Genomic DNA, 56,919 nt, shown 5'->3' on the forward strand with positions numbered 1-56,919 from the left:
ATCTTCTGGGAGAGGTCGCCCTGGGCGACCGCGGTCGTCACCTGGGCGATGTTGCGGACCTGAGAGGTGAGGTTGCCCGCCATGAAGTTGACGGAGTCGGTGAGGTCGCGCCACACACCGCCGACACCGGGCACCTGGGCCTGGCCGCCCAGCCTGCCCTCGCTGCCGACCTCGCGGGCGACGCGGGTGACCTCGTCGGCGAAGGCGGAGAGCTGGTCGACCATCGTGTTGACGGTCTCCTTCAGCTGCAGGATCTCACCGCGTGCCGGCACGTCGATCTTCTGTGACAGATCGCCCTTGGCCACGGCCGTCGCCACCTGGGCGATGTCACGGACCTGCGTGGTGAGGTTGCCCGCCATGGCGTTGACCGAGTCGGTCAGGTCGGCCCAGGTGCCCGAAACCCCCGGTACCTGGGCCTGACCGCCCAGCGTGCCCTCGGTGCCCACCTCGCGCGCCACGCGCGTCACTTCGGAGGTGAACACGGACAACTGGTCCACCATGCCGTTGAAGACGGTGGCGATGTCGCCGAGCAGACCCTCCCCGTCGGACGGCAGCCGTGTGCCGAAGTCACCGTCCCGTACGGCGGTCAGCCCGGCCAGAAGCTGCCGCAGCTCCCGCTCACCCGGTCCCCGCTCCACAACCTCGGTCGCCTTGCTGGTCATGCGCACCTCGTTCCGCTCCCCTAGAGTCCTCACGCCGAGGACTCGGAACCGCGCCGGGCCCCGCCCATCGCCGTATTTCCGCAGTTCACGGGTCTGCGCGATGAGAAAATCCGTCGCAGGTTAACCCAGTCGGCCCGCGGCGAACAAAGCGTCGCGGAAACATCTCGGCTCGCCGAAAAAAGGCCCGCGGGACAGGCATGTGCAAGCCGCTCGGGGGTACTCAGCGAAGTTTTCGCACCGGTGGCCGGTCCGGCGGTCGACGGCCTTGTATGTCCAGTTCGTGAATAAATCGCCCACCATGTGGAATGCCGGGCTACGGTCCAGCCCTTCCCGCCCCCTCCGTGCACCCTCGCACGGGCGGTCCCCGTCACCCGAAAGCGTCATGACTGCCACGAGCACCCGCGGCGGCGTCGTCACCCGCCCGGTCCGGGGCCTGGCCCCGAGCCGCCGGGCCCCGGCCCGCCGCGCGGGCGACCGACGCCCCCTGGTACGGGACTACCTGCGGGCGGCGGGCCAGGTCGTACAGGCGGCACGCTGAACGGCGGTGTCACCGGGCCGCGTGCCGTCCCCCCTGCCGTGCGCCCTCTCGTGCGCTGCGATGGCGCTCGCGGAGGATCGCCGGGACCATCAGTCCGGCGACCACCGCCACTCCCAGCGCGTACCCCGGCCACCATGACAGCGAGCCGGTGTCTGCGGTCCAAGCGCGGTCCGCCGTACCGGACGACGGGGCGGTGAGCGCCTTCGCGGAGGGGGGCGCGCCGACGGCGGTCAGCACGACGTCGTTGCCGTCGCCGCCCTGGTAGCTGATGCGGTAGGTGGTGTCGGCGAGTTTCACCTTCGCCCCCTCCCGCAGGCCCGTGAACGTGCCGTCGGCCTTCGTACGGCCCCCGTGGTCGATGACGGTGATCTGCCGGGCGGACTGTGAGCCGGCGTCCGACAGGTCGAGGCCACCGGCCAGCCGGATCCGGCCGGCCACCTTCAACGGGCTGTCGCGCAGGACCAGTCCCCCCTGCGCGCCCTGGGCGTAGTCACCGGTCACCGTGAGCCCGCCCGTCACCGTGCCGTCGTTCGTCACCGGCCCGCGCACCGTGCCCCGGCCGGTGAGGGTGGTCGACACCCGCAGGCCCGCCGTGCCCGGGTCGAGCCGCGCGCCCGGCGTCGTGAGCCGGATCGCCTCGCTGTGGGCGAGTGTTGCGCCGCCGCGCAGGGCCAGGGTGCCGTCTGTGACGGTGGTCGTGCCCGTGTAGGCGACCCCCGCACCGGTCAGCGTGGTCGTATCGGCGCCCGACTGCACCATCGAGCCGCTGCCGCCGATCCGGGACAGCGACACGGGCGTCGAGGTGTTGCGGACGACCAGCGTGCCGTCGTCCACGATCCGCGTCCGCCCGGTGCCGGTCATCAGTGAACCGTCCCCGCCCGGCTTCCCCGAGCCCAGCCGCAGAACCGCCCCCTTCTCGATGGTCGTCGACCCGTCGTAGTACTGGCGGGCCGCGAACGTGACGTCGTTGCCGCGTGTCCCCGCGATGACGACGTCCCCGGCACCGGGCGCGGCCAGCGTGTCGTGGTACCGGCCGCCGCCGATGGGGGCGCCGAGCGTCACCGGGCCGTTGTAGTCGAAGGTGAGCAGGGAGCGCCGGCCGCTCGCCTCGTGCAGGTTGATGTAGACGGTGTCCTTGGTGCCCGGCATGAAGATGCTGTGCGTGGTCCCGTCGCCCCACCACACGTTCGCGCCCTCGATGTTGGTGCCGCGCTTGTTCACCCGGTGCGGCACGGGCCGCCAGTTGAGGCCCGGGTCGCTGAGGGAGGGGTTCGTGTCGCCGCCGCGGTCGCTGTGGCTGTACTGGCCGGTGAGCACGACCCTGCTGCCGGGCCGTGAGTGGACGTTGACGTCGCTGCCGTACTCCCGCTGGTAGAAGTCCTGGCGCAGGGTGATCGTCTGGTTCAGCGGGGTGTCGATGATCCAGGAGCCCTGGTTGACGATCGCCCGGGCGTTCGGCAGCGCGACCGGGAACTCGGGGCGGCCGGCCGCCGTGCCGGTGCCGTTGTCGATGACGCCGGAGAAGGGGTGCGTTCCGGCCAGGTCGAGGGTGCCCCACATGTTCCGGGGCTGGGTGACCAGGCCCGAACCGCTGATGGTGCCCAGGTTGAAGGTGCGGGTCAGGGACAGGCGCAGAGTGCCGTCCACCCGGATGTTCAGCTGATTGAGCCGGTAACCAGGGGTGTTGTACGGGAAGTGGCCGATCAGTCCGCTGCCGCCGCCGGTGCCGTACTGCAGCGTCGCACCGCGCTCGACCGTGATCGCGGGCGGGTCGGGGTCCGTGACCGTGGTGTAGGGGTGGTTGCCGCCCCGGGTCGTGACGCGCTGCCGCTGCCGGGCGGCGGGCAGGGTGAAGTCGCTGTCCTTCGTGAGGATCAGCGTGCCGCCGCCGCGTACGGTGAGCGTGCCCTCGCCGTGGAACGCCCCGCCGTAGGTGGTCGTCCCGGCCGGCACGGTCACCACCGTGTCACCGGAGAGGGTGACGTCCCGGCCGGCGAGCACGTCGGCGGTGACGTCGCGCGGCCCGGCCGCGGAGGCGGGGGGAGCGGTCAGTGTGAGAGCGGCCGCGACGAGGGCGCCGACGGCCGCTGCGGTTCTTCGGGTATGGCTGCGCACGTATGGGGGACGCATGGACGGGGCTGCCGATAACAGAAAATGGCAAGCGGTTTCCGGCTCGTCGCTCCGGACCCGTTGACCTCCCGGTACCACGCCCTTACCTTTTCGGCGTTCGGAATGACAGATGCAGTACGGGATACCGAACGGCATCCAGTCGCACCGCATCCCCGTTCCCCACCCGGAGAGGCAGTCCGCATGAGCCGCGACCCCGACCTGCCCGAAGCCCCCAGCCGCAGACTGATGTTGAAGGGAGCCCTGGCCGCGGGCGCCCTGGCGGCGGTCTCCGGCGTGGCCGAGGCAGCCACATCGGCCACCTCGGTCACGACCCCGAAAGCACCCCCGTACGTGAACCCGCTCGTCAAGCAGCGCGCCGACCCCCACATCCACCGCCACACCGACGGCTTCTACTACTTCACGGCCACCGTCCCCGAGTACGACCGGATCATCCTGCGCCGCTCCCGCACGATCAACGGCCTCTCCTCTGCCGCCGAGTCCGTCATCTGGCGGGCCCACCCCACCGGCGACATGGCCGCGCACATCTGGGCACCCGAGCTGCACCGCATCGGCGGCAAGTGGTACATCTACTTCGCCTCCGCCCCCGCCGAGGACGTGTGGAAGATCCGCATCTGGGTGCTGGAGAACAGCAACGCCGACCCGTTCAAGGGCACATGGGTGGAGAAGGGGCAGATCAAGACCGCCTGGGAGACGTTCTCGCTCGACGCCACCACCTTCACCCACCGCGGCACCCGCTACCTGGCCTGGGCCCAGCACGAGCCCGGCATGGACAACAACACGGCCGTCTGGCTGTCCGAGATGGCCAACCCCTGGACGCTGACCGGCCCTCAGATCCGGCTGTCCACGCCCGAGTACGACTGGGAGTGCGTCGGCTTCAAGGTCAACGAAGGCCCCTACGCGCTCCAGCGCAACGGCCGCGTCTTCCTGACCTACTCCGCGAGCGCCACCGACTACCACTACTGCATCGGCCTGCTCACCGCCGACGCCGACAGCGACCTCATGGACCCCGCGAGCTGGTCCAAGTCCCCGACACCCGTCTTCACCAGCAACGACACCACCAAGCAGTACGGCCCGGGCCACAACTGCTTCACCGTCGCCGAGGACGGCCGCACCGACGTGCTCGTGTACCACGCCCGCCAGTACAAGGAGATCACCGGCGACCCGCTGAACGATCCCAACCGCCACACCCGGGTCCAGAAGCTCGGCTGGAAGCCGGACGGGACCCCGGACTTCGGTGTCCCGGTCGCCGACACCGCGACGACGGGAGGCGCGTGAGATGTCCGCGTTGCGGTCCTCACCGAACCAGTAGTAGTAGCCGCCGGCCTTGATGACTCCGCCGCCGTGGGCGTGCAGGGCGTTGCCCGATGTGTCGGTGAACCGGACGATCAGCGGCACCGGCGCCGCGTACAACACGCTGATCGCCCGGCACAGCGGCAGGTGCGCCGACGTGACCAGTCAGTCCCTGTGGCAGGGCGCCCAGATCAAGCAGTACGACTGCAACGGCGGCACCAACCAGAAGTTCTGCTTCAAGTCCGCCGGCAGTGGCTACTACCAGCTGATGGCACGTCACAGCTCCCTGTGCGTGCAGGAGAACGCGAACGACGTCACCCAGGAGAACTGCAACGCCTCCGCCACCGGCCAGCAGTGGTCGGTGACCACTACGGGCTCGTACGTGACCGTCAAGTCCCGGGCGACCGGCGAGTGCCTGGACGTGTCCGGCGCGTCCACCGCCAACTCCGCCGCGATCATCACCTACACCTGCAACGGAGGCACCAACCAGCAGTGGACGCACGGAACATGACCACCCGCCGGATGGCTCAGGCCAGCAGGTCGATCGCGTCGATCGCCGTGCCCGCGCTGAGATGGCCCGTCGTCCCCGAGCCGCTCATCACGTTGATCTTCAGCACGTTGTACTGGCTGGTGTCCGTGAGCCAGGCACCGGCCGGAACGCTGTGGGTGAACGTGTGGTTGTTGCCCCGGTACGAGCCCACGGTCAGCGACCGCGTGCTCGGCTGCGTGGGCGGCGAGGGGATCGACGAGGTCCAGTCGTTCACGGTGATCTGCGGCCGTCCGTTCGCGTACGCCGTCGTCACGCCGATCCGCAGGGTGTGCGCGGCGGCGGCCTGCGCCGCAGACCGACGAGTCGGCCTACCGGACGAACCTGGAGACCCTCGTCGCGGGCGTGCGCGACAAGGATGGTGAGCCGGTGCTGGTGACACCGATCGTCCGCCGCTGGTTCAATGCTGACGGTACGCTGAACAACAACACCGCGCTGCTGGTGAACGGCCTGGGCGTGGACCACCCCGCGGTGATCCGCTCGGTGGCCGCCGCCGAGCACGTCCCGCTGATCGATCTGACGGCCAGGACCAAGGCGCTGGTGGAGTCGCTGGGCGTCGAGGGCTCCAAGTCGCTCTACCTGTACAACGAGAAGCGGGACAACACGCATACGTCCGTTCACGGCGCGACTGTGTACGCGGGTCTGGTGCGCGACGAGTTGGTGGCGCAAGATCTGATACCGGAGGGTCTTTCACGTTAGGCCCCGCCCGAACGGGGAACTCGCCGACAGTCCCCGACCGAAAGCCCCTGGGGCGTCCCGACCGGAACCGGGGCGCCCCAGGCCTGTGTCTCGGGTTCGCTGCCCCCTGACGGGCGGCCCGGGGCCCAAAGGGCCGCCATGGCGCAGCCGGGCGGTCGTCCCCGTGCGCAGTACCACGTTGACCCGGGGCAGCGGTCCGCCGTATTCCCCCACGCGGCGCACGTCACACTTCGGCGGGCACCGCGGTCGACGCCGAGGGCGGCTTCAGCGGCGACCCAGAGCAGGTCGCAAAGTCGGCCCGCGAACGCACCACTCAGGCCCGACACGGCCGCCGCCCACGGGCGCGCGGGTCACCCCGTCGGGTGCGCCCGAGTCTCGGAGGCCAGATGGCGGCCGATCTCCACCCGGGAGGTGATCTTCAGCTTCCGGAACACGCTGCGCAGATGGAAGTTGACCGTGTGGACGGAGCAGTGCACCCGCGAGGCGATCTGCCGATTCGTCAGACCCGCTGCGGCCAGCCGTGCCACCTGCTGCTCCCGCCCGCTGAGGGCCTCCCAGCCCGACTCCTGCCCGCCGTCGTCCCGCTCGGGCTGCGCGGCCGGCACCACGTGCCAGCTGCCGCGGTGCCGTCCCGGCTCGCTCTGCCACACCGGGGGAGGACCGGCCCGGTCCTCCAGGCTCGCGGCGAGATCGCTCGCCGCACGTGCCCTCGCCCAGGCGTGCCGGTGCTGGGTCGCCGCCCTCGCCAGGGCCACCGGGTCGCGGTCGAGCACGCCCCGGACATGCTCGGCCGACAGAGCCGCCCGGACCGGCTGCAGGGCGCGTACGTCCTCGGTGACGGCGCCGATGTGCCGGGCCAGGCCGCGCTGACCGGCGTCCACCGCGATCCGGGCCGCCCACGCCGCCGCGCCGGGCACCGTCGCGAAGAGCCGCACCAGCGGGGCGCGCGGGTCGCGGGCCAGCCGGGTGAGCCGTTGCACGGCCCGTTTCGAGCCGCCGTCGCACTCCTCCCACAACAGTTCCGCCCACGGCACCTCGGGTGCGTGCCGGGCGTCCCACACCGCGGCGCCCCGCTCCGGCAGAAGCCGCCGGCAGGCCTCAAGCCGGGTCTGCGCGGTGGGCAGGTCGCCGGCGTACACGGCGGCGATGCTCAGCTGCGCGAGCAGCAGCGGCGCGTGCAGTCGCTCCCCCCGCTCCGGAGTCGCGGCCGCCGCGACGTCGTTGACCTGCCTGTTCAGCGGAGACCACAGCCCGCGCTGGATCAGCACCTTGGCCTGCACCCGGGCAAGGGCGGCCTCGATGCCCGGGTAGGGCGCCCGATCCCACCGCGCGCGGACCCGTTCGGCCAGCGTCTCCGCCTCCGCGTCCTCACCGGCGTCCGCCAGCCGCGCGGCCGCCTCGACCAGCAGGTGCATGCTCCAGAACGGGGAGGGCACCAGGTCGGCGTGGTGCGCCACCAGGCGTGACCAGTAGAGCGCCTTCTCCATGTCCCCGGCCCGCGCCCGGCAGTCCGCCATCACCGAGGCCGCCGCGATCGCCGCCGGATCCTGGTCGATGTCCCCCGCGACCGCCCGCAGCCGCCGGCGGGCGGAGGCCTCCGCCGAGTGCGGGTGCAGCAACGCGCCGGAGAGCACCTCGGCCACGGCCGCACTCCCGGCGACGGACGGCGCCACCGCGCCCTGCGGCAGCGCCGCCACGGTGGCCACGCTGTCGGCGGGCCGGCCCGCGATGAAGAGCAGCTCGGACAGCAGGCAGCGCAGCCAGCCGGCCGACGAACCCGACGGGGTCAGTTGCAACAGTGCTTCGGTGAGCTGCACCGCGTGCGTGACCGAGGACTCCTGGGCGATGCTGCGCAAGGTCTCGATCGGAACGTCCGCGAGGTCCTGGAGCAGCTCCACGACCCGTCCCACCACGGCCGTCGCGTCATCCCTGGTCATGACGGTCCCCATGCCGCTTTCCCCCGTCTCCCATCGGCTGTGTTTCAGCTCTGTTAGACGTGAGGAGCTTATCGTAGCGGGGGCATGACAGATCGCGATCGAGGTGGCCTGGTCACGCTTTTCGTATGCTGTTCACACAGTCTGGCCGAGATGGATTCGGCGGGCCGTCCGGATTCCCGATTCCACCGCCCCCTCGATCCAGGCAGGCCACTGCGAGCAGTGTTCACCGGCGAAATGGATACGGCCCTCGGAGCGATTGATATCGGCCGCCAGGGAGGTCTGCTGTTCCGGTTCGAACAGGGCATAAGCGCCCATTGCGTAGGGATCCTGGTACCAGGAGTGGCTGATTCCGGCCTCGAACTCGTCCCGTATTTCCGGATGGATGCGGGAGACGTCGCGCAGCGCCCGTTCCACCCGCTGGTCAGGGCTCATCGCCGACCACTGCAGGGCGTCCTGCCCCCAGGTGTAACTGGCCAGCAGCACGGTACGGGACGTGGGCGAGTCGGGGTGGGCCGGGTAAATGACGCGGCGCACCGGAAGGTCGGTCACGGTGGTGCCGCCGCGAATCCCGTCGGTCTCCTCCCAGAACGGGCGGCGCACCTGGAAGAAGATCTTCGTCGCGGCGTCGTAGTGGAGTTGCCGTACGGCCTTCTGTTTCCCGTGCGAGAACGCGGGATTCACCTCGATCCCGCGCAGTACGGAGAACGGAAGCGTGCAAATGGCCTCGTCACCGGTGAAGGAGACGCGGTCGCCGCCCACCCGGGCCCGCACCGTGACCGAAGTGCCGTCCTGTTCCAGCGCGACGACCTCCACTCCGAAGCGGATGTGGGGCGCGAGCCGTTCGTAAAAAGCCATCGGCAACCGGTCCATTCCGCCGACGACTTCCTGCACGTCGTCGTACGCCTCTCCGATCACCTCCCGGAACTCCTGCATGACGGCCGTGTTGAGGGTGGACTCGGAGAACGACATCACGGCGTGGCGTTCGATGGCGCCCTCCGACCAGCCCCGCGCCTTGAGGAAGCCACGGATCGAGTACGCGTCGTACTTGGCGGCCAGCGCCTCCAATGCCTGCTTGCCCTCACGCTGGTAGAGGTCCCGTATCTCCTCGGTGGCCTCCCGCCACATCTCCTCCCGGGTGCGGTTCGCCTCGTACGAGGCCAGCGGGAACGGCAGCAGCCGCGGTTCGGCCTCGGCCTCCTCCAGGGTGAGCCGGCGGCCCCCGACGTACGCGAGCGTCCTCGGGTTGCGCGCGGTGCCGGGCCGCAGGGCGAGGCCGAACTCCCGGCAGTAGCCCAGGGTCAGCGCGTGCACGCGCGGGATGCGCATGGCGCCGAACTCGGCGTACAGGCCCGGTGCGAGGTCCCGCACGGTGTGGATGCGACCGCCGACGCGGGCTCGGGCCTCCAGGATCAGCGGCTCGTGCCCGCGGCGCAGCAGTTCGTAGCCGGCCACAAGGCCGGCCATGCCCGCCCCGATGACCAGGACGCGCCGGCGCGGACGGGTCGCATCGGGCAGTCCGTCGGCGGGGACGGCGCCCAGAGCGGCGGGGATGCTCCGCTCGGGCAGCGGTTCGGTGGATTCCCAGGGAGTCGTGGTCCTCATGAAGGGCTGCTCTCCGGAGTCTCGCACTGCTTCTTTACGGGAAGAGGTGCCGTGGCGGGCTGCGCGCGCCGCTCGGCCAGGGTGCTGACCGCGGTCAGCACCAGGGTGAACGCCACCCCGGTGAGGATGGCGGCGCTGGGCGTGGACCGGTCGAGCATCACCGCGGCGAAGACCGCAGACAGTGAGTAGCCGATGCCCTGGACGGCGTACATCACCGAGTAGCCCGCGGTGTGGGCGCTGCTCGGCAGCGCCTCGCGCAGCGACAGGTTGCGGGTCACCATGACCACGGCCTGCAGGACGCCCGCCGCGAGGAAGCCCAGGACGATACCGGTCAGGCCCGGTACGAGCGCCACGACGGTGATGCCGGCGGCGGTGCCCACCAGACAGACCAGACTGTGCGTCCTGGCCGTGCCCGGCCAGGACCTGAGCCCGTAGACGAAGGCGCCGAGGGCCGACAGACCCGCGAACACCATCAGCAGCACACCGGCCAGGCCGACCGGCAGGTGGCGGTACTGCAACAGCGGGGTCAGGACCAGTTCGGAGACGGCCATCAGGGACATCGCCGCCGCACTGGTGACGTAGATGGGCCAGCCGGACAGCACCACGGGGGTGGGCGCGCGTTCACCGCCCTCGGCCGCGTCCGCCTCCACCGCCTTGGCGGAGCGCAGCGTGAACACCATCGCCGTGCCGAGCACGAGACACAGCGCGCACACCGCCATCGGCACGCCCGGACCGGCCTCAAGGGCGAGCAGCACCACCAGGCCGGGCGCGGCGAGCCACACCAGTTCCGTGAGGATGGAGTCCGCGCTGAACGCCCGGGCGACATCCTTGTCGTCCACCACGGAGGTCAGCAGCGTGCGCAGGGCGCCGGGGCTCGCGGCGGGCGCTCCGCCGGCCACGAACGAGGCGGCGGCGAGGAGGGGCAGCGCCGCGTCGGGCCACAGGGCGAGCGCGGTGAACGCCGCCGCTCCGACACCGAGCCCCGTCGACAGGTGCAGGCGCAGTCGGCGCGGATGCAGGAACGTGCCCAGGGCCCAGGCGCCCACCACTTCACCCGCGATGAAGAACGCGGCCAGCACGCTGCCCGTCGAGTAGCCACCGGTGGCCCCGTGGCCGAGGAAGACCATGGCCAGCGGCGCCATCGCGACGGGCAGCCGGGTCATGGACGCGGTGAAGGCCCAGGCTCCGGTCTGCCGGGTGAGGATCGTGCGGTAACTCATGGGCTGCTCTCACTTCAGGGCGTACGAGACGGGCGCGGGGGACGAGGCCGGGTGCGGAACGGGGCGCGGCAGCAACTCCTCCAGGGTTTGTGCGAGGACACCGAACCCGTCCGTGCTGAGCACCGATTCGGGGTGGAACTGGAAGGAACGCAGTCCGGGCGCGCGCAGGGCGTGCACCTCGTCCGTCGCCTCGTCCCGGCAGACGTCGACGCAGCGGTCCAGGATCCCCGGCGGCAGGGTGCCGGTGCCGGCGCGGGCGGCGAAGGTGTTGTAGAAGCCCACCCGAACCCGCCGGCCGAACAGGTCGATCTCCCGCCGCAGCCCCTGGTTCGGGCGCTCGCGCCGGACCAGTTCCAGCCCCAGGAGCCCGCTGAGCACCTGGTGCCCGAGGCAGACGGCGAGCAACGGCCGTCGTAGGGCCAGCACGTCGCGCAGGATCGCACGCAGCGCCGCGATCTTCGGATGGGCGAGGTCACGGGGATCACCGGGACCGGGGCCGGCCAGCACCAGGTCGTAGGCGGCCGGATCGACGGCCTCGTCGTACCGGCGTAACGTCACCTCCGGTCCCAGCGTACGGATCTGGTGCGCCAGCATGGCGGTGAAGCTGTCCTCCGCGTCGATCACCAGGATCCGGTGGCGGGGGAGGGCGGCCGGAGGGCCGTCCTCGCCCTGTCCGGCCAGCCAGAACCGTGCCAGCCCCGTGTTGCGGTCCGCCAGCGCCCGGCGAACCGCGGGCTCGTCCGCCAGCGGCCGGCGGCCGGTCCCGCGCGAAGCGGCCCCGGGCGGCGGGCCCTGCAGCGCGCGCAGCAGGCCGGCCGCCTTCGCCCGGGTCTCCGCCGCCTCCGCGGCCGGGTCGGAGTGTCGTACGACGGTGGCGCCGACGCCGAGGCTCAGACCGCCCCGACGGTCGATGTGCGCGGTACGGATGAGGATCGCGGAATCCAGCTCCGGCAGGCCCCGCGGGTCGGTGCCGATCAGGGCCAGCGCGCCACTGTAATAGCCGCGGCCCTGCGGCTCGTAGCGGGCGATGGCCCGGCAGGCGCTCTCCAGCGGGGAGCCGGTGACGGTCGGGGCGAACAGCGTGCGCCGCAGCACCTCGTGCACGGGCAGCGTGGAGCGGCCCTCGATGAAGTACTCGGTGTGCGCGAGATGGGCCATCTCCTTCAGCCGAGGGCCGACGACCCGGCCGCCGCCCTCGCACACCGAGGCCATCATCTTCAGTTCCTCGTCGACCACCATGTACAGCTCGTCCGACTCCTTGGTGTCGGCGAGGAACTCCAGCGTTCCGGCCAGGCTCGGACCGTCCTCGGGGAACCGGTAGGTGCCGCTGATCGGATTCATCACGGCCGTACCGTCCCGCAGGCTGATGTGGCGTTCGGGGCTGGCGCCCACGAAGGTGTGCTCGCCCGTGTACACCGCGAACGTCCAGTAGGCGCCGCCCTCCTGGACCAGCAGCCGGCGCAGCAGGGCGCAGGCGAGCCGGGGGGAGTAGCCGTCGATGCGGGCGGTGAAGGAGCGTCTGACGACGAAGTTGGCGCCCTCGCCGCGCCCTATCTCCTCCGCGATCAGCCGGCGGACGGTGTCGGCGTACGTGTCGTCGTCAACGTCGAACCCGGCGTCCGTCAACGCGATCGGCTCGTCGGGGAGTCCGCGCAGCGCCTCCTGGAGGGGCAGCGTCCACTGCTCGTCCACGGCCAGGGCGAGCAGCGGCGCGTGGTCCTCCGGGTACGCGAAGCCCCGCTCGCCGATCTGACGGTACGGCAGCACCGCGAGCGTCTGGTGACGGCCTCCACGGGGGTCGGGTGCGGGCAGTCGGTCAAGGCTTGGCAGTTCGCTGACGTCGCCGGTGAGCACCTCGACGACTCCGGGGGCGGACTCCGGACGGTGGAGCAGCGCGAAGGGACGGACGTCCGGCCCCTGCCACAGGGTCTGAAGCGGCCTCACTGCGCACCCTCCCCGCGCAGCAGGTCCTCGACGACCTGCTTGGTGGTCGGTGTCGCCGCGCAGGCGTGGCTCGCGTACGACACGGCCAGGCGGTGGTCCTCGGCGCTGAAGTCGGCCACCGCGTCGGTCACCAGGAACGGCTGGATGTCGTGGCCGAAGGCGTCCACGGCGGTGATCAGACAGCCGAGGTGCGCGTAGACACCGCAGACGATGAGCTGGTCGCGGCCCGCGGCCCGCAGCAGGTCCAGGAGCGGGGTCCGCTGGAAGGCGCTGTAGCGCCACTTGGTCAGCACCCGGTCAGCCGCGGCCGGTGCGAGCTCGTCGACGACGAGCCGGTCCTCGGGGGCGGCGGCCATGCCGGGACCCCAGAACGCGCCGAGCAGCCCGCGCTGTTCCTCGGTCATGCCGCCGGGCTGAGCCGTGTAGAAGACGGGCACGCCGACCGAGGCGCACGTCTGACGCAGCAGCACCGCGTTGGGCAGCGCCACCGACAGCGGCGGGACGTCCTGGCGGAACGGGCGCAGGAAGTACCGCTGCATGTCGTGGACGAGCAGCGCGGCACGGCGCGGGTCGGGACGCCAACCGGTGCGGTCGGCTCCGGTGAGGGCCTCCACGGGCAGCTCGTAGGGGGCGATGGGGTCGATCGAGGTCATCGGACGTCCTCCTCGGTCCCGGGCGCGCCGGCGCACCGCCACGCCTCCACGGCGGCCAGCGCCTGGGCGCGGTTGAGGCGGGGATCACACAGTGTCGTGTAGGCGGCGGGGTCGTCGGGCCGTACCTCCGAGGCGTGCCACAGGCATTCGGCGACCGATTCGGGGGTCGCCTCCAGGTGCAGGCCGCCGGCCACGCCGCCCGACGCCTGGACGGCGGCGCAGAAGGCCCGTATCTCGGCCACGGCCGTGGCGACGACGCGGGTCTTCAGACCGTCCGGCGCGGTGATCGTGTTGGCGTGCAGCGGGTCGCACAGCCACAGCACCGGGTGGCCGGCTGCGCGTACGGCGGCGACGAGTCCGGGCAGCCGGCGGGCCGCCTGGCCGGGCCCCATCCGGGCGATCAGGGTGAGCCGGCCCGGCGTGCGGTGCGGATCGAGCAGGGCGCACAGCCGCAGCAGCGCGGCGGTGGTCATGGTGGGGCCGACCTTGCACGCCACGGGGTTGGCCACCTCCGCGAGCAGCCGCACGTGGGCGCCCTCCGGGTCGCGGGTGCGCTCGCCCACCCAGGGCCAGTGGGTGGAGGTCAGCAGCAGCCGGCCGTCCGCGGTCCGACGGGCGAGGGGCAGCTCGTAGTCGAGCACCAGGGCCTCGTGGCTGGTCCAGATCCTGCGGTGCGGCACACCCGGCGCGCTGTGCTCACGCAGGAACTCCACCGCGGTGCGGGCCGCCGCGTAGCAGGTGAGCAGCCGGCCGGGGTCCGGTCTGCGGGCCGCCGGGTCGGGGTCGGGGGCGTTGACCATCAGGCCGCGGAACGACGGCAGGGCGACACCGTCGACCACTTCGGTCGCCCGGGACCGCGGCTTGGCGAACTGGCCGGCGATGCGTCCGACCGTCACGGTCTCGCGGCCCGTCGCGGCGCTCAGCGCAGCCGCCAGGGTGCTCAGCAACTCCGCCTTGGCCGAGAGCCGTTCGGGTACGCAGTGTCCGGGGTCCTCGGCACAGTCCCCGGCCTGGACGACACCGAGGGCGCCGGAGGCCGCCTCGGCGAGCAGGGCGCCGAACGTGTCGACCTCGTCCTCGTCGACAAGTCCGGGGAGTTCGGTCAGGGTCTTCACGGCGGGTTCCGCCGTCTGGTGCCATTCCGGCTGCTGGTGGGCCGGGAACCGCCGCCAGTGCCGGATCTCGTCGTCCGACAGGGGCCTCAGGCCGACGCCGGAACCGGCGAGCGCCTGTCCATTCACCTCATGGTCTCCTCGATCGACCGGGCGGAATACGCACCGGAAGCCTACGGAGGGGTGATCCGAAAAGCACCTACTCACTTGGGTAGGTGGGCGGTGATCCGCCTTTCTCCCGACCTACCCGGTCGAGTAGTTGCTGGAATTCGAAGGGCCCCTGGATCCTGTCCTTCGGCGTCGGTCGCTCACAAGGCGGAACCTTACCCGGAGGCAAGCACGACAATGGCCAAAATCATCATCGGAAACCAGCTGACCGAGGAGACCGTCGAAGGCGACCGCGCTCTCCCGGCCGAGTACCTCACCTACCTCGCCGCGGTGACCCACCGCCTGGCCTGGTGCGCGGGGGCGAACGACATCATCGTGCTGCCCACCGAACCGGACCCGGAATTCCTCTCGTACGTGTGGCGGAGGCTCGGCATCGAGGATTCCCGCCCGGTTGTGCTGGTGCCGCCGCCGGGCCGCCAGGGAAGTGCACTGCTCTACGACGACCGGCTGCATCATCCGGAATTCATCGGGCAATTGCAGAAACTCGCGGCCGAACGCGGCGCCGACCGGCTTTTTCCCTTCTACGTGGATGCCGCGACAACAGGCCTCGCGGAATCCCTGGAACTGAAGGATCCACTGCCCGCGGCCGCCTTCCTGCGAGCCGGCGGGAACGAACTCGTCAACAGCAAGACGTTCTTCCGTACGCTGGCCGCCGGGATCGGCATACCCGTGCCCCGGGGCCGCACCGTCGCCTCCGTCGACGAGGCGGCGGAGTTCGTCCGGCCGCTGCTGCGCGCAGGGCAGCCGGTGATCGTCAAACAGGACGTGCACGGCGGCGGATACGGCAACGAGATCCTGACTCCGGCCGAGGGCCTTCAGGGGTACGGCGCCGAGCGCGTCACCGTGCTCGACCCCTTCGACGACACCGCCCTGCTCCGGTATCTGACCGGGTCCTGGGACCGCTACAGCCACGACGGCCGCCGCCGGGTCGTCGTGGAGGGGTACATCGACGGCTCCGTCCCCATCTACATCGAGCTGTACATCACCGACGAGGACGTCACCACCGTCGGCTACGGCGAGATGCGCATGGCGCCCGTCAACAACGGCCTGGTCATCCCGCCGCCCTCGGCGGACCTGCCGTCCTTCCCGGGCTTCCTGGACCACGCCCGGCGCATCGGCGACACCGTGCGGGCCCTCGGCTACCGGGGGCCGATGAGCATCGACGCGATCGTCGTGCCCTCCGGGGAGATCCTCTTCAACGAGTTCAACGGACGCGTCGGCGGCTCCACGCACATCCACCGTATCGGCGCCCATCTGCTGGGCCCCGAGCACTGGCGCGACCGCGCCCTCATCGCCCGCAGCCGCTGCGGCTGGGACTCCCTGGCCCGTGCGGTGGCGACCCTCGAGGAGCAGGGTCTCGCCTTCGACCCGGAGACCCGGACCGGGGTCGTCATCGCCGGTGACAGCCACGGCACGCCCGGCCCCTCCGGCCAGTGCCTCATCGTGGCCCCCGGACTGCCCGAGGCGCAGGCCATGGAGGCCCGGCTGATCCGGGTCCTGGGCCTGGAGGACGACTGATGCGGACGGCCCTGGTGACCGGGGGCGGTTCCGGCATAGGACGGGCCACGGCCGTCGCCCTCGCGGCCCAGGGGGCGAAGGTGGTCGTGGCCGGCCGCCGGGCACACACGCTCATCGAGACCGTCAAGGTGATCGAGGAGAACGGCGGCACCGCTTCCCACGTCCTCGCCGACATCACGGTCCCCGACGAGGCGGCCCGCGCGGCCGGTGCGGCCGTCGACCGCTACGGCAGCCTGGACACCGCGGTCAACTGTGCCGGACTGCCGTCCTGGGGTCTGACGGCCGACATGACTCCCGCCGAGTGGGAGGAGGTCGTCTCCGTCAACGTCAACGGCACCTGGCTGTGCATGAAGTACGAGATCGAGCACATGCTGCGCCAGGGCGGCGGCGCCATCGTCAACGTCTCCTCACGGATCGGGCCGCACATGCGCGTGACCCACCAGGCCGCGTACGCGGCCAGCAAGTCCGCGCTCAGCACGCTCACCCGCTCCGCGGCCCGCGAGTACATCCCGCACGGCATCCGCATCAACGCGGTCAGCCCCGGCCCCACCGACACCGCGATGGCCGTCTGGCCCGGTGAGACCCCCGCCGACCGGGACGACCGGGTGGCCCGTGACATCCCCGCCGGCCGTCTGGCCCGCCCCGAGGAGATCGCCGCCGCGGTGCTGTGGCTGGCCTCGCCGGCCGCGGCCTTCGTCGTGGGCCACGACCTGGTGATCGACGGCGGACTGAGCGCCTAGCCCGGACAAGAGAGGACGACCATCCATGTCCGCACTCCGTGTGGCCGTCGTCGACGGCTACTCCACCGGGGCGCAGCTCGTGAAGGAACTGCTCGACCGCGGCGCCGAGGTGCTGCACGTGCGCAGCGGCCCCACCGTCGCCCCGTACTACGCTCCCACCTTCCATCCCGCCGACTACGCCGAGGACCTCGGCTACGACCCCGACCCGCAGGCGGTCGCGGCCCGTCTCACCGAGCGCGGCGTGCGGCACGTCGTCGCCGGCACCGAGAGCGGCGTCGTCCTGGCCGACCGGCTGGCGCAGCTGGCCGGGCTGCCGGGCAACGACGTCGGCCTGGCGCCCGCCCGGCGCAGCAAGTTCCGTATGGCCGAGGTGCTGCGCGCGGCCGGCCTGGACGCCCCGCTCAGCACGCTGGTGACGACCGCCGACGAGGCAGCCCGGTGGTTCACCGGCAGCGGACTGGACGCCGTGGTGGTCAAGCCGGTCGACAGCGCCGGCTCCGATCACGTCCGCATCTGCCGTACGGCCCCCGAGGCGCGGCGGGCCGCCGCAGCCGTGCTGGACACGGCGAACCTCTTCGGCCACCGCAACGACACCGCCCTGGTCCAGGAGTTCCTTCAGGGACCGGAGTACTACGTCAACACGGTCTCCGTGGGAGGCCGGCACATCGAGGTGGAGACCTGGCGGTACACCAAGGACCGCACCCCCGAGGGCGCGCCGGTCTTCGACTTCGAGGAACCCGCCGACCCCGGGGCACCGGAGATCCGCGACCTCCACGCCTACCTGTGGCGGGCGCTGACCGCGCTCGGCATCCGCACCGGCGCCGCCCACAGCGAGGTGGTGCTCACCGCCCGCGGTCCCGTGCTGATCGACCCTGGCGCCCGGCTGGGCGGGGGAGTGCTGCCCTGGGTCTCCGCGAAGCTCGCGGGCCACTCCCACGCCGGCCTGCTCGCCGCCGCGATCGCCAACCCGGCGGAGCTGTCCGCGGCCCGGCTGCCGTTGCGCTGGGAGCAGCCCGTCCGCTACGTCTCCCTGATCAACCACTTCCCCGGCACGGTCCGCGACCTTCAGTGGACGTCCCGCTTCAACGAGCTGCCCACCGCGGTGGCCGTCGCCGCCGTCGCCCGTCCCGGGGACGAACTTCCCCGCACCCGCGACCTGTTGACCTCACCCGGCTTCGTCTATCTCAGCGCCGCCACCCGGGAGCGGATCGAGGCGGACTACCGGACGATCCGCACCTGGGAGCGCAGCCCTCTGTACACGTCATGACGCAAGGAGGCGAGGAGCGGCATGGGGACGCTTGTGATCAGCAATCTGGGCAGGCTCATCACCGGCCATCCCGACGACGTCGGGGTCCTCGGGCCACCGGCGGCCTTCCAGCCGCCCTACCTGCGCTATCTCCAGGCGCAGTCCCACCGCACCGTGTGGTTCGCCCGTCCCGGTGACGTGCTGCTCGTCCCGACCCCCGTCGACGGCGCGTTCCTGAGCCATGCCACGGCACTGCGCGGCTTCACGCCCGACGATCTGGACGTGCTGGTGCACGAGCCGGGCGCCGGCTTCGCGGACCGGCTGCGGGAGGCGGTGCGGCGCCGGGGCGTGGACCGTGCCTGGCCGTACTACTACGACCGTACGGCGGCCGCGCTGATCCGTGGACTCGGCCTGCCCGTCGCCGACTTCGCGGCACAGGGCGGCGCCGAGCTGCTCAACAGCAAGGTGATGTTCCGCGCACTCGCCGCGGGCGCGGGCGTACCCGTCGCCGAGGGCCGGGTGCCCGTCTCCCGGGCCGACGCCGAGGACTTCGTCCGGACACTGCTGGCGGACGGGCGCAGCGCCGTCGTGAAGCAGGACTTCCACGTCGGTGGGCTCGGCAACGAGATCGCGAGCCCGGCCGCGGGTCTCCTCCCGATCGGCGCCAACCGGGTCGAGACCTGCACGGACGAGGAGGCCGTGGCGCGGTTCGTCGCCCGCCAGTGGGGTGCCGACGACACACCGGGCCGCCCCCCGATCGTCGTCGAGCACTACGTCCCCGACTGCCGGTCGGTCTACGCCGGCTACCGGATCGACGAGAGCGGGGTGTCCCTGTACGGGCACGGCGAGATGCGCATGACGCCCGTCATCAACGGGCTGATCACACCGGGCCCTTCGGCCGGTACGGCGGAGTTCGCCCGCTTCCTGCGCCACGCCGAGCGGCTGGCCGGTGCTGTGCGCGCCCTGGGCCATCGCGGGCAGCTCAGCGTGGACGGCGTGCTGACGCCCGACGGCGACACGTTCCTCACGGAGATCAACGCCCGCTCCGGCGGCGCCACGCACGACCACTGCATTCTGCGCACACTGGTCGGCCGGGACGACCGGGTGCTTCTGGACCGCCGTCGCTGCGACTTCCCTCCCCTCGGCACGCTGCTGTCGGAGCTCCACGCGCAGGGCCTGGCCTTCGACCCGGTGAGCCGCACGGGTGTGGTCGTCACGGTCCACGACGGCGGCACCGGCTCGGAGACCGGCGAGTTCGCCGTGATCGCGGAGGACCTGGCGGCCGCCGAACAGGCGGAGAAGGAGGTCGAGGCCCTGCTGCACGGGTGGGACGGTGACGCGGCGGCGGGGAGTGCGGGCCGGGGCAAGGGCACGGGCACGGACACCGACACGGCGACAGGGGACACGGCATGAGGATCGGCATCTCCACCTTCGTGACCGACGAGGGCATCGGCCCCGTCGACCTCGGCAGGGCGCTGGAGGAGCGCGGATTCGAGTCGCTGTTCGTCGCCGAGCACACGCACATCCCGGTCAAGCGGGAGACCCCGTACGTCCCCAATCGCGAGATGTACTGGCCGGCGTACGGCGAACTGCCGAGGATCTACTACCGGACCGTTGATCCCTTCGTCACGCTCACCGCCGTGGCCACCGTGACCCGGCGCCTGCTGGTGGCCACCGGCGTCGCTCTCGTCGTCGAGCGGGAACCGATCAACCTGGCCAAACAGGTGGCCTCCCTCGATCTGCTCTCGGGGGGACGGCTGCTCGTCGGCGTGGGCGCCGGCTGGAACCGCGAGGAGATGCGCAACCTCGGCACCGACCCGCGCACCCGCATGGCCCTGATGCGCGAGCGCGTCCTCGCGATGAGGGAGATCTGGATGCGGGAGGAGGCCGAGTTCCACGGCGAGTTCGTGGACTTCGACCCCATCAGGTCCTGGCCGAAGCCGGTGCAGCGGCCGCATCCACCCGTCCTGGTCGGCGGCGACGGGCCCGGTGTCCTCGACCGTGTCCTGGAGTACGGCGACGGCTGGGTGCCGATCCTCGGCAAGTCGGTCGACGCACTGGCCGCCCGGATCGCGGAACTCGGGGTGCGCGCCGAGGAAACGGGCCGCGCCCCCGTTCCCGTGACCGTCTACGGCGTACCGCCCGACCGTGAGGTGCTGGCCGGCCTCGCCGAGGCGGGCGCGGACCGGGCGCTGCTGCAGCTGCCGACCGCACCCAGGGACGAGTCGCTGCGCGAACTCGACCGGTTCGCAGCGTTGAAGGACAACCTCTGAAACCGGTGCGACGGAGAGGAAGAAGACCGATGCTTCCACCGGTCGACTACAGCCGACGCCTCTTCGCGGGCTACGCCCGCGGACGCGCGCTGACCGAACGGACCGCGGCCGTGTGGCGGGCGGCGTTCACCCGCCACGCGCCCCCCGAACGCCCGCTCACCGTCCTCGACCTCGGCTGCGGAGTGGGCCGCTTCACCCCGCTGCTCGCCGAACTGTTCGGTGGCCCGGTGTACGGGGTGGAGCCCGCCGACCGGATGCGCGCGGTCGCCGAGACCGACAACGCGCACCCCGCCGTCACCTATCTGGCCGGCGACGCGGGTGCCGTACCGCTCGGCGCGGACACCTGCGATCTGGCGCTGCTCTTCCTGGTCTTCCATCACGTGCCGGACCGGGCCGCGGCCACCGCAGAACTCGCCCGCGTGCTGCGTCCCGGCGGCAGGGTGCTGTTGCAGAGCAGCTTCTCGGGCCGTCTGGAGGAGCGGACGTGGTTCCGCTACTTCCCCCGCGCCCGCGAGGTGGAGGACGCGATGTTCCCGACGTACGAGGAGGTCGTCGCGGTGTTCACGGCCGCCGGGTTCGCACTCGACGGCGTCGACCGCGTCGAGTGCGAGGTCGCGCAGTCCCTCGCTGCGTACGCGGACAAGCTGCGGCATCGCGCCGTCCCGACCTTCGAGTACCTCGACGAGGACGAGATCCGGGCCGGCTTCGCGGCCCTCGACGCGGACGTCGCCCGGGCCGGTGACACGGGCCCCGTCCGGGAACCGGCCGACCTCCTGGTGCTCCGCCTGGCATGAGGTGCTCCGCGCCCCGGGGCGGCGCGGGCGGGGCAAGCAGTCCTGCCTCCGCCCGCGCCCGCCGCGGCGCCTTGCGCCGCAGCGGCCGCCGGGACCCGGACGGCCGTCAGGCCACCGGCAGCATGTCCTCCCGCCTGGGTGCGGGCACCAGCGGCGCCGGGGCCGTCGTGGTGGCGGCGATCACCTTGCGGTACACCGCCTCGTACCCGGCCGCCATGGTCTCAGGCTGGAAGTGCTCGATGACGTGGTTGCGGCAGTCCCGCGAGTCGATAGCGCCCACCGCCTCGATGGCGTCGGGAAGTTCCGTGGCGCTGTCGCGGACCAGGCCGGTGACGCCGTCGAGCACGACCTCCGGCACCGAGCCGCGGCGCAGTGTGACCACCGGGGTGCCGCACACCATCGCCTCGATCATCACCATCCCGAACGGCTCCTCCCACTGCAGCGGGAAGAGCAGGCAGCGCGCCCGGGCCAGCAGCTGCTTCTTGCGCTCACCCGTCACCTCGCCGAGCCACTCCACGCCCCGGCCCAGGCGCGGCTTGATCTCGGCCTCGAAGTAGGCGTGTTCGGCGGGCTCGCTGCACTTGGCGGCCAGTTTGATCTCGCGGCCCGCCGCGAGGGCGGCGTCGATGGCCAGGTGCATGCCCTTGTCGGGGGTGCAGCGACCCAGGAAGAAGACCCAGTCCTCCTTGTCCCTCCGGTAGGGGAAGTCGGAGGCGCGCAGCGCGTTGTGCACGGTGCCGGCCCAGTTGAGGTCGGGTGCCTGCGAGCGCTGCGACCCGGAGATGGCGACGAGGTGCACGCTGTCGCCCAACTGCCGGTAGTAGTCGCCCGGTTCGCCGTCCAGTGGGCCGTGCGTGGTGACCACGGTGGGCACGCTCCTGCCCCGGGCGAGCAGCGGTCCTGCGAGGGTGTGGTCGTGGACGACGTCGACGTCGAGGTCGTCGAGGAGGCGTCCGGCGGCCGCGGCGTGCCACACCTCGGGCAGCGGTTCTCCCAGGCGGGGGCCCTGGGGCACGTCGTAGGTGCGCAGCATGCGGTGGGCGCGGGTGCCGTTGCGGCCCGCCGCGATCAGGGTGACGTCGTGGCCTCGGGCGACCAGCGCGTCGGTGAGGTCGGCGCACATCGCTTCGATGCCCCCGTAGCCGCGCGGCGGGAGCTCGAACCACGGCGGCGCGACCATGGCGATACGAAGCGGCCGGTTGCTCACGTACGGCTCCTTTCGTCATGGGTGAGCCTTGGGGGCGTGTCCCTGCGGCTCACGGTCGCGCCCGGGCCTCCGCGCACGGCACGGCGACGCCTCGCCACGGCGTGCCATGTCATGCCCGGATGCGCGGGCGGCGGATGTGGGTGTCACCGGCCGCGGGCGGCGTCGACCGCGGCGGCGGTTCGGGAGGAGGGAAAGTCTCCGGGGGAGTGCGCGGTAACGCCGCGGTGTGTCAGCGTGGCGGGTCCACCGCCGTGCAGGCGCACCGCTCCCGGGTCACCGTCACGCCGGACGGCAGCCCGGTGACCTCGGCGGTGCCGTCCTCGGTGACCGTCACACCGACCCGTGCCGTGCCCAGCGGTACGTCGGTCAGGCGCAGGGCGCCGAAGCGGGTGGGCAGGTGCGGGTCGAGGCGGACCACGCCGTGCGGAACGCACACCTCGGCGCCCAGCAGCACGCGCAGCAGGTACAGGGGCGTGGCGGACGCCCAGGCCTGCGGGGAGCAGGCCGCCGGGTACGGGACCGGTTGCGCGTACTCGGCGCGGTCGAAGCCGCACAGCAGCTCCGGCAGCCGCCCGCCGAAGGCCGCCGCGGCGTCCAGGACGGCCTCGGCGACGCGCCGGGCGTGGTCGGGGAAGCCGTAGCGCATGAGCCCGGCGGCGACGATGCCGCTGTCGTGCGGCCACACCGAGCCGTTGTGGTAGCTCATCGGGTTGTACGCGGCCATGGAGGTGGCCAGGGTGCGCACGCCCCAGCCGCTGAACATCTCCGGCGACAGCAGTCGTTCGGCGACCGCGGGCGCTCTGCCGGCGTCGACGATGCCCGTCCACAGGCAGTGGCCCATGTTGGAGGCCAGCGCGTCCACCGGTTGCTTCTCGCCGTCCAGGGCCTCGGCGTACCAGCCGTGCTCCGGCAGCCAGAACCGTTCGTTGAAGCGGTCCCTGAGCTGCCGTGCCCGCTCCCGCCACCGCCCGGCCGTCTCCGGGTCGTCGAACCGCTCGGCGAGCAGCGCCCGTGCCAGATAGGCGCCGTAGACGTAACCCTGGACCTCGGCGAGCGCGATGGGAGGCTCCGCGATCCTGCCGTCGGCACTGTTCACGCCGTCCCAGGAGTCCTTCCAGCCCTGGTTGGCCAGGCCCCGGTCGGTCGCCCGCCGGTACTCGACGAACCCGTCGCCGTCCCGGTCGCCGTACTTCTCGATCCAGGTCAGCGCCCGGTCGGCGTGCGGCAACAACGCGCGTACGGCGTCCGGTTCGACGCCCCAGCGGCACAGCTCCCCGAGCAGCATCACGAACAGGGGAGTGGCGTCGACGGTGCCGTAGTAGACCGTGCCGCCGAGCGCGAGTGACGCCTCGACACCGAACCGCAGCTCGTGCGGGATGCGGCCGGGCTCCTCCTCGGTCACCGGGTCGCTCTTCGTGCCCTGATGGCGGGCGAGCGTCTGGGCGGTGCCGAGGGCGAGCTGGGGGTCAAGCGGCAGCGACATGAGCGCGGTGAGGATCGAGTCCCGTCCGAACAGCGCCATGAACCAGGGCGCGCCGGCCGCCACGACGGGCGTGTCGGGCCGCTCGGGGTCGAAGATCCGCAGCGCCCCCAGGTCCTGCCTGCTGCGGCGCACGGTGAGCGCCAGCGACTCGTCGCCCACCCGGATCCGCGGCCCCGACGCCCGCCACTCGGTGGTCCGCACCGAGGGGCCGGCCTGCTCCACCGGCCGCTCCAGCGGGAACGACGTCGGCGTCTCCACCCCGTCGATCACCGGAGTGACGAGCACGGACGACCGCCAGGTGCCCCGCGGCGGCACGACCGCCCGGAAGGTGAGCTGCCCCGGCGAGCTGATCGCGCCCTCGGCGACGATCCGCACTCCGCGGCTCTCCCCGCGCCACTGCCGGGTGAGGGCGAGGACCCCGTCGCCGTAGTCGACGCCGTACTGACCGCGCGGCCGGACCCGCCCCTCCTTCACCTCGAACAGGTCGGCGAAGTCGGCCTCGGCGCGCAGCGTGAGCACACAGGCGGCGGCCTCGTTGCCGAGGTTGCGCAGCACCAGGTCCTCGCGCATGCCCGCGCCCACGAAGCGGCGCCGCTCGAGCAGCACGGTGGCCTCGCTGTACCCGGGACGCGGCCGGGCCCGCCCCAGGAACAGGGCCTCGTACGGCTCCTGGGCGATGACGGAGAGCGGGTCGATCTCCTCGTCGTCCAAGCGCAGTTGCCACACGGACAGGATGCGGGTGTCGCGGTGGAAGAGCCCGTGGGGTGTGCCGGGCACGAGATCCCCGCCCCGCTCGGACAGGCAGAAGGACGACCCTTCGATCAGGGTCACGGAGTCCCCACCGCTCTGCGTGGCTTCCCCGGCGAACGTCCAGCCCTCGCCCATCGATCACCGTCCTCGTGAGAAGCCCTCGTGAGAAAGACGATTCGACCGGGTTTTCTTATACGACGAAGCTCAACTTTCCTGCAAGTCCGCGCACGGCTTCCGCGGTTCGCCGGGATCGGGACCCGAGCGGCCGAACCCGCAGGCCACTTCCCGTAATGGTTTGACGAAGTCCTGTCGGATGCCTTGACACCTCTGGCCGACTGCGGCGAGGCTCTCGCCCGAAAGGTGATCGTCCGGGCGTGACCGCACGTCAGGCTGCCATGGCTTCGGCTCCGTGCCTGCCGTGCCGCCCCAGGGCACCGCAGGTTCTTCCTCCCCGGTCCGCGGTTTCGCGCGTCCGTACGCCGTCTCGCACCCCACCCGCACAGGAAGGTCCCCGCACATGTTCCGCTCCGCCCGCAGGGCCGCACAGCGCACCAGCAGGATCACCCGCACCGTCATCGCAGCGGCGGTCGCCCTGAGCAGCGGTGCCCTCATCGGCCTGGCCACCGTCCCGGCGTCGGGCGCCGACCGACCGGCCGCCTCCCTCGACCCCAGCCAGTTCAACGGCGTCAACTGGGCCGACCCCCGCGACAACTACGCCAACGACCCCGTGGTCCTGTCCGGTCTGAGCCTGTCCGACGACTACGCCGCCACCTACGCCAAGGCCAGCGGCGTCATCAAGGGATTCCGCAAGAACCTCCAGGCCGACACGGTGCGGCTGCCGATCAACCCCTACACCGTGAACGGCTCGTACTGGAACTCCTACCGCGCCGTCATCGACGCGGCCACCGCCCATGGCTTCAAGGTCATCCTCAGCTACTGGGAGGGCACCGGGGCCCAGAAGGACGGGTTCGTCGACAACCTGCCGGACTTCTGGCGCATGTGGGGCACCGTCACCGGCGCCTACCAGCGCAACCCGCTGGTCTACTTCGAGCCGATGAACGAGCCGCACGGCTACACCGCGCAGGAGTGGGCCGACCTGGCGGCACAGTGGATCGGCACCTACCCGTCGGTCCCCAGGAACAGGATCTTCGTCAGCGGCAGCGGCTACAACGACAGCGTCGTCAGCGTCTGCGTGGACCACCGCCTCGACGGCACGTACCTGTCCCTGCACCACTACGGCTTCTGGAAGCAGAGCGCCACCTACTCGCAGTGGGTCAGCGACCTCAAGGCGCGCATCGGCTCGTGTGCCCCCCGCACGGTCGCGGACGAGTTCGGCGCTCCCATGACGACCGGCCTGGACTACAACCAGCCCGCCTCGGTCAGCACCGACCCGAACTCGGTGGCCTTCATCCAGGCCGACACGGACGTCTTCCGGGAGCTCCACATGGGCTCGGTCTACTGGCCTGGGCTGCGCACCGGCGACATCTACAGCATCCAGACCCTCACCGGCAGCGGCACCCACCTGGGCCTCGCCACCACCAACGCCTCCGGCGCGGACCGCCTGGCCTGGGCGTGGGGCAAGGGGCACCCGGCGACCGAGAACTGACGCGAGAACTGATCGAGAACCAGTGGGGCCAGTGTGTGAGCGCCACGTGCAGGGCATCCACGGCCTTGTCCCAGGACGCCTGTACGACACGTGGCGCTCGGAAGCAGCCGGTCGCCTCCAGGTCGCGGCAACCGCGCGAAGGCGGCCGGCGCTCCCCCGGCGCGTCCGGCGACGGCGGCCGCGATGTGGTCGGTCATCTCGCCGCTCGCGGCAGGGCGATGTGGGTGCGCAGGTCCTGCACGTTCCTGACGTGCGGACAGAGGCCGGCGTCGTTCACGCCGAAGTGGCGGGCCACGCGCTACACGGCTGCCAGGAGTGCCCAGGCGGTCGTGCCATGCCGCGTGTGATGCAGTCCGCAGCGCTGGGTCAGCGTCTCCACCATCCACAGGCCCCTGCCGCTCTCCGCCATGCTGCCGTCGCGGGCGGGCCGTGCGTTCGGCCGGCGCCACCGCCCGCTGTCGACGACCTCTATCCGCAGCTCGGAGGGGCCGCGGAAAAGGCGCAAGGTGAGTTCGGAGGCACCGCTGTGCACAACGGTGTTGGTGACGAATTCCGAGATGACGACGTCTGCCGACTCGGCCGTCGCTTCCCCGACGCCCCATGCCGCCAGCCGGCTGCGTGCGAAGGCCCTGGCCCGCGCCGGCGTACGCCGCTCGGCGGGCCAGGTGCAGCACGCGGTCGCCGACGCCCTGGCGTCCCCGGGGCGGCGCGGGGGAGTGGGCAGGGGTGACCCGCCGTCGCGGTTCGGTAGTCGGTCAAGCGTGGGCATCACTCTCACCTCCCTGGCGCACCGGCCCTGGACGCCGGTGGAGAGGTTCCCTGCACGACAAGGACCTCCAACGTGCGCGGGCCGTGCACGCCTTCGACCCGCTCGAGTTCGATGTCACTGGTCGCCGACGGGCCTGAGACGAACGTCAGCGGCCGTGTCGGGTCCAGCCCGGCGAGTGCTTCGGGCACGGATGCCACGACCTGCTCGGTGCGCACGATGCACAGGTGGTAGTCGGGCAGCAGGGTCAGCGCGCGCCGTCCCTGGCCCGCGCCGCCGTCCAGCACGAGCGTTCCGGTCGAGGCGATGGCGGAGGCCGCCGTGGTGACCACCCCACCGGTGCGCTCCAGGTCGGCCACCGGAAGCCGGGGAGTGTCGCTGAGCACCCGGTCCGGATCCAGCGCGGAGCGCCACGGGCCGGGGAAGCCCTCGGGGACCACCACGCAGTCGGCTCCGCGTGCGGCGACGGCCTGACGCACGGCCCCGGCGACCTCGTCCGGGGCCACCCGCCGCACGACGGACCCGTAGTCGCCCAGCCGCTCGGCCAGGAGGTCCACCGCGGCGGACGACCCGGGCGGCGGCATGCCGCCAAGGGAGTAGTCCCGCGGCACGGGGACGTCCTCGGGGCGTTCACCGGCCGGGACGTCCGCCAGTGCGCGGCGGATGCGGTCCAGCACCTCGGTGCGTGCGTTCATGGGGGTCTCCTCACGTACGGAGCGGCCTGGAGGCCGGCAGTCAGCGGTCTTCGCCCAACGGGGAGGGGCCCGCGGGTCCCTGGTCCTCGGGCCGGGAATGTCGGTGGGTTCTCCTCCACCAGGCCCGGAAGCTCTCGGCGGCCGGGGCCGGCGCGTCACGGGCGTCGGTCCACCCGGCCGCCGGGCCGGGCAGGCGGCCCACCTTTCCGCCGCGGGTGACCAGCCGCCCGGCCACGGAGGCCGTGCGCTGCGCGGCCGCCAGGCGGGACGGGCCGGAGAGCACCCAGCGTGCGGCCGCCATCGCCATCCGCTCCGGGTTCGGCAACAGCCGGCCGCGCTGCTCGTCGACGACCCGGGCCCGCAGATGGACCAGCACCTCCGGGATGTCGATCTTGACGGGGCAGACCTCATAACACGCGCCGCACAAGGTGGAGGCGTACGGCAGCGAACGGTCCACCGCCGAGGCCGTGCCCCTCAGTTGCGGGCTGAGCACGGCACCGATCGGGCCGGGGTAGACGGACCCGTAGGCGTGACCGCCCACGCGCTCGTAGACGGGGCAGACGTTCAGGCAGGCCGAGCAGCGGATGCAGTTCAGTACCTGCCGGCCGATCGGGTCGGCGAGTGCGTCGGTCCGGCCGCCGTCCACAAGCACAAGATGGAAGGTGCGCGGTCCGTCGTCGGCAGTCGTTCCGGTCCAGGTGGAGGTGTACGGGTTCATACGCTCCCCGGTGGAGGAGCGGGGCAGCAACTGCAGGAAGATCTCGAGGTCCTGCCAGGTGGGGACGACTTTCTCGATGCCGGCCACCGAAATCAGCGTCTCCGGCAGGGTCAGGCACATCCGCCCGTTGCCCTCCGATTCGACCACGACCGCGGTTCCGGTCTCGGCGACGAGGAAGTTCACGCCCGAGACGGCCACCTTCGCCCGCAGGAACTTCTCCCGCAGGTGCGACCGGGCGGCCGCTGCCAGCCGCTTGGGGTCGTCGTTCAGATCGGCGGGTGCGGGGGTGCCGTGCGTGCCCATCGTCTGAAGGAAGATCTCCCGGATCTCCGCACGGTTGCGATGGATCGCGGGCACCAGGATGTGCGAGGGGCGGTCCTCACCGAGCTGGACGATCAGTTCGGCCAGGTCCGTCTCGTATGCCGCGATACCCGCCTCGGCCAGCGCGGCGTTGAGGCCGATCTCCTGGGTGACCATCGACTTGACCTTGAGGACCTCCCGTTCGCCGGTCGCGCGTACCAGGTCGACGACGATCCGGGAGGCCTCCTCGGCGTCCCGCGCCCAGTGCACCTGCCCGCCGGCCGCCGTGACCCGCTCCTCCACCTGCAGCAGATAGCGGTCCAGATGGCGCAGCGTGCGCTCCTTCACGGCCCGCCCCGCCTCGCGGAGCTCCTCCCAGTCGGCCAACTCGCCCACCGCCTCGGCCCGCTTGCCGCGGATGGCGGTGGTGGCGTGCGCGAGATTCCCGCGCAACCGGGTGTCGGCCAGGGCAGTGCGGGCGGCGTCGGGGAACGCCGGCATGCCCAGGAACGTCGTGTCCTTCACCGGGCTTCCCTCCCTTCGGGGTTGTCGCAGGACGCCGGCGCGTGCGGCGCAGGCGCGCCGGCCGGTGCCGCCGCGGTCTCGGTGGCGGCCAGGATCTCCGCGAGGTGCAGGGTGCGGACCCCCGTGCGCAGTCGGGACAGCAGCCCGCCGATGTGCATCAGGCAGGAGTTGTCGCCCGCGCACACCACCTCGGCGCCGGTGTCGAGCACGTGCCGTACCTTGTCCGCGCCCATCGCCACGGAGGTGTCGGCGTTCTTCAACGCGAACGTGCCGCCGAAGCCGCAGCACTCCTCGGCTGCCGGGAGTTCGACCAGATCGATGCCGCGGACAGCGCGCAGCAGAGTGAGCGGCCGGTCGCCCACGCCGAGCATCCGCAGCGAGTGGCAGGTCGGGTGATAGGTGACCCGATGCGGGAAGTACGCCCCGACGTCCGTCACCCTCAGCACGTCGACCAGGAACTCCGACAACTCATACACCCGCGGCATGCCCTGGACGGCCGCCGCGAGCCGGGCATCGCCCGCCGCCTGGGCCACACGCCCGTGGTACTCGCGCACCATGGCCGCGCACGAACCCGACGGGGTGACCACCGCGTCGTATCCGGCGAACACCTCGGTGAAGCGCTGCACAAGAGGCACGCACTCGCGCTGGTAGCCGGTGTTGAAGTGCATCTGGCCGCAGCAGGTCTGTCCCTCGGGGAAGTCCACTTCGCAGCCCAGACGCTGAAGCACAGTCACCACCGCCCGTCCGGTCGCGGGGAAGAGGGTGTCGTTGAAACAGGTGATGAACAGGGCGATCCGCATGTTTTCCTCCTATGCGCGGCGGCGCGTTACGGCAGCATCCACGCCAGGACGTTGGACTGCAGGAAGACCAGCAGGCACAGAGCCAGCAGGAGCAGCAGGCTCCATCGGATGGCCGCTCTGAACAGCTCCGCCTCGCGGCCCATCAGCCCCACGGCGGTGGCCGCGATGGTGAGGTTCTGCGGACTGATCATCTTGCCGACGACACCGCCGGAGGTGTTGGCGGCCACCAGCAGCGTCGGATCGAGGCCGGCCTTGGTGGCGGCGGTCTGCTGCAGCGTCGCGAACAGCGCGTTGGCCGAGGTGTCCGATCCGGTCACCGCCGTACCGAGCCAGCCGAGGACCGGCGACAGGAACGCGAAGGCCGTACCCGCACCGGCGATCCAGGTGCCGATGGTGATGGTCTGGCCCGACAGGTTCATCACGTACGCCAGCGCCAGGACGGCTGCCACGGTCAGCATCGCCCAGCGGAGTCTGGCGGCCGTGGCGGCGAACTCACGGCCCGCACGCGCCGGGCTCACCCGGTACAGCAGGGCGACCACGATGCCCGACAGGACGAGCAGGGTGCCGGGTGAGGAGAGCCAGGGAAAGACGTAGACCGTGGCGGACAACGGCTTCCCGGCGGCGGTGAGGACCTGCCCGTCGAGTCCGGGCCAGGCGATCTTGAGGTCGGTGGAGGCGAGGAACTCCTTGACCGGGGCGACCAGCTTGGCCACCGAGAAGATCACGATGATGATCAGATAGGGAGCGAAGGCCATCGCGATCCGCGCGGCGTCCGGGTGCTCCCGTCCCGCCCGGCCGGGTACGGGGAGGGCGCGGGTGGTGGCGGCGCCCCTGGTTCCCGGCCGGCCGGGAACCGCGGCCGGTCCGCCCGTGGCGTCGGCGGGCGAGCCAGGGGCGCCCGCTGCGCTCTCCGCGTCGCCGCCCTCGGCCTGGGCACGCAGATCGGCGCTCGCCCCTGCCCCGCCCTGCGGCCGCCAGACACGCAGGAAGAGGACGGCGGCGACCAGGCCGGCGAGCGAGGCGACGATGTCGGTCAGCTCCACGGACAGGTAATTGGAGCTGACGAACTGGGCCAGCCCGAACACCGCACCGCACACCAGCGCCGCCGGCCAGGTCTGCCGCACGCCGCGCCGACCGTCGACCAGAGCCACCAGCAGCAGCGGCACGAACAGCGCGAGCAGCGGCGTCTGGCGTCCCGCATAGGCGCCGATGTCCGTGTAGGGGATCTTGGTGAGGTTGCCGGCGGTGATGATCGGGATCGCGATCGCGCCGAATGCGACCGGGGCCGTGTTGGCGACCAGGACCGTCACGGCCGCCCGCATGGGGGCGAAGCCGAGCCCCATGAGCATCACTCCGGTGATCGCCACCGGGGCGCCGAATCCCGCCAGTGCCTCGAGGAGCCCTCCGAAACAGAAGGCGATGATGATCGCCTGAATGCGGGGGTCGTCGCTGATCAGGCCGAACGCTCGGCGCAGGTCCTCGAACCGGCCGCTGACTTCGGTCAGCTGATACACCCAGATCGCCGCCAGCACGATCCACATGATCGGAAACAGCCCGAAGGCCGCTCCCTCACTCGCCGACAGCAGGGCGAGACCTCCGGGCATGCGGTAGCCGAACACCGCGACGGCCACGGCCACGGCGAGCGACGCCAGGCCCGCCCAGTGGGCCTTCCACCGCGCGCCTCCGAGCAGCGCGAACAGCGTGAGCAGGGGGAGCGCCGAGACGAGCGAGGACGCCGCGAGGCTGTCGGCGACCGGGGACAGATCAGGCTGGAACATGCAGCACCTCACATGCGGCCTTGGTCGGACCGGCTTTGGTCAGACCATGCTTTGGACTTCCACGCTAAGCAGCGGTTTCCGGCCATGTCTAGATGTCGATCCAGGAAATCTACTTTGGTCAGACCAAATACTGGGCGCGCCAAGCTATGATCGGAAGTGGACGCGGCTGAGCATGCGAGCCGCCAACGCGCTGAGAGGGCATTCCATGGCTAAGACGACCGCGGCGTGGGAGCCGGTGCCGCGCTCCCGCACCTTCGAGCTCGTCCTCGCGCGGATCGAGGAGCAGATCCTCTCGGGCAACCTCCGCGTCGGCGACCGCCTCCCACCCGAGCGCGAGCTGGTCGATCTCCTGGGCGTCAGCCGTGCCGCCGTCCGCGAGGCGCTGCGTGTCCTGGAGGCTCAGGGCGTCCTGCGCTCGCGCGTGGGCACCGGCCCCACCTCGGGCAGCATCATCGCCGCCATGCCCAGCCACGGCCTCACGCAGTTGCTGCGCCTGCACATCGCGCTTGCCAACTTCCCCCTGGGCGACGTCGTCGAGGCCCGTGCCACCCTCGAGCGCAGCAGCGCCCGCCTCGCCGCCACCAAGGCCACCGAGGAGGACCTTGCCCGGATGCGCGAGTCGCTGGAGCGCATGGACGCGATCGGCCTGTCGCGAGAAGAGTTCAACGACCACGACACCGATTTCCACGCCGCCATCGCCGAAGCCGGCGGCAACCGGCTCATGACCGACATGACCGTCGCCGTGCGCAGCGCCGTCCGCCACACCCTCCTGACCGTCTTCCACAAGATCGACGACTGGGAGGAGGTCGCCTCGCGGCTGCGCGCCGAGCACCACGCGGTGTACGACGCCATCGCGGCGGGAGACGCGGAAGCGGCCGGCGACCTGGTGGAGGCGCACGTGCGCGGCTTCCACCACGACATCGTCCGCGCGGTCGTGGAGGACCCGGAAGGCGGTATCGCCGGGGTGTGGTGAGGGCGCTACGCCTACGGACCCGGGCCTGGGCTCGTTGGCCGCGTCTGCGGTTCCTGTGATCAGGTACCGGTGACGTCGGCGGCGGCCAGTGCGCCGATCAGAAGCCTCGCGAACTCCTCCGGGTGCTCCGCCATGCCCACATGGCCGCCCGGGAACTCCGTGAACGCCGCGCCGGTCAACCCGGCCGCCGACGTGGCCGTGCGGTGGAGGAGCCCATGGCGGGAGTCGACTCCGGCGCCGAGGGTGAGACGTGCGGAGGCGGCCGTCAGGGCGGTGATGTCCGGTGCGTATGCCGTGAACGAGGGCAGGACGTGGGTGAGGAAGATGCCCATGGGGTTGGCCGACTCCTCGCCGGGGGCGGGTGGTTCCGCCTCGGTGACGGCGGCCGCGGGCCCGCCCTGCAGCCCCGCTGCCAGCCGGGCCGCGGCGGCCTTCAGCCCAGCCGTCCGATAGGTCTCGCACACCTTCGCGAACATCGCCCGCTGCCGGGCCGCGTCCGGGAGCACCTCCACGACGGGTGGCTCGTGCGCGACCACGTGCCGCAGCCGGTCGGGGTGGCGGGCGAGCAGATCGAGTGCCGCGATGCCGCCGGAGCTGAAGCCGATGACGTACGCCGACTCGTCCGGGCGCAGGACGGTTTCGAGAACCCGTCGCGCTCCGTCACTCCACGCCTGGACCCGCTGCTCCGCTACGGGCAGTCCGAGTCGTCCGTGGGAGAGTCCGAGCGGGTCGTACGTGACGACGGTGAAGAGGTCGGCGAGGTGGTCCGTCATGCGGTCGAGCCCCATGGGGTGCCCGGCGCCACCGGGGACGACGAGCAGCACGGGACCGCTGCCGCGCACGTCGTAATGAAGGTCAGTCATGGTCCTTGGTCTCCTCACGGGGCCAGTTCTCCAATGCGACATGCAGGGCGTCGACGGCCTTGCTCCAGGACGCCTCCACGTCGCGGGGCGCACCGAAGCCGCCGGTCGCCTCCAGGGCGCAGTAACCGTGAAAGGTGCTGCGCAGCAGGCGTACGGCGTCGGTGAGGTCGGGCTCGTCAAGGCCGTAGGCGCGGAGCATGCCGTAGGTGATCTCGGCGGTGCGCCGCATGGCCGGGGAGTCGGCCACGAGCGACTGGTCGATGCGGATCTGGGTGGCCGCGTACCGTCCCGGGTGCCGGTGGGCGTACTCCCGGTAGGCGCCGGCGAAGGCGGCCAGCGCCTCCTTGCCGGCGCGCCCGGCGACGGCGGCGGCGATGTCGCCGATCATCTCGCCGCCGGCGAGGAGCGCGACGCGGGTGCGCAGGTCCTGAACGTTTCTGACGTGCGAGTACAGGCTGGCGTCCTTCACGCCGAAGTGGCGGGCCAGTGCGGAGACGGTGACGTTCTCGAAGCCGGCCTCGTCCGCGAGGTCGGCTGCCGCCGCGACGATCCGCTCGACGGTGAGTCCGGCACGGGGCATGGCAAGTCCTTAAACCTAGGAGTCCTAGGCAGCAGCCTAGCCGAGATAGGGGCCACTCGCGCGCGGATTGCGGTGCCAGGCCGAACGTCACTGGTCGCCCGCGCGGCATGGTGTTGTGATGGGTGGGTGGAACGGCGTGGACGTGCCGGCGGGGGCTGCGGGGGCGACGCGTCGTGCGCCGTCCGCTCCGGCGGTCCGACCGCTGCCGCCTCGTCGCATCGTGGAGGAGGCTGATGTCATGCTGCACCGCCGCACGGTCGGTGACGTGATGACCGAGGAGGTGGTCACCCTGCGCCCCGACGCATCGTTCCACGAGGTCGCCGCCCTGCTGGACGCGAACGACATCGCCGCGGCACCGGTCGTCGACGAGGACGGCGCTCCCATCGGTGTCGTGTCCGCCTCCGACGTGCTGCGGCACGAGACCGGGATGCCGGACCCGCGGGGGCCGGACGGGGACGACGAACATGCCTGGGGAAAGGCGCGGGCCCGGACGGCGGGCGCGCTCATGAGCAGTCCCGTTCACACCGCCCGCGCCGACTGGACGATCCCCCGGGCCGCGCGGGAACTCCGCAGGCGGCACGTGAAGCAACTGCCGGTCGTCGACGACAACGGCCTGCTCACCGGCATCGTCAGCCGCAGCGACCTGCTGGACGCCTTCATTCGCCCCGATGTCGAGATTCGCAGCGAGGTCGAGCAGGATGTCCTGGGACGCATCCTCGGCCTGGACGAGGGGACCATCGCGGTCGAGGTCCGGGAGGGTGCCGTCACCCTGCGGGGCCAGGTGCCGGAGCCGCGCCTCGGACCGGTGATGGTGGGGCTGTGCCAGGGCGTCGACGGTGTCGTAGACGTGGACGCCCGTCTCGTCACCGCCCGGGCGCGTTAGGGTCGCTGCGCTCGGAGTGGGCGCTGCGTCATTCGCCTGTGGCGAACTCTATGAACTCCGACCAGGCGGTGGGGGAGAGGGTGAGCTGCGGGCCGGTGGCGTTCTTCGAGTCGCGGACGTGGATGGTGGTGGGGCGGGTGGCTACTTCGACGCAGTCGCCGTCACCGCTGCTGCTGTAGCTGCTCTTGAACCAGGCCAGTTCGGTGCTGCTCATAGCGCTCCTCGCATCCGCTCCAGCAGGCTCCGGGAGTCGCCCGGGGAAAGAGCCTGTGAGCGCAGTTTCGCATAACGCATGTGGAGCACACTGATCGATTTCGGGTCGGCGACGAACTGGCCGCTTCGCTGCCCTTCGCAATACCCGAACCATTCGTTCTCTGGGGTCTCGAGCAACTGGATCGGGCCCGCCATGCCCGCGTGGGCCCCCAGGCCCATAGGCAGCAACTGCGCCTCCACGTTTCGGCGTTTCGTGATCTCCAGGATGTGCTCGATGAGTTCACGAGTGACGTCCCGACCGCCGGTCTCCCGTTGGATGACGTACTCCTCGATGATGAAGCTGTACGCAGTGTTGGGCCGCTCGACGAGCAGGCGCTGGCGCTCCTCGCGGGCGGCGAGCTGAGCCTCGATCTGCGAGTCGGTCAGCACAGGCACCTGCTCGTCGAACAGTGTGCGCGCATACGCCTCCGTCTGTAGAAGCCCGGGCACCAGCCGGCACTCGTACGTGTACAGACTGATCGCCTGCTCCTCCAGATCCGCCCACCTGCGGAACCACGACGCCAGCCCCGCCTCGCGCCCCACATGCTTGTAGACCCCGCGCAGCGCCCCGAACGCGTCCAGTACCTCTTCCGCCCGCTCGACGAAGGCGCGCGGCGGGAAGCGTCGGCCCTGTTCGATGGACGCCACCGTCGCCGGTTGGTAGTCGACGAGTGGCGCGTACTCCTCCTGCGTGTAGCCCGCCCGCTTGCGGAACGCCTTGTGTGCCGCCCCGAACGCCTTCATGCTGTCGGACGGTTCGGGCTCGCTGGTGGTCGTGGTCGTGCTGCTGATGGTGCTTTCGGTCATTGGCGTACCCCCCGTGCACTGGTGACAACCCCGCAAGTGCCCCCAGAGTCACGCACCGTGACTCCCACTGTCCACGCCGTGAACTCGTACGGTGCGCAGCGTACGAGTGCCGTGCCTGGTCGTGTCCCTGTGACCTGCGGAACCGTCGGACCATGCACGCAGATCCCCAGCTTCAAGCGCCTGTCACCGTACGTACGTTCACCCAGCTGTTCAGCTCCACACCGAGAGGTGCCCGGCTCGCGCGGCGGCTCGTGGCGCACCGCTTGGACGCGTGGGGGTTCCCCTACGACAGCGACGCCGGCCGGAACGTGGCCCTGGTCGTCGCCGAACTCGCCGCCAACGCCGTCCGGCACGGCCGCGTCCCCGGTCGTGACTTCCGGGTCCGGCTGCTGTGGCAGGGCACCGGTGTCGTACGCGTCGAGGTGGCCGACGCGCGGAGTGAACGGCTGCCCGTGCTGCGCGAACCGGACGGCGAAGGCGGGTACGGGCTCAGGCTCGTGGCCGCGGTCTGCGAGCGGTGGGGCACGCAACCGCGGCCGGGTTGCCCGTACAAGGTGGTCTGGGCGGAGGTGAGCGTCAGGCGTTCGGGTTGAGGCCGTTGGACTGGCCCGTGCAGGCGGAACCCGATGCCGTTCGACGGCACGCCGTCGGCCAACCGTCGCCCATGGCCGCCCCGACGGAAAGGTCGCCGTGTCGCAGATGGCACGAGCGCGGTGAGACGGCGCCAGGCCGCGGCCGGGTCGGCGTACGGTGGTCCTCTTGATCGTTCGTCACGCTCGAATGTGTGTATGGGGGGAGCTGTCGGTGCGGGAGGCCACAGGTGCGGGATCGCCGGGACGGAACCGGGACTTCGGGATCTTCTGGGCCGCGCAGACGCTCTCGGTCCTCGGTGACTCCTTCGCCCTGATCGCGCTGCCGCTGCTGGTGCTGGAGGCGACCGGGTCCGTCGCTCGCATGGGGTTGTTGACGGCGGTCGGAGGTGCGGCGTCGGTGTTGGCCGGGGTGTTCGCCGGTGTGGTGGTGGACCGGTTGGACCGCAGGAAGCTGCTGATCGCCTGCGACCTGGTGCGGATGGTGCTGTACGGGCTGGTTCCCCTGGTGTGGCTCGCCGGACCGCGGATCTGGCTGCTGTACGCGGTGCTGCCGCTGTGCGAGGCCGTCGGAATGGTGTTCGCGGTCGCGTACGTCACCGTGGTGCGGGGCCTGGTCGACGGCGAGCGGATCACCGCCGCGAACGGCCGGCTGAACGCGACGGCCGCCGCGGCGGGGGTGGTCGGTCCGCTCGGCGCGGGTGTCGTGGCCGCATGGACGGGGCCGGCCGGAGCCGTCGCGGTGGACGCGGCGAGCTTCGGCGTGTCGGCGGTCTGCCTGACCCTTGTACGGCTCCGGCAGTCCCCGCCGCCCGACCCGGCGACGACCCGGCGGGGACTGTGGAAGGACCTGCTGGCGGGTGCGTCCTTCCTGCGGCGCCACCCCGTGCTGCGCGCCCTGACCGTGCTCCTGTCCCTGTTCAGCTTTCTGGAGCTGGGCCTCAACGACGTGCTCATCTACCACCTCAAGCACGACCTCGGGCAGGGCGACGGCACCGTCGGCACGGTCCTGGCGGTCGGGGCTCTCGGAACCATCGCCGGGGCCCTGCTGGTGGCGCGGGTACGGCAGGGGTTCGGTTTCGGGCCCACCTGGATCGGGGCCGTGACCGTCTGCGGCTGCGCGCTCGCCGGCATCGGCTGGGCCCGTCACGTACCGGCCGTCGCCTTCCTCATGGCGGCGTTCCTCGGATGCGTCAGCATCGCCGGGACCTGCTCCATGTCCCTGCGCCAGCAGGTCACCCCCGAGCACCTGCTGGGCCGGGTCACCTCCGCGTTCTGGACGCTCCACTACGCGGCGGCCCCGGTCGGCGCGGCCGTGCTCACCTGGGGGGCCCAGCACCACGGCACGGCGGCGGTGGGGGCGGTGGCCGGGGCCTGCTGCGTGGGCATCGCGGCCCTGGCCCTGCTCACACCCGTACGGACCCGCCACCCGGAGACGGCCGCCGAGGCCGCCTGAGCGGCCCCGGCGTCGTCAGAGCCCGTGACACCCCCAGGCTCTCACCCGTTCATCCCCGTGTAGTGCCCGAGGCTCCAGCGCCACAGCACAGTGGACGGCGTTGAAGGCGAGGACGCCCGCGACCCCGCCCGTGAAGTGCAGGCTCAGGCCGAGACCGGCGCCCGACGGCGACAGGCCGTACTCGGCGCGCAGGCCGGGGACCGCCGGCCCGTAGAGCGCCTGGAGCATGCCGATGAGGACGAAACCGGCGCAGGACGCGGCCGCGGCCGGACGACTGAACAGCCGCCCGGCCGCGGAGGTCCTCAGGACCGTGCCCGTCAACTGACCTCCGACCACACGAAGGAGAACTCCGCGGGCTCGGCCCGCAGGAAGTACTGCGGCAGCGGGCCCGGACCGCACGACTGCGAACCGATGCCCTGCTGGCCGTGGTCGAGGTTGACCCACACCGTGTCGCCGGGCGTGAGGTCGGTGCGGTGCCGGGCGGCGTCCAGCTGCTCCGTCGTCCAGCGCCGGGCGCTGAAGAAGAACTCCGGGTCGCCCTCGACGCGCAGCCCGCCGATCTCCGCCCAGCGGACGTCGGCGCGGGCGCCGTTCTCCTGCGGGCGCACGTACGGCGTCTGCAGCCCGTCGACCGTGGACTCCCAACGGCCCAGCTGGGAGGCCGACCTGGTGTCCGGGTAGGCCTCGCCGGGGCCGCCCCCGAACCAGGTGACCCGGTCCACCGCGCCGGACAGCCCGAACCGGATGCCGAGCCGGGGCAACGGCACCGTCCAGTCGCCCTCGGGTGTGACGGACACGGTCAGCCGCAGCCTCTCCCCGTCCGACGACCAGCGGTACACGGTGGCGAGGCCCACCTCCCAGGCGGCGGGCGCCACCCGGGTCCGTACCGTCAGCGCCCCGTCGCCGAGCTCCACCGCGTCCAGACGGTGCCGCATGCGGTGCAGGCCCAGCTTGCGCCACATCAGGCCGTAGCGGAGGCCGGTCTGCCACTCGGCGCCGTCGTCGTTGTCGGTGGTGGCCCGCCAGACGTCCAGGCGCAGGCCGGTCACGTCCACACCGCCGACGGCTGTCAGCGCGCCCGTGCGAGCGTCGAAGGTGCCGGGTCCGAGGGTGATCCGGCCGTCGGTGAGCACGGGAGCCGCGCCCGCGGCGGCCGGGACCGGCACACGCCCGGTGACCGGGAACTGGCCCCATGCCACCTGGTGGCCCTTCGCCCCCCACGCGGTGTCCGACGCCAGCACCGCCCGCACCGTCCACTGCGCCTCACCGCGGCGCACCTCGGGCGGCGCGGGCAGCTTGACCTCCGCCGACTCTCCGGCCGCGAGCACCGGCACCGACAGCGAACCCGACTCCACGGTCTCGCCGTCGACCTGGAACGACCACTCGAAGGCGAGCGTTGAGAGGTCCGCGAAGTCGTGGACGTTGCGGATCCGCACCGTACGGCCGTCGCCCTCGATGCGGACCGGCTCGATCACCTTCTTGAACTCCACCAGGCCCGGCGACGGCTCGCGGTCCGGGAACAGCAGGCCGTCGCAGACGAAGTTCCCGTCGTGCAGTTCCTCCCCGAAGTCGCCGCCGTAGGCGTAGCCCAGCTCCGGGTGCTTGATGCCGTGGTCGATCCACTCCCAGATGAAGCCACCCTGGAGCCGGTCGTAGGACTCGAACAGCCGCTGGTAGTCGGCGATGCCACCGGGGCCGTTGCCCATGGCGTGCCCGTACTCGCAGAGGATGAAGGGAAGGTCGCGCCGCTTGTGGGTGCCGCCGTCCAGTGCGCGGCCGATCTGCTCCACCTCGGCGTGGTCGGCATACATCCGCGAGTACACGTCCGTGTCACGGCAGTTGATGTCGCCCTCGTAGTGCACCAGCCGCGAGGAGTCACGCCCGTGGATCCACTCGGCCATCGCGGTCAGCCCGCGCCCGGTGCCGGCCTCGTTGCCGAGGGACCAGATCACGACCGACGGGTGGTTCTTGTCCCGCTCGACCATACGGGCGGCACGGTCGAGCAGCGCCGGGGTCCAGCGGTCGTCGTCGACCGGGTTGTCCCGCCACGCCTGCTCGACGAAGCCGTGGGTCTCCAGGTCGCACTCGTCGACGACCCACAGGCCGTACTCGTCGCACAGGTCCAGGAAGGCCGGGTGCGGCGGGTAGTGCGAGGTGCGCACCGCGTTGATGTTGTGCCGCTTCATCAGCAGCACGTCCTCGCGCATCGTCTCCAGGTCCAGCGCGCGGCCCTTCTCCGGGTGCCACTCGTGCCGGTTGACGCCCTTGAAGAGGACCGGCCTGCCGTTGACCTTGATCAGGCCGTCCTCGAGGACGACCGTCCGGAACCCGATCCTGAGCGGCACGTGCTCGCCCTCGGTGGCCAGCACGCCGTCGTACAGCGTCGGCGTCTCCGCGGTCCACGGCTCGACGGGCACGGTCACGGACTCGCCGGTGGCGACATCGATGTCGAGCGCGGGCACGGTCACCCGGCCGTCCACGTCCGAGTCGACCCGCAGCGTGCCCTCGCCGGTCGTGTGGTCGTAGGAGGCGTGCACGAAGAAGTCCAGGACGCCGCCCGCCGGACGGTGCAGCAGCGTGACGTCGCGGAAGATGCCCGGCAGCCACCACTGGTCCTGGTCCTCCAGGTAGGAGCCCGCCGACCACTGGTGGACCCGGACGGCGAGCACGTTGCCGGCGGGCTTGAGCAGATGCCCGACGGCGAACTCGTGCGGCAGCCGGGAGCCCTTGAACTCGCCGATGTCCGTGCCGTTCAGCCACACCCGGGCGCAGGACTCGACACCGTCGAAGCGGAGCACCGCCCCGCCGTCCGACGGCCAGTCGGACGGCAGGTCGAAGACGCGCAGATGGTCACCGGTCGGGTTCTCGGTCGGCACGCGCGGCGGGTCGACCGGGAAGGGGTAGAGGTGGTTGGTGTAGATCGGGGAGCCGTGCCCCTGGAGGACCCAGTGGCCGGGGACCGAGACCTCGGCCCAGTCCCCCGCGTCGTATCCGGGCTCGGCGAACGCCTCGTCCTCGGCGTCCGCCGTGGCCGACAGCCGGAAGCGCCAGCTGCCGTTGAGAGAGAGGGACGCGGCGTCCGAGGACGCGTACCGGGCGCGCGGCGGCAGGGCCCCGCTGCCCGGGGAGACGTCCTCGACGTAGTCGACGGGGGAATGGGTGCGGAAAGACATCGGTCTCCAGGTCGTGAGAAGAAGGTGTCAGCCCTTGATGCCGGTCTGTGCGATGCCCTGCACCAGCCAGCGCTGCAGGAACAGGAACACGAACACCAGCGGCAGGATGGAAATGGCCGTGGCCATGAAAATCAGATGGAAGTTGACGGTCTGGTTGGTCATGAACGACGAGAGCGCGACCTGCACGGTCCAGGCGCTCGGGTCCTGACCGATGACCAGCGGCCACAGGAAGGCGTTCCAGCCGCTGATGAAGGTGATGGTGGCGATCGCCGTGAAGAAGTTCAGCGAGTTGGGTACGACGATCCGCCAGTACGCGCCCCAGTAACCGAGTCCGTCCACGCGTGCCGCCTCCTCCAGTTCCTTCGGGAATCCGAGGAAGTACTGCCGGAAGAGGAAGCAGGTGAAACCGCTGAACAGGCCCGGGATGATCATGCCGCGGTAGGTGTCCACCCAGCCGAGGGAGGAGACCAGCACGAAGCTGGGCACGAAGGTGACGGCCGTGGGGACCATCAGGGTCGCCAGAACGGCGTAGAAGACCTTGTTCGCGTGCTTGTAGGGAATGCGGGCGAGGCCGTATCCCGCCATGGAGCAGAACAGGAGGGTGCCGATCGTGCTCAGCACGGCGATCACCGTGGAGTTCCACAAGGAGCGGCCGAACTCGACGGTGGGGTCGTTGAAGAGCTCGGAGACGTTGCCCCACTGGAAGGAGGGCAGCAGTTTCCAGTTCTCGCCCGTGATCTCCGGGTCGGTGGACAGGGAGTTGCGGACGATCAGATAGAAGGGGATCAGGAAGAGGACGGCGGCGACGCTGACGGCGATGTACAGACCGGTGTTGCCGAGGGCGCCTCCGCGCTTCTTGCGGTTCCTGCCGACCTGCGGTGTGGTGGTGGTCACCTCTCCTCCCCTCCTCCGAAGCCCATGATCTTGCCCTGAGCCAGCGTGACGACACAGATCAGCAGCGACAGGATGACCGCGCCCGCACTGCCGGCGCCGTAGTCCTGGCTCGTGCCGAGAGCCGCTTTGTAGAGCACCATGAGTGGTGTCTGGGCCCAGGTCGCCTTCTGCCCGATGAGGTTGAAGAACTCGTCGAACGCCTGGTAGGCGGCGATGAGCAGCAGCAGGATCACCGCGGTCGAGGTGGCCCGCAGCTGCGGCAGTGTGATGTGGCGGAAGGTCTGCCAGCCCCGCTGGGCGCCGTCGATGGCGGCGGCCTCGTACAGTTCCGGCGGGATGTTCTGCAGCGCCGCCAGGAAGAGGATCATGTAGAAGCCGGCCTGGATCCAGAGTCGCAGGGTCACGATGACCAGCCAGTACCAGGGCGGGGTCGGGTTGGACAGCCAGGCGACGTTGTCTTCGCCGAACCAGTTCAGGACGGTGTTGGCCAGTCCGAAGCGGACGCCGCTGAAGATGGACATCTTCCAGATCAGGGCGGCGGCGACGTAGGACACGGCGGTCGGCAGGAAGAACACCGACCGGAAGAACGCCCGCATGAACCGCAACCGGTTCACCAGCAGCGCCAGACCCAGCGACAGCGCCCAGGTGGTCGGCACGATGAACGCGGCGAACACCGTGAACGTCACGAGCGAGCCGGGAAAGTCGCTGTTGGTCAGGATCTGCTTGTAGTTGTCGAAGCCGATGAAATGGCTCGGCGTGACGGTGTAGCGGGCGTCGAAGAAGCTGAGCCAGACGGACCAGATGATCGGCACGAAGACGAAGATCGCCAGGCCGATGAGGAACGGCCCGGTGAAGAGCCAGAAGTTGAGGGTCGGATTGCCCCGCAGGCCCCGCCGCGGCCGGCCCGGGGAGGCTTTGGCCGGGGCGGGCTGGGCGACCCCGCGTGCGGTGGTGGTCGACATGGTCGTGGTCTTCCCGGCGGCCTATCCGAAGAGCTTCTTGAGCTCGACGTCGACCTTCTTGTCGCAGACGTCGAGCGCGGCCTCGGGGTTGCCGTTCTTGCGGACACAAGACGCGAGCACCTCGCTGAAGGCGTTCTGCATGGTCTGGTCGAAGGCGATGTTGTCGAAGCGGCCGTAGTCGGTGAAGAGCTTGACGCCCTCAGCAGGCAGACCGGACTTGAGCTTGGTGGCCTGGTTGGCTATCGAGGTGCGCGGCGGGATGTGGAAACCGTACGAGGTGGCCCAGTCCTCCTGGTACTGCTTCTGGTCGATCCACAGCCACTTCACGTACTCCTTGGCCGCGTCCACGTTCTTGCCCTTGGCGTTGACGAACATCGACCAGCCGCCGTTGTAGACCGACTGCCTGCCGGCGCCGCCGATCTTCGGGAACGGGAAGATGCCCAGGTCGTCGCCGAGAGCCTGCTGCATGGCCGGCATGGACCACATGCCGCCCCACTGGATGGCGCACAGGCCCTGGTTGAGCGAGGACGGGTCCCAGAAGTCGGTCGGGGCGTCCAGCAGCACGTTGCCGCTCGTGAACAGGGTCCGCAGCTTCTTCAGACCCTCGACGACGCCGTCCGTGTGGTAGGCGATCTGGTTCTTGGCGTCGAGCGTGTCGGCGCCGGCCGACCAGATGAGGGTGTTCTGGATCGCGGTGAAGTCGTTGCCGAGGAAGAGGCCCTTCACCTTGCGCGTGGTGAGCTTGGCGGCGGCCTCGATCAGTTCGTCGAGGGTGGTGGGGACGTCGACCTTGGCCTTCTCCAGCATCGACTTGCGGTAGTAGAAGAACTGCGGGTCGTCGATCATCCGGATCCCGTAGATCTTCCCGTCGACCGTGTGGGACTTGATGTCGTTCGGGTTGAAGTCGTCCTTGACCGGGTCGATGATGTCGCTCAGGTCCGCCACCTGGCCGCTCTTGACGAGCTGCAACTGCGGGTGGAACTCGAAGACATCGGGCGCCTTGCTGCTGAGCAGGGCCGCGAAGAGCGCCGACTCGAAGTTGTTGCCGGTGATCCAGCTCGTGCTGACGTCGGCCTTCTTGTACGCGGCGGCGTACCGCTTGATGGCCTGCTCCGTCCCCGCCTCGCCGTACGCGTGGAAGTACTGGACCAGCTGCTTGCCCGAACCGGACCCGCCGGACCCGCCCCGGCCGTTGTTGCTGCCACACGCGGCAAGGGTGCCGGCGGCGGCCATGCCCGCGGCGGCCCGGAGGATTGATCGGCGGTCCCAGTTGCTGCTGCTCGTTGCCGACATGCTGACGTCCTTGTCTCGAAGCGCGGCTGCGGCTCTTGCGGCTCAGCGCGAGGTGGTCGAAGGAGGTGCGGTGCGGGGACGTTAGATCTTCGGCTAAGGCTTCGGCAAGGGGTTGAACGAAGTCTGCGCGAAACGTTGCGTCCGGTTCGGAATCACGAACAGGGGGAGGGGTCCGGGGGTGAGGGCCGCCGGGTCAGGGTTGCCGGCGGCCTCGGTTCAGGGGGGCGTCACTGCCTGGACCAGGCCTCGTTGGGGCCGCCGTTGCAGCTGTGCAGGATCACCTTGCCGCCGACGGCTTGGCGCTTCTGGGTCTCTGGCTGACCGACTGGAGCGCGCCTTCGAGGGCGAAGGTCGCGGCTCCGAGGCACACCGGGTCGGTGGGAATGGGGGACAGGACGATCTCCGTGGCCGTGAACGGCCGCTTCAGCGCGTGCCGGGCGACGGCCTCGCGCACCTCGTTCAGCAGCGGCTCGCCGAGCGTGGCCGCGACCCAGCTGCTGAGCACGACGACCTCCGGGTTCAGCAGGTTGACCAGGTCGGCGATCCCCGCGCCGAGGTAGCGGGCGGTGTCCCGCAAGACCTTCAGCGCGACCGGGTCCTGCGCGGCGACCCCGCGCGCGAGCGCGTCGATCGTGGCGGTCTGGTCCTCGGGGTGCAGCAGGGGGCTCTGCGGGCTCAGCTCCCGGAGGTTGAGCATGATGCCGGGCGCGCCGACGTACGTCTCCACACAGCCGTGGTTGCCGCAGTGGCACAGCCGCCCGTCCAGCACCAGCGTGGTGTGGCCCCACTCGCCGGCGCTGTTGCTGACGCCGCGGTGCAGGCCGCCGCCCAGCGCCAGGCCGGCGCCCACGCCCGTGCCCAGATTGACGACCACGGCGTCCCCGCGTCCGCGCGCCGCGCCGAACCACAGCTCGGCGACCGCGCAGGCGCGCAGCGGGTTGTCCAGGTAGAGGGGGTAGGCGATGTGCTCGGAGAGCAGGTCGAGCAGCGGCACGTCGTGCCAGTCCCAGTTCGGGGCGTACTCCGACACGCCCCGGTCGCGGTCGACCTGGCCCGGGACGCTCACGCCGACGCCGAGGACACGGGCGCCCTCCACCCCGGCCTGGGTGACGACCGAGCCGACGGCCGCGGCGACATGGGCGACGACCTGCTCGGGGCGGTTCTCGCCGGGGCGCATGTCCTCGTCGGCGCGGGCGAGCATGTTCAGTGCCAGGTCGAACAGCTCGACCCGGACGTACGTCTCCGCGATGTCGACGCCGATCAACGCCCCCCCCGACGCGTTGACCGCCACCAGTCCGCGCGGCCGGCCGCCCGCCGAGTCCTCGAAGCCGACCTCGGTCAGCATGCCGAGGTCCAGCAGCTCACCGACGAGGGTGGCGACCGTGGCCAGGCTGAGCCCGGTCGCCGCCGCCAGCTCCTGACGGGACGTGGGGGAGCGGGCGATGATCTGGCGCAGCACCTCGTACCGGTTCGCTGTGCGAATATCGCGTGAGGTGCGCTTGACCGGCACGTCCCCCATCCTCCCCAGGTCATGGCGAGGCCTCGTGCCTCGGCGCGGCAGGAGCCTATGCCGGAGCCGGGCTTTCTACAAGGGGTTAGGAAAGGGGGTTTATGAAGTCGCTCGCCCCTGGCTCAGAAGCCGAGAACCTCGCGCACGAACGCGTTCCGGAACTTGCCCGCGGGATCCAGCTCCGCCGCCAGCGCCGTGAAGTCGTCCAGCCGCGGGTAGCGCTCGCGGAGCACCTGCGGAGGCACGGTGAAGATCTTGCCCCAGTGCGGCCGCGCCTCCAAGCCGTCCAGCGCCTCCTCGACGCGCCGCACCACGGGCAGCACGGCCGCCGTGTCCTCGATCCAGGTGAAGTGCAGCGCCACGGTGTCCCGCCCGTACGCCGGGCTCAGCCACTGCGCGTCGGCGGCCACCGTCCGCACCTCGCAGGTCTGCAGCACGGGCGCGACCGCCGCCCGGATCGCGTCGAGGGCGTGCAGCGCGGCCGGCGCGTACGGACGCGGCAGCAGATACTCGGACTGCAGCTCGGCGCCGCTGCTCGGGGTGAAGTCCGCCCGGAAGTGCGGCAGCCGTTCGTGCCAGGGCCCAGGGACGCCGAACTGCTCGGTGCAGTTGACCGCGGGCATGCCCGGCACCGGGTGCATCGCCTCGGTGGCGGGGGCGGCCCAGGGGAAGTCGGGCAGCGGCTGGTCCGTGCGGCGCTTGAGCCACACCTGCCTGAAGCCCGGGGCGCGCCAGTCGGTGAACAGGCTCACGCTGTACGCGGTCGCCGCCACGGTCTCGTAGTCGAGGCCCTCCAGGGCCAGTTCCGTGAAGACGTGCTGTTCGACCTCGTACGACGGCTCCAGGTCGAGGGTGAGGGCCGTGACCACGCCGAGCGCGCCGAGGGAGGTCACGGCACCGTCGAAGCGGGGCTCGCCCCGGGAGATCCGCAGCGTCGACCCGTCCGCGGTGACCAGCTCCACCTCGCGCACGGCCGAGGCGAGCGAGCCGTTGGCGACGCCCGAGCCGTGGGTGCCGGTCGCCACCGAGCCCGCCACCGAGATGTGCGGCAGGGAGGCCATGTTGTGCAGCGCGAGCCCGTGCTCGTGGACCACCCGGGCGAGCTCGGCGTACCGGACGCCACCGCCGACGCGTACCGTGCGGGCGGCCGTGTCCACGTCGACCTCGTCCGGCAGGGCGGCGAGGGAGAGCAGGACCCCGTCGGCGCCCGGTTCGGCGATCTCGTTGAAGGAGTGTCCGCTGCCGAGCACCCGCACGGCCGCGCTGTCGGCGACGAGCGAGCGCAGCGCCTGAAGTGAGTGCGGGCGGTGCAGTTCCTTGGCGGCGTAGGTGATGTTGCCGGCCCAGTTGGTCACGGTCTCGGTCATGCCGTCGTCCCTCCCCGGGGAATCCAGTGGCTACCGGAATCCCAGCCGAAGGGCACCGGGTGATCAAGCCCCGTTCGCATGCTGAATCCCACCCGGGAACCGGTCGAAAAGCGGCAGAAGTGGGCAACGTGCGCGTCGGGCGGGGACCCGGCACGTTCGGCCGTCCGGCGAAGGCATACCGTGAGGAGTCGAGCAACACACGCCGGGAGCGAGGAGAACGGGATGGGTGACAGTCGCACCGCGCTGGTCGAGGACCTGATGGAGCGATTCCCGCACGTGCCGCGGGAGGCCGTCTTCAAGGAGGACCTGCTGCGGGGTGGAGTCGCCTTCGACCAGTCGGCGCTCAGCGACAACGAGGACGGCGACGTCAAGCCGAAGTCGTACTTCATCTTCTCCTTCGACCACGGCACCCTGCCGGAGCTGGGCGAGGCCGCGCTGCGCCGGCCGCCCGAGGAGATCATCCTCACCGGCGGACCCTACGACCTGCGGCGGACCGTCGTCTCCGTACGGGTCAACCCCGCCTCGCCGTACCGGGTCGCCGCCGACGACGAGGGCCTGCTCGGGCTGTACCTCGACGGCAGGCGGATCGCGGACGTCGGCGTGCCGCCCATGCCGGAGTACTACCGGCACACCCTCTCCAACGGGAAGTCCGTGATGGAGGTGGCCCCCACCATCCAGTGGGGCTACCTGATCTATCTGACCGTCTTCCGGGTCTGCCAGTACTTCGGTGCCAAGGAGGAGTGCCAGTACTGCGACATCAACCACAACTGGCGCCAGCACAAGGCGGCCGGACGCCCGTACACGGGTGTGAAGGACGTCGAGGAGGTGCTGGAGGCGCTCGAGATCATCGACCGCTACGACACCCAGAAGGCGTCCACGGCCTACACCCTCACCGGCGGCGCGATCACCTCCAAGGTGGCCGGCCGTGACGAGGCCGACTTCTACGGGCACTACGCCAAGGCCATCGAGGAGCGCTTCCCGGGCCGCTGGATCGGCAAGGTCGTAGCGCAGGCGCTGCCGAAGGACGACGTGCAGCGCTTCAAGGACTACGGCGTCCAGATCTACCACCCCAACTTCGAGGTGTGGGACCGCCGCCTGTTCGAGCTGTACTGCCCCGGCAAGGAGCGGTACGTCGGCCGGGACGAGTGGCACCGGCGCATCCTCGACTCCGCCGAGGTCTTCGGCGCGCGCAACGTGATCCCCAACTTCGTCGCGGGCGTGGAGATGGCCGAGCCCTTCGGCTTCACCACGGTCGACGAGGCCATCGCCTCCACCACCGAGGGCCTGCGCTTCTTCATGTCGCACGGCATCACGCCCCGCTTCACCACCTGGTGCCCGGAGCCCACGACCCCGCTCGGCAAGGCCAACCCGCAGGGCGCGCCCCTGGAGTACCACATCCGGCTCCTTGAGGCCTACCGCGCCACCATGGACGACTTCGGCCTCTCCTCGCCCCCCGGCTACGGCCCGCCCGGCCCGGGTCGCGCGGTGTTCTCCGTCAGTTCGTTCATGGACAGTCTCCCGGCCAACGACGTCGTGGGCGAAGGGGCCGAAGCGCCGACGCATGCGTAACGATGCGATCACGCGCCCCGCGCGCTGAGTCGCAGCGGGGCCGTGGTCCGTACGACTCCACAGCGCGCAACCACCGGCAACGGCATTTGAATACGCCGCTTGTCAGTTGTGTGGGAGCCGTGAAAGGCTCTGGGCCTGTCGTTGAGACGACCCTCAACTCCCGTGTCTCTCGGGTGAGTTGGCCGTGAGTTGACGTGAGTTGACTTTGCTCGTGGAAGCAGTTGACGCAGGAGCCCCCCATGCCCGACCTGCCGACCCCCCAGGACGCCGCCGAGGCCGCGCTGTTCTCGGAGTGCTGGGACGCGGTCCTGTCGTACGCCGACCTGTGCACGTCCGGTTCGGCCGTCGGCAGGCAGCTGGCCACCGAGGCGTTCTCCCACGGCATCCAGGAGGTCCGCGCGGGCGAGGCCCAGGGGAAGGCCACCGGGCGCCGCGTGCCACGCCTGCCCCGGATCCCCCTGCTGCTGACCGCGGTGCGCACCACCGCCGCGGCCTGGGAGACGGAGGGCAGGGGACACCTCCTGGATCCCGACCTGCGGCTGTGGCTCAACTCCGACAACGCCGCCCGCTACACCGGTCCGCCCCTCCAGCGCCCGCTCGCCCTGCGCGGTCTGAAGGACATGCAGGAGCCGGACGCGGCCCTGCTGTGGCTCGCGGAGGTCGAGGCGATGCCGCTGCCCGACGTGGCCCGCCGGCTCGGCCTGGACCCGGCGGCCGCGGCCGGGGAACTCGCCCAGGTACGCGCGCTGTTCCGGGACCGTTGCCAGCGCAACCACCTCGACACCCCCATGGACCCCGACTGCCGCAGCTACGCCCGGCTGCTGGACGCGGTCACCCGCTCCTCGGGCGCGGAGACCCCCGAGGACCTCTCCCGGCACCTCGCGACCTGCGTGGCGTGCGCGGAGGCGGCGGCCTGCCTCAGGCTGCACGGCGGCGGCACTCCCGCCGCACTCGCGAGCGGGGTGATCGGCTGGGGCGGGCTCGCCTATCTGGAGCGGCGCCGCCGGGCGGCGGAGGCCGGTCTGAGCGGCGGGCGCACGGACGCGGGCACGGACCGGGGCATCACCGTGGGCGCCCAGGCGCGGCCCCGGATCGGCCGCACCGGGATCCTCGCCGCCGCCGTGGTCGTGTCCGCGCTCGCGCTCACCGTCTCGCTGCTTCAGCTGGGCAGCTCGGGCGGGGACGACACCACCGCGGGCAGCGTCGTGACCGGCCAGTCGGTCACGGCGCCGGGGCTGTCCTCGTCGCCCGGTGGCCCGCCCTCCGGCAACGGCACGGCCGACGCCTCCGCCACCTCCCGTCCGGCCGGCTCCCACAGCGCGACGAGGAGCGGGGACTCCGACACCGAACCGCAGGGCACGTCGACGAGCCCGGTCGACGACCCGTCCACCGCCTCCGCCCCCGACAAGTCCACCCCGCCCACGTGCCGGGTGAAGTACGAGGTGGTCAACCAGTGGCCGGACGGCTTCCAGGCCACCGTCACGGTGACCTCGACCAGGGCGCTCGCCGACTGGCGCATCGACTGGACGTTCCAGGACGGCCAGCACATCACCCAGATGTGGGACGGCACCTACACCCAGGACGGCCCCGAGGTCACCGCGAAGGCCGCCGACTACAACAAGCAGGTCGCCGCGAACGGCACGTTCGCGATCGGCTTCCTCTCCTCCTGGCACGGCGGCAACGCGCAGCCGCGCGCCTTCACGGTGAACGGGGCGCGCTGCACTACGGTCAGCTGAGCCCGCCGGAAAAAAAACGTGTTGACCGGCCGCTGAGGCGGCGGGCTAAGGTGGCAGCAACGACGAGCGGAGAAGGAGGTGTTGACCGATGACTGTCCTTGCGATGGGCGCTGCCCGCATTCAGGAGTTCATCAAGTCCACCTCCGTGGCCGCCGGCTGACACCTCGCCGCTCGCACCCGAGCGCGCCTGCCGGGGCCGCCCTTGTGAAGGGTCTCCCTTGACTGCCCTCCCTGCTTCCTCTGCTTCTTCCGCTTTCTCCGCGCTCGTCCCCTACGGCTGGGACGACGCATGGGCGGACGCGTTCGCCCCGTACCACGCCGAAGGGCTGATCGCCGGGCGCGTCGTCCGCGTCGACCGCGGCCAGTGCGACGTGGTCACCGCCGGCGGGCCGCTGCGCGCCGACACCGCCTTCGTCACCCCGCACGATCCCCTCCGGGTCGTGTGCACGGGCGACTGGGTCGCCGTCGAACCCCAGGGCAACCCCCGCTACGTACGGACGTATCTGCCGCGCCGTACCGCCTTCGTGCGCTCCACCTCCTCCAAACGGTCCGAGGGGCAGGTCCTCGCCGCCAACGTCGACCACGCGGTCGTCGCCGTCTCGCTCGCCGCGGAGCTGGACCTCGGCCGCATCGAACGCTTCCTCGCCCTGGCCTGGGAATCCGGGGCGCAGCCGGTCGTGGTGCTCACCAAGGCCGACGTGGTGCCGGACGCGACGACGCTCTCGTACCTCGTCCAGGACGTGGAGACCACCGCGCCCGGCGTGCCGGTGCTGCCCGTCAGCGCGCGGCAGGGCGAAGGGCTCGACGTGCTGGCCGCGGTCCTGTCCGGCGGCACGTCCGTGCTGCTCGGGCAGTCCGGCGCCGGCAAGTCCACCCTGGCCAACGCACTCCTCGGCGAGGACGTCATGCACGTCCAGGCCACGCGGGAGGTGGACGAGAAGGGCCGCCACACGACGACCACGCGCAACCTGCTCGCGCTGCCGGGCGGGGGAGTGCTGATCGACACGCCGGGGCTGCGCGGAGTCGGTCTCTGGGACGCCGAGAGCGGGGTCGGGCAGGTCTTCTCCGAGATCGAGGAACTGGCCGGGCGGTGCCGCTTCCACGACTGCGCGCACGCGGCGGAGCCCGGCTGCGCGGTGCTGGCGGCGGTGGAGGCGGGAGAACTGCCGGAGCGGCGCCTGGAGAGCTACCGGAAGCTGCTGCGGGAGAACCAGTGGATCGTGGCCAAGACGGACGCGCGCGTACGGGCGGAGCTGCGGCGGGACTGGAAGAGGAAGGGAGCACAGGGCAGGGCTGCGATGGAGGCCAAGCGGGGGCGCTGGTCGTCCTAGCCGCGGCAACCACCCCTCTCCCCGGGCCTTGACGGCCTGGGGAGAGGGGCGACGCCCCCGCATGTGACCGGCCCTCAGGCCGGCAGGCCCCAGCGGGGAGCCGTTCCGTTCGGCGTGACGGGCGCGACCGTCAGGTCCGGGCGGTCGCCCTTCGCGGTGACCAGCGCCGACTCACCCTTGCACAGCGGGATACGGATCGTGCCGTCGTCCACCGTCTCGTACCGCAGCGGGCGCCCCCGGCCGTCCCGCACCTCGATCGCGCCCGGCAGGCCGTGCCGTACGACGCAGGGCGCGCCCGCCTCGCTGACCAGCCGCACCCAGCGCGTCATTCCGCCCCGGCGCACCGCGGACAGCAGGAAGGCGCCCTGCGTGCGGAAGCCGTGCACGGTGACATCCGCCCAGGCGGCCGGCAGCGCGGGGAAGACACGGACGATCCCGCCCCAGGACTGGCACACCATGTCGTGCAGGGACTGGGCCGCCGACAGGGGCGTCTCGATGACCGGGCCCGACTCCTTGTACATGGTGTTGGCCTGGATGAAACGGGCCATGAGCTCGCCGAGGTACTTCAGCGCGTCCTCGCCCTTGCCGAGCAGTGCGGACATCGAGGCGGCCCCCGTGAAGGTGTAGCCCTGGAGGGCGCCCTCGAAGCCGACCCAGTGCGCCAGCGACTTCTCGATGAGGGCGCGTTCCTCGGGCGTGCGGCCGGTCAGCTCGTACAGCGGGTAGACCGCCAGCAGGTGCGAGTAGTGGCGGTGCGACTTCGCGAACGGGATGTCCGCACCGATCATGAAACCGTTCTCGTCGGTGGGATACGACACCCGCCGGGCCAGCACCTCCTGCCAGCACGGCGCCAGTTCGTCGTCGATGCCGAGGACTTCGGCCGACTCCAGCAGCGTGCGGCAGCCCCAGGTGAGCAGCATGAGGTCGTAGTTGCAGTCGCGGCTGTTGCCGCCGTACTCCGGTGAGAAGGTGGTCGGCAGGTGCAGCCTGCCGTCCGGGCCCGGCTGAAGGAAGTGCAGGTAGTAGTTGATCGCCTTGCGCAGCAGGGGATACAGGACGTCCCGCAGGACGGACTCGTCCATGGTGTGGCGGTAGCTCAGCCAGACGTTGTGCAGGGCCCAGGTGAGGTTGCCGACCTCGGGCGTCGGCGGGTCCTGGCCGGGGATGCCGACACCGTAGCCGGTGAGGGTGCCCGCCGCGCCGTTCACCAGGTGCGGGTCCGTGGTGCGCGGGATGCCGAGCGAGTCCGAGCGGTAGGGGGCCGCCACCTCCTTGGCCAGGTTGTCGCGGAACTCGCCGAGCGCCCGTGTCACGGCGTCGAGTTCCAGGTGGTTGGAGCCGTGGATGAGCCAGTACTCGAGCTGGACGTTGAGGTTCCACCAGGTGTTGGGCCAGGGCGTGGGCTCCAGCCAGGGGCCGCTCGTCGCCATCACGGGCGCGTCGCGCCGGGCCGCCGAGGCGACCTTGTAGAGCTGGATCCAGTAGAAGCGCTGGATGCGCGCGTCGGGCAGGGACAGGAAACTCTTGCGGTAGTAGGCGTGCCACCACGCGCGATGGGTCACCGCGAGGGCGTCGTACGGCAGCAGGGACCCGTCGCGGACCGCCCGCAGCGCCGCGCCCAGAGCCGTGGTCCGCGGGTAGGAGTGCGCGACGTGCGCGTACAGCGTGCGCGGCCCGCCCCGTTCCGTCTCCCGCCAGGCCGTCACATGCTGACCGTCCGACAGCAGCGGCTGTACGCAGACATGGACACCGTCGTGTTCGTCGACCTCCGGAGGCGGGTTGCCCTGGTAACCGTCCGGCAGGGGCTTGAAGGCGGCGCGCGGACTGATCGCGTCCGCCGGGTGGAAGACCCAGCGGAAGCCGCGTTCGCCCGCGCTGGGCGTGACCTCGACGGCGAGCAGCGAGCGTGAGGTGTGCACCAGGGCCCGCACGGTGAGCGTGCCCCGGTCGGTGGTGAGGGTGCCGGTCAGTTCGGCGTCGTGCAGCCCGAGCCGCCAGTCCACGGCGGTGATCGTGCCCACCGGCTCCAGCGTGAAGTATCCGATCGGCAGCCGCGCAAGGCCGAACAGCGAGCCGAACTCCGGGCGGTGGTCCTGCACCTCGGAGTGCTGGACGTTGAAGCGGACGGCCCGTGTCTCGCTGCCGGGCTCGGCGTAGACGCCCGAGCCGAGGAAGCCGTTGCCCAGGAAGGGGCCCTCGTACCAGGTCGCCGGCATCCGCTGCCAGACGAGGTCGGCGTCGTCCAGGACGGTGCGCCAGGGGTCGGCGGTGCCGCCCGTGCCGCCCGGGCGGTCGGCTGCCGTCGCCTGCGCGGGCAGGCCGCCGGCGAACAGCGCGCCGCCGAGGGCGGATCCGGTGGCCAGGACGGTACGTCTGGACGGACTGGGCACGGTTGCCTCCCGGCGGCTCGACAGTCATCGGATCTGTCCCGCCAGAAAACGTAGGGATGAGGTCTCAGGCGGTCAATAGGGCGGGAGAGATCCGATGTGTCGAGGTGGGGGCTGAGATAGCGAGTTGAGAAGGCGAGGCCGCCGGGCGGTTCCTCTGCGGGGGTGGGATCGTCCGGCGGCGCCCTTCGTTCCTGGCCGGTTCGTATCACCGTTCGAGGCGTCGTCCGACACGCCGAGCACAGGACGGTCGCCCGGCCGGAATTTCCTGATGCCCCGTTTTCAACCGCCCCCGGCGGTGGACAATCGGGGGCATGAGCCAGCAGGGGGACAGGTCGACCGGCCACCAGGACGACTGGTGGGGGCAGTTGTACGACGACTCCACCGGGGACACGGGACCGGCCCCCGCGTCCGACACCCTCGATGACCGCTTCGCCTCCGCCGCGGGGACGGTGGGGCAGGACGCGGGGTGGGGAAGCGGCCCCCGGGAGAAGGACGCCCCCCGCGCCGGAGCCCCGTCCCGCGCACCCCGGGAGCCCTCGTCCACCCTCCCGCCGGACCCGGTGACCTTCCCGTCCGCCCCGCAGCCACCGGCCGACCCCCCGCAGCCCGAGTCCGGCGGCACCGCACCGAAACCGCCGTCCCCTGACGCCCCGTCGGACACCCCGCCTCCGCCGCCCCTCCCGCGCACCCGGCCCACGGTGGACTACATCGGCTCCGGCCCGCCCACCTACGACCCGGAGCCCACCGCCCTCCCGCCGGCCGACCCCGACCATCTCGCCGACCTCGTCCCCGACACCGCGCTGGACGGGGCCCGGTTCGGGTCCTGCACCCTGCGGGCGGTCTCCGCGCGCGGGGACTCGGCCCGCTTCCGGGGTGAGCCGCGACGGGACTGCCTGCTCACCGCCCGCTTCGGTACGGGGGACCAGGCCCTCGTGCTCGTCGCCATGGCCACCGGCCGGCGCGGCACGCCCGGCGCCCACCGCGCCGCCGCCGAGGCGTGTCACTGGATCGGCCGTGCCGTCGGGCGCAGTCACCTCCGCCTCGGCGAGGACATCCGGTCGGCCCGGCGCGGCGAGCTGAAGTCCGGCCTGCAACGGCTCACCGACCGAAGCCTCGGCAAGCTCCGCGCCGGCGCCACCGCCCAGGGCGCCGACCCGGAGGAGTACACCGCCGACCTGCGCTGTCTGCTGCTGCCCGCCGACCCCGCCTGCCGCGTCCGCGTCTTCTTCGGTGTCGGCGCCGGCGGTCTGTTCCGGCTGCGGGACGGTGAGTGGCAGGACATCGAGCCGCACGCCGCCGACACCACCGGCGAGCCGGTGGTGGGGTTCGGCTCCCGGCCCTCCGAGACCCCCGAGGGCGACCGGCTCACCATGGACCTGGGCATCACCACACCCCCGAGCCCGTACGAACCGGCCCTCGAGCCGCCCCGTTCACCCTTTCTGTTCCGCGCCTCCGTCGCCCAGCCGGGGGACACGCTGCTGCTGTGCTCCAGCGGTCTCGCCGACCCGCTGCGCGACGAACCCGAACTGGCCGAACACCTGACGGCCCGCTGGTCCACGGGGGAGGTGCCGGGTCTGACGGCCTTCCTCGCCGACACGCTGGTGAGGGTGAAGGGCTACGCCGATGACCGTACGGCGGCCGCCGTCTGGGAGGCGTGATCGCCGTCCGTGTGGATACATGGATCCAGGGACAGCGAAGGGGTGCGTGGATTCATGGCCAAGCAGAACGTCGCCGACCAGTTCGTCGACATCCTCGTGCGGGCGGGGGTCAAGCGCCTGTACGGGGTGGTCGGCGACAGCCTCAACCCCATCGTGGACGCGGTGCGCCGCAACTCCGCGATCGACTGGGTGCACGTGCGGCACGAGGAGACCGCCGCCTTCGCGGCCGGCGCCGAAGCCCAGATATCCGGCGGGCTCACCGCCTGCGCCGGCTCCTGCGGGCCCGGCAACCTCCACCTCATCAACGGCCTGTACGACGCCCACCGCTCGATGGCCCCGGTGCTCGCGCTCGCCTCGCACATACCCTCCAGCGAGATCGGCCTCGGGTACTTCCAGGAGACCCATCCCGACCAGCTGTTCCGCGAGTGCTCCCACTACAGCGAGCTGATATCCAACCCCCGGCAGATGCCCCGCCTGCTGCAGACGGCCATCCAGCACGCGATCGGCCGCAGCGGCGTGAGCGTCGTCTCGCTCCCCGGAGACATCGCCGCGCAGCCCGCCCCCGACCGGTCCGCCGAGACCGCCCTCGTCACCTCCCGGCCCAGCGTCCGCCCGGGTGACGCCGAGATCGACCGGCTCGTGGAGATGATCGACGGGGCGGAGAAGGTCACCCTCTTCTGCGGCAGCGGCACCCGGGGCGCGCACGCCGAGGTGATGGAGTTCGCCGGGAAGATCAAGTCCCCGGTGGGGCACGCCCTTCGCGGCAAGGAGTGGATCCAGTACGACAACCCGTACGACGTCGGCATGAGCGGCCTGCTCGGTTACGGCGCCGCCTACGAGGCCACCCACGAGTGCGACCTGCTGATCCTGCTGGGCACCGACTTCCCGTACAACGCCTTCCTGCCGAAGGACGTGAAGATAGCCCAGATCG

44 protein-coding genes and 5 pseudogenes (1 of these 49 running past the window's edge) are annotated in these 56,919 nt (G+C 71.4%); 20 read left to right on the plus strand and 29 right to left on the minus strand.

Annotated features, from left to right (window positions below; genetic code table 11):
• Window positions 1-662 (minus strand): HAMP domain-containing protein (locus tag ACFYZE_RS13735; protein WP_388992210.1); only part of this gene is annotated, 662 nt, incomplete at its 3' end.
• A gap of 382 nt (window positions 663-1,044) precedes the next feature.
• Here ACFYZE_RS13735 and ACFYZE_RS13740 point away from each other — a divergent pair.
• Window positions 1,045-1,200 carry a hypothetical protein gene (locus ACFYZE_RS13740; RefSeq protein WP_388992213.1) on the plus strand — a complete coding sequence of 52 codons (156 nt, stop codon included), beginning with the start codon at window positions 1,045-1,047 and terminating at the stop codon, window positions 1,198-1,200.
• Window positions 1,201-1,209: 9 nt separating this feature from the next.
• Here ACFYZE_RS13740 and ACFYZE_RS13745 read toward each other — a convergent pair whose 3' ends face one another.
• Window positions 1,210-3,330 carry an autotransporter gene (locus tag ACFYZE_RS13745; protein ID WP_388992216.1) on the minus strand — a complete coding sequence of 707 codons (2,121 nt, stop codon included), beginning with the start codon at window positions 3,328-3,330 and terminating at the stop codon, window positions 1,210-1,212.
• 180 nt (window positions 3,331-3,510) lie between these two features.
• Between ACFYZE_RS13745 and ACFYZE_RS13750 the strand changes: the two genes are divergently transcribed.
• Both ACFYZE_RS13750 and ACFYZE_RS13755 read left to right on the plus strand, forming a co-directional pair.
• The gene (locus ACFYZE_RS13750; RefSeq protein WP_388992219.1) at window positions 3,511-4,605 is read left to right on the plus strand and encodes a family 43 glycosylhydrolase; all 1,095 of its coding nucleotides are present in this window, start codon (window positions 3,511-3,513) and stop codon (window positions 4,603-4,605) included.
• Window positions 4,606-4,711: 106 nt separating this feature from the next.
• Window positions 4,712-5,131: pseudogene (locus ACFYZE_RS13755) on the plus strand (RICIN domain-containing protein); the annotation flags it as partial.
• Window positions 5,132-5,147: 16 nt separating this feature from the next.
• Here the strand turns inward: ACFYZE_RS13755 and ACFYZE_RS13760 are convergent.
• A pseudogene (locus ACFYZE_RS13760) lies at window positions 5,148-5,471 on the minus strand (polysaccharide lyase family protein); the annotation flags it as partial.
• Between ACFYZE_RS13760 and ACFYZE_RS13765 the strand changes: the two are divergent.
• Window positions 5,465-5,866 (plus strand): annotated as a pseudogene (locus tag ACFYZE_RS13765) (carbohydrate esterase); the annotation flags it as partial. The pseudogenes ACFYZE_RS13760 and ACFYZE_RS13765 sit on opposite strands and share 7 nt — an antisense overlap.
• A gap of 350 nt (window positions 5,867-6,216) precedes the next feature.
• Here the strand turns inward: ACFYZE_RS13765 and ACFYZE_RS13770 are convergent.
• The 6 genes from ACFYZE_RS13770 to ACFYZE_RS13795 form a co-directional block, all read right to left on the minus strand.
• Window positions 6,217-7,803, minus strand: coding sequence for a LuxR C-terminal-related transcriptional regulator (locus ACFYZE_RS13770; RefSeq protein ID WP_388992223.1), 1,587 nt, complete (start codon window positions 7,801-7,803; stop codon window positions 6,217-6,219).
• 132 nt (window positions 7,804-7,935) lie between these two features.
• Window positions 7,936-9,405 carry a flavin monoamine oxidase family protein gene (locus ACFYZE_RS13775; RefSeq protein ID WP_388992226.1) on the minus strand — a complete coding sequence of 490 codons (1,470 nt, stop codon included), beginning with the start codon at window positions 9,403-9,405 and terminating at the stop codon, window positions 7,936-7,938.
• Complete coding sequence (locus ACFYZE_RS13780; protein ID WP_388992229.1) at window positions 9,402-10,625, minus strand: hypothetical protein; 1,224 nt, start codon at window positions 10,623-10,625, stop codon at window positions 9,402-9,404. The genes ACFYZE_RS13775 and ACFYZE_RS13780 overlap by 4 nt, the downstream gene beginning before the upstream one ends.
• Window positions 10,626-10,634: 9 nt before the next feature.
• Complete coding sequence (locus ACFYZE_RS13785) at window positions 10,635-12,569, minus strand: anthranilate synthase family protein (protein WP_388992232.1); 1,935 nt, start codon at window positions 12,567-12,569, stop codon at window positions 10,635-10,637.
• The gene (locus tag ACFYZE_RS13790) at window positions 12,566-13,222 is read right to left on the minus strand and encodes an isochorismatase family protein (protein WP_388992235.1); all 657 of its coding nucleotides are present in this window, start codon (window positions 13,220-13,222) and stop codon (window positions 12,566-12,568) included. The genes ACFYZE_RS13785 and ACFYZE_RS13790 overlap by 4 nt, the downstream gene beginning before the upstream one ends.
• The gene (locus ACFYZE_RS13795; RefSeq protein ID WP_388992238.1) at window positions 13,219-14,463 is read right to left on the minus strand and encodes a 3-deoxy-7-phosphoheptulonate synthase; all 1,245 of its coding nucleotides are present in this window, start codon (window positions 14,461-14,463) and stop codon (window positions 13,219-13,221) included. Before ACFYZE_RS13795 ends, ACFYZE_RS13790 begins: the two co-directional genes overlap by 4 nt.
• 216 nt (window positions 14,464-14,679) lie before the next feature.
• Between ACFYZE_RS13795 and ACFYZE_RS13800 the strand changes: the two genes are divergently transcribed.
• The 6 genes from ACFYZE_RS13800 to ACFYZE_RS13825 are packed head-to-tail and all read left to right on the plus strand — an operon-like array spanning window position 14,680 to window position 21,073.
• Window positions 14,680-16,020 carry a peptide ligase PGM1-related protein gene (locus tag ACFYZE_RS13800; RefSeq protein WP_388992241.1) on the plus strand — a complete coding sequence of 447 codons (1,341 nt, stop codon included), beginning with the start codon at window positions 14,680-14,682 and terminating at the stop codon, window positions 16,018-16,020.
• A complete protein-coding gene (locus ACFYZE_RS13805) occupies window positions 16,020-16,760 on the plus strand; it encodes an SDR family NAD(P)-dependent oxidoreductase (protein ID WP_388992243.1) in 741 nt (246 codons plus the stop codon). Before ACFYZE_RS13800 ends, ACFYZE_RS13805 begins: the two co-directional genes overlap by 1 nt.
• Window positions 16,761-16,785: 25 nt before the next feature.
• Complete coding sequence (locus ACFYZE_RS13810; RefSeq protein WP_388992246.1) at window positions 16,786-18,027, plus strand: ATP-grasp domain-containing protein; 1,242 nt, start codon at window positions 16,786-16,788, stop codon at window positions 18,025-18,027.
• A 21-nt stretch (window positions 18,028-18,048) separates the two neighbouring features.
• Window positions 18,049-19,419 (plus strand): peptide ligase PGM1-related protein, encoded by a 1,371-nt coding sequence (locus tag ACFYZE_RS13815; protein WP_388992249.1) that lies wholly within the window; start codon window positions 18,049-18,051, stop codon window positions 19,417-19,419.
• Window positions 19,416-20,279, plus strand: a complete 864-nt coding sequence (locus ACFYZE_RS13820) for an LLM class F420-dependent oxidoreductase (protein ID WP_388992252.1) — start codon at window positions 19,416-19,418, stop codon at window positions 20,277-20,279. The genes ACFYZE_RS13815 and ACFYZE_RS13820 overlap by 4 nt, the downstream gene beginning before the upstream one ends.
• 29 nt (window positions 20,280-20,308) lie before the next feature.
• Window positions 20,309-21,073, plus strand: coding sequence for a class I SAM-dependent methyltransferase (locus tag ACFYZE_RS13825; protein WP_388992255.1), 765 nt, complete (start codon window positions 20,309-20,311; stop codon window positions 21,071-21,073).
• A gap of 106 nt (window positions 21,074-21,179) precedes the next feature.
• Here ACFYZE_RS13825 and ACFYZE_RS13830 read toward each other — a convergent pair whose 3' ends face one another.
• On the minus strand, window positions 21,180-22,280 hold the full coding sequence (locus ACFYZE_RS13830; protein ID WP_388992258.1) for a glycosyltransferase family 4 protein: 1,101 nt from the start codon (window positions 22,278-22,280) through the stop codon (window positions 21,180-21,182).
• 229 nt (window positions 22,281-22,509) lie between these two features.
• Window positions 22,510-24,648, minus strand: a complete 2,139-nt coding sequence (locus ACFYZE_RS13835; RefSeq protein WP_388992261.1) for a glycogen debranching N-terminal domain-containing protein — start codon at window positions 24,646-24,648, stop codon at window positions 22,510-22,512.
• A gap of 382 nt (window positions 24,649-25,030) precedes the next feature.
• Between ACFYZE_RS13835 and ACFYZE_RS13840 the strand changes: the two genes are divergently transcribed.
• Window positions 25,031-26,119, plus strand: a complete 1,089-nt coding sequence (locus tag ACFYZE_RS13840) for a cellulase family glycosylhydrolase (protein WP_388992264.1) — start codon at window positions 25,031-25,033, stop codon at window positions 26,117-26,119.
• A gap of 25 nt (window positions 26,120-26,144) precedes the next feature.
• Here the strand turns inward: ACFYZE_RS13840 and ACFYZE_RS13845 are convergent.
• The 6 genes and pseudogenes from ACFYZE_RS13845 to ACFYZE_RS13870 form a co-directional block, all read right to left on the minus strand.
• Window positions 26,145-26,414: pseudogene (locus ACFYZE_RS13845) on the minus strand (hypothetical protein); the annotation flags it as partial.
• Between the two features lie 3 nt (window positions 26,415-26,417).
• Window positions 26,418-26,888, minus strand: a complete 471-nt coding sequence (locus tag ACFYZE_RS13850) for an ATP-binding protein (RefSeq protein ID WP_388992267.1) — start codon at window positions 26,886-26,888, stop codon at window positions 26,418-26,420.
• A 5-nt stretch (window positions 26,889-26,893) separates the two neighbouring features.
• Window positions 26,894-27,580 carry a lactate utilization protein C gene (locus tag ACFYZE_RS13855; RefSeq protein ID WP_388992270.1) on the minus strand — a complete coding sequence of 229 codons (687 nt, stop codon included), beginning with the start codon at window positions 27,578-27,580 and terminating at the stop codon, window positions 26,894-26,896.
• 40 nt (window positions 27,581-27,620) lie between these two features.
• Entirely contained in the window at window positions 27,621-29,099 is a 1,479-nt protein-coding gene (locus ACFYZE_RS13860) for a LutB/LldF family L-lactate oxidation iron-sulfur protein (protein ID WP_388992439.1), read from the minus strand.
• Window positions 29,100-29,119: 20 nt separating this feature from the next.
• Window positions 29,120-29,923 carry a (Fe-S)-binding protein gene (locus tag ACFYZE_RS13865; protein ID WP_388992273.1) on the minus strand — a complete coding sequence of 268 codons (804 nt, stop codon included), beginning with the start codon at window positions 29,921-29,923 and terminating at the stop codon, window positions 29,120-29,122.
• Window positions 29,924-29,949: 26 nt separating this feature from the next.
• Window positions 29,950-31,701 (minus strand): L-lactate permease, encoded by a 1,752-nt coding sequence (locus ACFYZE_RS13870; protein ID WP_388992275.1) that lies wholly within the window; start codon window positions 31,699-31,701, stop codon window positions 29,950-29,952.
• 205 nt (window positions 31,702-31,906) lie between these two features.
• Here ACFYZE_RS13870 and ACFYZE_RS13875 point away from each other — a divergent pair, with 205 nt between their 5' ends.
• Window positions 31,907-32,674, plus strand: a complete 768-nt coding sequence (locus ACFYZE_RS13875) for a FadR/GntR family transcriptional regulator (protein WP_388992278.1) — start codon at window positions 31,907-31,909, stop codon at window positions 32,672-32,674.
• 59 nt (window positions 32,675-32,733) lie between these two features.
• Here the strand turns inward: ACFYZE_RS13875 and ACFYZE_RS13880 are convergent, their stop codons facing one another.
• Both ACFYZE_RS13880 and ACFYZE_RS13885 read right to left on the minus strand, forming a co-directional pair.
• Window positions 32,734-33,537 carry an alpha/beta fold hydrolase gene (locus ACFYZE_RS13880; RefSeq protein WP_388992281.1) on the minus strand — a complete coding sequence of 268 codons (804 nt, stop codon included), beginning with the start codon at window positions 33,535-33,537 and terminating at the stop codon, window positions 32,734-32,736.
• Window positions 33,530-34,117 (minus strand): TetR/AcrR family transcriptional regulator, encoded by a 588-nt coding sequence (locus tag ACFYZE_RS13885; protein ID WP_388992284.1) that lies wholly within the window; start codon window positions 34,115-34,117, stop codon window positions 33,530-33,532. The genes ACFYZE_RS13880 and ACFYZE_RS13885 overlap by 8 nt, the downstream gene beginning before the upstream one ends.
• Window positions 34,118-34,355: 238 nt before the next feature.
• Between ACFYZE_RS13885 and ACFYZE_RS13890 the strand changes: the two genes are divergently transcribed.
• Complete coding sequence (locus ACFYZE_RS13890) at window positions 34,356-35,000, plus strand: CBS domain-containing protein (protein WP_388992287.1); 645 nt, start codon at window positions 34,356-34,358, stop codon at window positions 34,998-35,000.
• A 28-nt stretch (window positions 35,001-35,028) separates the two neighbouring features.
• Here the strand turns inward: ACFYZE_RS13890 and ACFYZE_RS13895 are convergent, their stop codons facing one another.
• Both ACFYZE_RS13895 and ACFYZE_RS13900 read right to left on the minus strand, forming a co-directional pair.
• Window positions 35,029-35,214 carry a DUF397 domain-containing protein gene (locus ACFYZE_RS13895; protein ID WP_388992290.1) on the minus strand — a complete coding sequence of 62 codons (186 nt, stop codon included), beginning with the start codon at window positions 35,212-35,214 and terminating at the stop codon, window positions 35,029-35,031.
• On the minus strand, window positions 35,211-36,059 hold the full coding sequence (locus ACFYZE_RS13900) for a helix-turn-helix domain-containing protein (protein WP_388992293.1): 849 nt from the start codon (window positions 36,057-36,059) through the stop codon (window positions 35,211-35,213). Before ACFYZE_RS13900 ends, ACFYZE_RS13895 begins: the two co-directional genes overlap by 4 nt.
• A 152-nt stretch (window positions 36,060-36,211) precedes the next feature.
• On the opposite strand from ACFYZE_RS13900, the gene ACFYZE_RS13905 reads away from it, so the two are divergent.
• Window positions 36,212-36,652 carry an ATP-binding protein gene (locus ACFYZE_RS13905; RefSeq protein WP_388992296.1) on the plus strand — a complete coding sequence of 147 codons (441 nt, stop codon included), beginning with the start codon at window positions 36,212-36,214 and terminating at the stop codon, window positions 36,650-36,652.
• 187 nt (window positions 36,653-36,839) lie between these two features.
• On the plus strand, window positions 36,840-38,105 hold the full coding sequence (locus ACFYZE_RS13910; RefSeq protein WP_388992298.1) for an MFS transporter: 1,266 nt from the start codon (window positions 36,840-36,842) through the stop codon (window positions 38,103-38,105).
• A 90-nt stretch (window positions 38,106-38,195) separates the two neighbouring features.
• Here the strand turns inward: ACFYZE_RS13910 and ACFYZE_RS13915 are convergent.
• The 7 genes and pseudogenes from ACFYZE_RS13915 to ACFYZE_RS13945 form a co-directional block, all read right to left on the minus strand.
• A pseudogene (locus tag ACFYZE_RS13915) lies at window positions 38,196-38,426 on the minus strand (MFS transporter); the annotation flags it as partial.
• Complete coding sequence (locus tag ACFYZE_RS13920; protein WP_388992301.1) at window positions 38,423-41,278, minus strand: glycoside hydrolase family 2 TIM barrel-domain containing protein; 2,856 nt, start codon at window positions 41,276-41,278, stop codon at window positions 38,423-38,425. The pseudogene ACFYZE_RS13915 and the gene ACFYZE_RS13920, both read right to left, overlap by 4 nt.
• 27 nt (window positions 41,279-41,305) lie before the next feature.
• Window positions 41,306-42,172: a carbohydrate ABC transporter permease gene (locus tag ACFYZE_RS13925; RefSeq protein WP_388992303.1), complete on the minus strand. Its 867-nt coding sequence runs from the start codon at window positions 42,170-42,172 to the stop codon at window positions 41,306-41,308.
• Window positions 42,169-43,134: a carbohydrate ABC transporter permease gene (locus ACFYZE_RS13930; RefSeq protein ID WP_388992306.1), complete on the minus strand. Its 966-nt coding sequence runs from the start codon at window positions 43,132-43,134 to the stop codon at window positions 42,169-42,171. The genes ACFYZE_RS13925 and ACFYZE_RS13930 overlap by 4 nt, the downstream gene beginning before the upstream one ends.
• A gap of 21 nt (window positions 43,135-43,155) precedes the next feature.
• Window positions 43,156-44,427, minus strand: coding sequence for an ABC transporter substrate-binding protein (locus ACFYZE_RS13935; protein WP_388992309.1), 1,272 nt, complete (start codon window positions 44,425-44,427; stop codon window positions 43,156-43,158).
• Between the two features lie 277 nt (window positions 44,428-44,704).
• Window positions 44,705-45,946, minus strand: a complete 1,242-nt coding sequence (locus ACFYZE_RS13940; RefSeq protein ID WP_388992312.1) for an ROK family transcriptional regulator — start codon at window positions 45,944-45,946, stop codon at window positions 44,705-44,707.
• A gap of 113 nt (window positions 45,947-46,059) precedes the next feature.
• Window positions 46,060-47,304 carry a D-arabinono-1,4-lactone oxidase gene (locus ACFYZE_RS13945; RefSeq protein WP_388992315.1) on the minus strand — a complete coding sequence of 415 codons (1,245 nt, stop codon included), beginning with the start codon at window positions 47,302-47,304 and terminating at the stop codon, window positions 46,060-46,062.
• Between the two features lie 222 nt (window positions 47,305-47,526).
• Here ACFYZE_RS13945 and ACFYZE_RS13950 point away from each other — a divergent pair, with 222 nt between their 5' ends.
• The 3 genes from ACFYZE_RS13950 (at window position 47,527) to rsgA (ending at window position 51,940) form a co-directional block, all read left to right on the plus strand.
• Window positions 47,527-48,873, plus strand: coding sequence for a radical SAM protein (locus ACFYZE_RS13950; protein WP_388992318.1), 1,347 nt, complete (start codon window positions 47,527-47,529; stop codon window positions 48,871-48,873).
• Window positions 48,874-49,112: 239 nt separating this feature from the next.
• On the plus strand, window positions 49,113-50,609 hold the full coding sequence (locus tag ACFYZE_RS13955) for a cellulose binding domain-containing protein (RefSeq protein ID WP_388992320.1): 1,497 nt from the start codon (window positions 49,113-49,115) through the stop codon (window positions 50,607-50,609).
• A gap of 218 nt (window positions 50,610-50,827) precedes the next feature.
• Window positions 50,828-51,940 (plus strand): ribosome small subunit-dependent GTPase A, encoded by a 1,113-nt coding sequence (gene rsgA / locus ACFYZE_RS13960; protein ID WP_388992323.1) that lies wholly within the window; start codon window positions 50,828-50,830, stop codon window positions 51,938-51,940.
• A gap of 74 nt (window positions 51,941-52,014) precedes the next feature.
• Here rsgA and ACFYZE_RS13965 read toward each other — a convergent pair whose 3' ends face one another.
• Window positions 52,015-54,330 (minus strand): glycoside hydrolase family 95-like protein, encoded by a 2,316-nt coding sequence (locus ACFYZE_RS13965; RefSeq protein ID WP_388992326.1) that lies wholly within the window; start codon window positions 54,328-54,330, stop codon window positions 52,015-52,017.
• Between the two features lie 311 nt (window positions 54,331-54,641).
• Here ACFYZE_RS13965 and ACFYZE_RS13970 point away from each other — a divergent pair, with 311 nt between their 5' ends.
• Both ACFYZE_RS13970 and ACFYZE_RS13975 read left to right on the plus strand, forming a co-directional pair.
• A complete protein-coding gene (locus ACFYZE_RS13970; RefSeq protein ID WP_388992329.1) occupies window positions 54,642-55,988 on the plus strand; it encodes a protein phosphatase 2C domain-containing protein in 1,347 nt (448 codons plus the stop codon).
• 54 nt (window positions 55,989-56,042) lie between these two features.
• Window positions 56,043-56,919, plus strand: the 5' portion of a protein-coding gene (locus ACFYZE_RS13975; RefSeq protein WP_388992332.1) for a pyruvate dehydrogenase. 866 nt of this gene lie beyond the right edge of the window; the window shows 877 of its 1,743 coding nt (coding positions 1-877); it begins with the start codon at window positions 56,043-56,045; its stop codon lies off the right edge, out of view.

Source organism: Streptomyces sp. NPDC001796, assembly GCF_042892355.1.
Lineage (GTDB): Bacteria > Actinomycetota > Actinomycetes > Streptomycetales > Streptomycetaceae > Streptomyces.

Coding starts and splice junctions, on each gene's coding strand:
- ACFYZE_RS13805 (WP_388992243.1), top strand. CDS start 16,020: ATGCGGACGGCCCTGGTGACCGGGGGCGGTTCCGGCATAGGACGGGCC.
- ACFYZE_RS13865 (WP_388992273.1), bottom strand. CDS start 29,923: ATGCGGATCGCCCTGTTCATCACCTGTTTCAACGACACCCTCTTCCCC.
- ACFYZE_RS13810 (WP_388992246.1), top strand. CDS start 16,786: ATGTCCGCACTCCGTGTGGCCGTCGTCGACGGCTACTCCACCGGGGCG.
- ACFYZE_RS13880 (WP_388992281.1), bottom strand. CDS start 33,537: ATGACTGACCTTCATTACGACGTGCGCGGCAGCGGTCCCGTGCTGCTC.
- ACFYZE_RS13800 (WP_388992241.1), top strand. CDS start 14,680: ATGGCCAAAATCATCATCGGAAACCAGCTGACCGAGGAGACCGTCGAA.
- ACFYZE_RS13950 (WP_388992318.1), top strand. CDS start 47,527: ATGGGTGACAGTCGCACCGCGCTGGTCGAGGACCTGATGGAGCGATTC.
- ACFYZE_RS13870 (WP_388992275.1), bottom strand. CDS start 31,701: ATGTTCCAGCCTGATCTGTCCCCGGTCGCCGACAGCCTCGCGGCGTCC.
- ACFYZE_RS13940 (WP_388992312.1), bottom strand. CDS start 45,946: ATGGGGGACGTGCCGGTCAAGCGCACCTCACGCGATATTCGCACAGCG.
- ACFYZE_RS13815 (WP_388992249.1), top strand. CDS start 18,049: ATGGGGACGCTTGTGATCAGCAATCTGGGCAGGCTCATCACCGGCCAT.
- ACFYZE_RS13935 (WP_388992309.1), bottom strand. CDS start 44,427: ATGTCGGCAACGAGCAGCAGCAACTGGGACCGCCGATCAATCCTCCGG.
- ACFYZE_RS13750 (WP_388992219.1), top strand. CDS start 3,511: ATGAGCCGCGACCCCGACCTGCCCGAAGCCCCCAGCCGCAGACTGATG.
- ACFYZE_RS13860 (WP_388992439.1), bottom strand. CDS start 29,099: ATGCCGGCGTTCCCCGACGCCGCCCGCACTGCCCTGGCCGACACCCGG.
- ACFYZE_RS13780 (WP_388992229.1), bottom strand. CDS start 10,625: ATGAGTTACCGCACGATCCTCACCCGGCAGACCGGAGCCTGGGCCTTC.
- ACFYZE_RS13920 (WP_388992301.1), bottom strand. CDS start 41,278: ATGTCTTTCCGCACCCATTCCCCCGTCGACTACGTCGAGGACGTCTCC.
- ACFYZE_RS13775 (WP_388992226.1), bottom strand. CDS start 9,405: ATGAGGACCACGACTCCCTGGGAATCCACCGAACCGCTGCCCGAGCGG.
- ACFYZE_RS13835 (WP_388992261.1), bottom strand. CDS start 24,648: ATGGGCGAGGGCTGGACGTTCGCCGGGGAAGCCACGCAGAGCGGTGGG.
- ACFYZE_RS13850 (WP_388992267.1), bottom strand. CDS start 26,888: ATGCCCACGCTTGACCGACTACCGAACCGCGACGGCGGGTCACCCCTG.
- ACFYZE_RS13945 (WP_388992315.1), bottom strand. CDS start 47,304: ATGACCGAGACCGTGACCAACTGGGCCGGCAACATCACCTACGCCGCC.
- ACFYZE_RS13740 (WP_388992213.1), top strand. CDS start 1,045: ATGACTGCCACGAGCACCCGCGGCGGCGTCGTCACCCGCCCGGTCCGG.
- ACFYZE_RS13930 (WP_388992306.1), bottom strand. CDS start 43,134: ATGTCGACCACCACCGCACGCGGGGTCGCCCAGCCCGCCCCGGCCAAA.
- ACFYZE_RS13910 (WP_388992298.1), top strand. CDS start 36,840: ATGTGTGTATGGGGGGAGCTGTCGGTGCGGGAGGCCACAGGTGCGGGA.
- ACFYZE_RS13790 (WP_388992235.1), bottom strand. CDS start 13,222: ATGACCTCGATCGACCCCATCGCCCCCTACGAGCTGCCCGTGGAGGCC.
- ACFYZE_RS13770 (WP_388992223.1), bottom strand. CDS start 7,803: ATGACCAGGGATGACGCGACGGCCGTGGTGGGACGGGTCGTGGAGCTG.
- ACFYZE_RS13855 (WP_388992270.1), bottom strand. CDS start 27,580: ATGAACGCACGCACCGAGGTGCTGGACCGCATCCGCCGCGCACTGGCG.
- ACFYZE_RS13875 (WP_388992278.1), top strand. CDS start 31,907: ATGGCTAAGACGACCGCGGCGTGGGAGCCGGTGCCGCGCTCCCGCACC.
- ACFYZE_RS13745 (WP_388992216.1), bottom strand. CDS start 3,330: ATGCGTCCCCCATACGTGCGCAGCCATACCCGAAGAACCGCAGCGGCC.
- ACFYZE_RS13825 (WP_388992255.1), top strand. CDS start 20,309: ATGCTTCCACCGGTCGACTACAGCCGACGCCTCTTCGCGGGCTACGCC.
- ACFYZE_RS13820 (WP_388992252.1), top strand. CDS start 19,416: ATGAGGATCGGCATCTCCACCTTCGTGACCGACGAGGGCATCGGCCCC.
- ACFYZE_RS13955 (WP_388992320.1), top strand. CDS start 49,113: ATGCCCGACCTGCCGACCCCCCAGGACGCCGCCGAGGCCGCGCTGTTC.
- ACFYZE_RS13905 (WP_388992296.1), top strand. CDS start 36,212: ATGCACGCAGATCCCCAGCTTCAAGCGCCTGTCACCGTACGTACGTTC.
- ACFYZE_RS13970 (WP_388992329.1), top strand. CDS start 54,642: ATGAGCCAGCAGGGGGACAGGTCGACCGGCCACCAGGACGACTGGTGG.
- ACFYZE_RS13900 (WP_388992293.1), bottom strand. CDS start 36,059: ATGACCGAAAGCACCATCAGCAGCACGACCACGACCACCAGCGAGCCC.
- ACFYZE_RS13890 (WP_388992287.1), top strand. CDS start 34,356: ATGCTGCACCGCCGCACGGTCGGTGACGTGATGACCGAGGAGGTGGTC.
- ACFYZE_RS13895 (WP_388992290.1), bottom strand. CDS start 35,214: ATGAGCAGCACCGAACTGGCCTGGTTCAAGAGCAGCTACAGCAGCAGC.
- ACFYZE_RS13885 (WP_388992284.1), bottom strand. CDS start 34,117: ATGCCCCGTGCCGGACTCACCGTCGAGCGGATCGTCGCGGCGGCAGCC.
- ACFYZE_RS13840 (WP_388992264.1), top strand. CDS start 25,031: ATGTTCCGCTCCGCCCGCAGGGCCGCACAGCGCACCAGCAGGATCACC.